49 protein-coding genes (2 of these 49 cut by a window edge) are annotated in these 57671 nt (G+C 63.3%); 21 read left to right on the forward strand and 28 right to left on the reverse strand.

Annotated elements, in window-relative coordinates:
* Both lptF and lptG read left to right on the forward strand, forming a co-directional pair.
* Positions 1 to 946, forward strand: partial view of an LPS export ABC transporter permease LptF gene (lptF, locus tag FQ664_RS05365; protein WP_144170709.1) — the 3' portion only. The gene continues 170 nt to the left of window position 1, outside the view; the window shows 946 of its 1116 coding nt (coding positions 171-1116); the start codon falls outside the window, past its left edge; the stop codon is at positions 944 to 946.
* The gene (gene lptG, locus FQ664_RS05370; protein WP_144170710.1) at positions 939 to 2000 is read left to right on the forward strand and encodes an LPS export ABC transporter permease LptG; all 1062 of its coding nucleotides are present in this window, start codon (positions 939 to 941) and stop codon (positions 1998 to 2000) included. The genes lptF and lptG overlap by 8 nt, the downstream gene beginning before the upstream one ends.
* Before the next feature lie 164 nt (positions 2001 to 2164).
* On the opposite strand, the gene FQ664_RS05375 is transcribed toward lptG, so the two are convergent.
* The 10 genes from FQ664_RS05375 to FQ664_RS05420 all read right to left on the reverse strand — a co-directional run bounded on the left by FQ664_RS05375 (position 2165) and on the right by FQ664_RS05420 (position 13174).
* On the reverse strand, positions 2165 to 2653 hold the full coding sequence (locus FQ664_RS05375; RefSeq protein ID WP_144170711.1) for an RDD family protein: 489 nt from the start codon (positions 2651 to 2653) through the stop codon (positions 2165 to 2167).
* Between the two features lie 90 nt (positions 2654 to 2743).
* On the reverse strand, positions 2744 to 2956 hold the full coding sequence (locus tag FQ664_RS05380; RefSeq protein ID WP_075043881.1) for a cold-shock protein: 213 nt from the start codon (positions 2954 to 2956) through the stop codon (positions 2744 to 2746).
* A gap of 357 nt (positions 2957 to 3313) precedes the next feature.
* Positions 3314 to 4435: a glycine cleavage system aminomethyltransferase GcvT gene (gene gcvT / locus FQ664_RS05385; protein WP_144170712.1), complete on the reverse strand. Its 1122-nt coding sequence runs from the start codon at positions 4433 to 4435 to the stop codon at positions 3314 to 3316.
* A 27-nt stretch (positions 4436 to 4462) separates the two neighbouring features.
* On the reverse strand, positions 4463 to 5839 hold the full coding sequence (locus FQ664_RS05390) for an L-serine ammonia-lyase (RefSeq protein ID WP_144170713.1): 1377 nt from the start codon (positions 5837 to 5839) through the stop codon (positions 4463 to 4465).
* Positions 5840 to 5989: 150 nt separating this feature from the next.
* Entirely contained in the window at positions 5990 to 8845 is a 2856-nt protein-coding gene (gene gcvP, locus FQ664_RS05395; protein ID WP_144170714.1) for an aminomethyl-transferring glycine dehydrogenase, read from the reverse strand.
* Between the two features lie 11 nt (positions 8846 to 8856).
* Positions 8857 to 9240, reverse strand: coding sequence for a glycine cleavage system protein GcvH (gcvH, locus tag FQ664_RS05400; protein WP_144170715.1), 384 nt, complete (start codon positions 9238 to 9240; stop codon positions 8857 to 8859).
* A gap of 294 nt (positions 9241 to 9534) precedes the next feature.
* Positions 9535 to 10989, reverse strand: coding sequence for a TrkH family potassium uptake protein (locus tag FQ664_RS05405; RefSeq protein ID WP_144170716.1), 1455 nt, complete (start codon positions 10987 to 10989; stop codon positions 9535 to 9537).
* A gap of 136 nt (positions 10990 to 11125) precedes the next feature.
* The gene (locus tag FQ664_RS05410) at positions 11126 to 11698 is read right to left on the reverse strand and encodes a histidine phosphatase family protein (protein WP_144170717.1); all 573 of its coding nucleotides are present in this window, start codon (positions 11696 to 11698) and stop codon (positions 11126 to 11128) included.
* A gap of 3 nt (positions 11699 to 11701) precedes the next feature.
* On the reverse strand, positions 11702 to 12748 hold the full coding sequence (locus tag FQ664_RS05415; RefSeq protein WP_144170718.1) for an SDR family oxidoreductase: 1047 nt from the start codon (positions 12746 to 12748) through the stop codon (positions 11702 to 11704).
* Between the two features lie 3 nt (positions 12749 to 12751).
* A complete protein-coding gene (locus FQ664_RS05420; protein ID WP_144170719.1) occupies positions 12752 to 13174 on the reverse strand; it encodes an ester cyclase in 423 nt (140 codons plus the stop codon).
* Positions 13175 to 13292: 118 nt separating this feature from the next.
* Between FQ664_RS05420 and FQ664_RS05425 the strand changes: the two genes are divergently transcribed.
* Positions 13293 to 14195 carry a LysR family transcriptional regulator gene (locus FQ664_RS05425; RefSeq protein ID WP_144170720.1) on the forward strand — a complete coding sequence of 301 codons (903 nt, stop codon included), beginning with the start codon at positions 13293 to 13295 and terminating at the stop codon, positions 14193 to 14195.
* 16 nt (positions 14196 to 14211) lie between these two features.
* Here the strand turns inward: FQ664_RS05425 and gltS are convergent, their stop codons facing one another.
* The 7 genes from gltS to arcD (FQ664_RS05460) all read right to left on the reverse strand — a co-directional run bounded on the left by gltS (position 14212) and on the right by arcD (FQ664_RS05460) (position 22835).
* Positions 14212 to 15408: a sodium/glutamate symporter gene (gltS, locus tag FQ664_RS05430; RefSeq protein ID WP_144170721.1), complete on the reverse strand. Its 1197-nt coding sequence runs from the start codon at positions 15406 to 15408 to the stop codon at positions 14212 to 14214.
* A 418-nt stretch (positions 15409 to 15826) separates the two neighbouring features.
* Entirely contained in the window at positions 15827 to 17335 is a 1509-nt protein-coding gene (locus FQ664_RS05435) for a sigma-54-dependent transcriptional regulator (protein WP_144170762.1), read from the reverse strand.
* 173 nt (positions 17336 to 17508) lie between these two features.
* Positions 17509 to 17877: a DUF5064 family protein gene (locus FQ664_RS05440; protein ID WP_063911394.1), complete on the reverse strand. Its 369-nt coding sequence runs from the start codon at positions 17875 to 17877 to the stop codon at positions 17509 to 17511.
* Between the two features lie 55 nt (positions 17878 to 17932).
* On the reverse strand, positions 17933 to 18862 hold the full coding sequence (gene arcC, locus FQ664_RS05445; protein WP_144170722.1) for a carbamate kinase: 930 nt from the start codon (positions 18860 to 18862) through the stop codon (positions 17933 to 17935).
* A gap of 178 nt (positions 18863 to 19040) precedes the next feature.
* Positions 19041 to 20051 carry an ornithine carbamoyltransferase gene (locus tag FQ664_RS05450; RefSeq protein WP_144170723.1) on the reverse strand — a complete coding sequence of 337 codons (1011 nt, stop codon included), beginning with the start codon at positions 20049 to 20051 and terminating at the stop codon, positions 19041 to 19043.
* Positions 20052 to 20120: 69 nt separating this feature from the next.
* The gene (gene arcA, locus FQ664_RS05455; RefSeq protein WP_144170724.1) at positions 20121 to 21374 is read right to left on the reverse strand and encodes an arginine deiminase; all 1254 of its coding nucleotides are present in this window, start codon (positions 21372 to 21374) and stop codon (positions 20121 to 20123) included.
* A 33-nt stretch (positions 21375 to 21407) separates the two neighbouring features.
* Complete coding sequence (gene arcD / locus FQ664_RS05460; protein WP_144170725.1) at positions 21408 to 22835, reverse strand: arginine-ornithine antiporter; 1428 nt, start codon at positions 22833 to 22835, stop codon at positions 21408 to 21410.
* Between the two features lie 434 nt (positions 22836 to 23269).
* On the opposite strand from arcD (FQ664_RS05460), the gene arcD (FQ664_RS05465) reads away from it, so the two are divergent.
* Entirely contained in the window at positions 23270 to 24697 is a 1428-nt protein-coding gene (gene arcD, locus FQ664_RS05465) for an arginine-ornithine antiporter (RefSeq protein WP_144170726.1), read from the forward strand.
* Here the strand turns inward: arcD (FQ664_RS05465) and FQ664_RS05470 are convergent.
* From FQ664_RS05470 to gap, 6 genes are all read right to left on the reverse strand, one after another.
* The gene (locus FQ664_RS05470) at positions 24677 to 25093 is read right to left on the reverse strand and encodes a YbaN family protein (RefSeq protein ID WP_144170727.1); all 417 of its coding nucleotides are present in this window, start codon (positions 25091 to 25093) and stop codon (positions 24677 to 24679) included. The two genes, arcD (FQ664_RS05465) and FQ664_RS05470, sit on opposite strands and share 21 nt — an antisense overlap.
* Before the next feature lie 53 nt (positions 25094 to 25146).
* Entirely contained in the window at positions 25147 to 25740 is a 594-nt protein-coding gene (locus tag FQ664_RS05475; protein WP_144170728.1) for a biliverdin-producing heme oxygenase, read from the reverse strand.
* A gap of 222 nt (positions 25741 to 25962) precedes the next feature.
* Positions 25963 to 28566, reverse strand: a complete 2604-nt coding sequence (locus tag FQ664_RS05480; protein ID WP_144170729.1) for a TonB-dependent receptor — start codon at positions 28564 to 28566, stop codon at positions 25963 to 25965.
* A gap of 260 nt (positions 28567 to 28826) precedes the next feature.
* The gene (locus FQ664_RS05485) at positions 28827 to 29789 is read right to left on the reverse strand and encodes a FecR family protein (protein ID WP_144170730.1); all 963 of its coding nucleotides are present in this window, start codon (positions 29787 to 29789) and stop codon (positions 28827 to 28829) included.
* 71 nt (positions 29790 to 29860) lie between these two features.
* Positions 29861 to 30373 (reverse strand): RNA polymerase sigma factor, encoded by a 513-nt coding sequence (locus tag FQ664_RS05490; protein ID WP_144170731.1) that lies wholly within the window; start codon positions 30371 to 30373, stop codon positions 29861 to 29863.
* A 187-nt stretch (positions 30374 to 30560) separates the two neighbouring features.
* A complete protein-coding gene (gene gap, locus FQ664_RS05495; RefSeq protein ID WP_041506241.1) occupies positions 30561 to 31562 on the reverse strand; it encodes a type I glyceraldehyde-3-phosphate dehydrogenase in 1002 nt (333 codons plus the stop codon).
* Positions 31563 to 31827: 265 nt separating this feature from the next.
* On the opposite strand from gap, the gene edd reads away from it, so the two are divergent.
* From edd to FQ664_RS05545, 10 genes are all read left to right on the forward strand, one after another.
* A complete protein-coding gene (gene edd, locus FQ664_RS05500) occupies positions 31828 to 33654 on the forward strand; it encodes a phosphogluconate dehydratase (protein WP_144170732.1) in 1827 nt (608 codons plus the stop codon).
* A complete protein-coding gene (locus FQ664_RS05505) occupies positions 33651 to 34610 on the forward strand; it encodes a glucokinase (protein ID WP_144170733.1) in 960 nt (319 codons plus the stop codon). The genes edd and FQ664_RS05505 overlap by 4 nt, the downstream gene beginning before the upstream one ends.
* A gap of 58 nt (positions 34611 to 34668) precedes the next feature.
* The gene (gene gltR / locus FQ664_RS05510) at positions 34669 to 35394 is read left to right on the forward strand and encodes a two-component system response regulator GltR (RefSeq protein WP_144170734.1); all 726 of its coding nucleotides are present in this window, start codon (positions 34669 to 34671) and stop codon (positions 35392 to 35394) included.
* Positions 35375 to 36829, forward strand: a complete 1455-nt coding sequence (locus tag FQ664_RS05515; RefSeq protein ID WP_144170735.1) for an ATP-binding protein — start codon at positions 35375 to 35377, stop codon at positions 36827 to 36829. The genes gltR and FQ664_RS05515 overlap by 20 nt, the downstream gene beginning before the upstream one ends.
* A 311-nt stretch (positions 36830 to 37140) precedes the next feature.
* Complete coding sequence (locus tag FQ664_RS05520; RefSeq protein WP_144170736.1) at positions 37141 to 38439, forward strand: ABC transporter substrate-binding protein; 1299 nt, start codon at positions 37141 to 37143, stop codon at positions 38437 to 38439.
* A gap of 160 nt (positions 38440 to 38599) precedes the next feature.
* A complete protein-coding gene (locus FQ664_RS05525) occupies positions 38600 to 39508 on the forward strand; it encodes a carbohydrate ABC transporter permease (protein ID WP_144170737.1) in 909 nt (302 codons plus the stop codon).
* Positions 39501 to 40346: a carbohydrate ABC transporter permease gene (locus tag FQ664_RS05530; protein WP_144170738.1), complete on the forward strand. Its 846-nt coding sequence runs from the start codon at positions 39501 to 39503 to the stop codon at positions 40344 to 40346. The genes FQ664_RS05525 and FQ664_RS05530 overlap by 8 nt, the downstream gene beginning before the upstream one ends.
* A 3-nt stretch (positions 40347 to 40349) precedes the next feature.
* On the forward strand, positions 40350 to 41504 hold the full coding sequence (locus FQ664_RS05535) for an ABC transporter ATP-binding protein (protein WP_144170739.1): 1155 nt from the start codon (positions 40350 to 40352) through the stop codon (positions 41502 to 41504).
* Positions 41505 to 41545: 41 nt separating this feature from the next.
* On the forward strand, positions 41546 to 42889 hold the full coding sequence (locus FQ664_RS05540) for a carbohydrate porin (protein WP_144170740.1): 1344 nt from the start codon (positions 41546 to 41548) through the stop codon (positions 42887 to 42889).
* Between the two features lie 128 nt (positions 42890 to 43017).
* Positions 43018 to 43872 (forward strand): D-hexose-6-phosphate mutarotase, encoded by an 855-nt coding sequence (locus FQ664_RS05545; RefSeq protein ID WP_144170741.1) that lies wholly within the window; start codon positions 43018 to 43020, stop codon positions 43870 to 43872.
* Here the strand turns inward: FQ664_RS05545 and hexR are convergent.
* Positions 43865 to 44728 carry a DNA-binding transcriptional regulator HexR gene (gene hexR / locus FQ664_RS05550; RefSeq protein WP_169774905.1) on the reverse strand — a complete coding sequence of 288 codons (864 nt, stop codon included), beginning with the start codon at positions 44726 to 44728 and terminating at the stop codon, positions 43865 to 43867. The two genes, FQ664_RS05545 and hexR, sit on opposite strands and share 8 nt — an antisense overlap.
* A 211-nt stretch (positions 44729 to 44939) precedes the next feature.
* Here hexR and zwf point away from each other — a divergent pair, with 211 nt between their 5' ends.
* Genes zwf through FQ664_RS05565 form a run of 3 tightly spaced genes read left to right on the forward strand, consistent with a single transcriptional unit; the run spans position 44940 to position 47807 of the window.
* A complete protein-coding gene (gene zwf / locus FQ664_RS05555; protein WP_144170742.1) occupies positions 44940 to 46409 on the forward strand; it encodes a glucose-6-phosphate dehydrogenase in 1470 nt (489 codons plus the stop codon).
* Entirely contained in the window at positions 46396 to 47109 is a 714-nt protein-coding gene (gene pgl, locus FQ664_RS05560; RefSeq protein WP_144170743.1) for a 6-phosphogluconolactonase, read from the forward strand. The genes zwf and pgl overlap by 14 nt, the downstream gene beginning before the upstream one ends.
* Positions 47110 to 47126: 17 nt before the next feature.
* A complete protein-coding gene (locus FQ664_RS05565; RefSeq protein ID WP_144170744.1) occupies positions 47127 to 47807 on the forward strand; it encodes a bifunctional 4-hydroxy-2-oxoglutarate aldolase/2-dehydro-3-deoxy-phosphogluconate aldolase in 681 nt (226 codons plus the stop codon).
* A gap of 239 nt (positions 47808 to 48046) precedes the next feature.
* On the opposite strand, the gene leuA is transcribed toward FQ664_RS05565, so the two are convergent.
* The 4 genes from leuA to FQ664_RS05590 all read right to left on the reverse strand — a co-directional run bounded on the left by leuA (position 48047) and on the right by FQ664_RS05590 (position 53370).
* On the reverse strand, positions 48047 to 49720 hold the full coding sequence (leuA, locus tag FQ664_RS05575) for a 2-isopropylmalate synthase (protein WP_144170745.1): 1674 nt from the start codon (positions 49718 to 49720) through the stop codon (positions 48047 to 48049).
* Positions 49721 to 50144: 424 nt separating this feature from the next.
* On the reverse strand, positions 50145 to 50972 hold the full coding sequence (locus FQ664_RS05580) for a M23 family metallopeptidase (protein ID WP_144170746.1): 828 nt from the start codon (positions 50970 to 50972) through the stop codon (positions 50145 to 50147).
* Between the two features lie 3 nt (positions 50973 to 50975).
* Complete coding sequence (gene xseA, locus FQ664_RS05585; RefSeq protein ID WP_144170747.1) at positions 50976 to 52355, reverse strand: exodeoxyribonuclease VII large subunit; 1380 nt, start codon at positions 52353 to 52355, stop codon at positions 50976 to 50978.
* A 136-nt stretch (positions 52356 to 52491) separates the two neighbouring features.
* Positions 52492 to 53370, reverse strand: a complete 879-nt coding sequence (locus FQ664_RS05590; RefSeq protein WP_144170748.1) for a LysR family transcriptional regulator — start codon at positions 53368 to 53370, stop codon at positions 52492 to 52494.
* 97 nt (positions 53371 to 53467) lie between these two features.
* Between FQ664_RS05590 and FQ664_RS05595 the strand changes: the two genes are divergently transcribed.
* The 4 genes from FQ664_RS05595 to guaA all read left to right on the forward strand — a co-directional run.
* Positions 53468 to 54223, forward strand: a complete 756-nt coding sequence (locus FQ664_RS05595; RefSeq protein ID WP_144170749.1) for a sulfite exporter TauE/SafE family protein — start codon at positions 53468 to 53470, stop codon at positions 54221 to 54223.
* Positions 54224 to 54274: 51 nt separating this feature from the next.
* The gene (locus tag FQ664_RS05600) at positions 54275 to 54832 is read left to right on the forward strand and encodes a sugar ABC transporter ATPase (RefSeq protein ID WP_144170750.1); all 558 of its coding nucleotides are present in this window, start codon (positions 54275 to 54277) and stop codon (positions 54830 to 54832) included.
* 86 nt (positions 54833 to 54918) lie between these two features.
* Positions 54919 to 56388: an IMP dehydrogenase gene (guaB, locus tag FQ664_RS05605; RefSeq protein ID WP_144170751.1), complete on the forward strand. Its 1470-nt coding sequence runs from the start codon at positions 54919 to 54921 to the stop codon at positions 56386 to 56388.
* A 78-nt stretch (positions 56389 to 56466) separates the two neighbouring features.
* A protein-coding gene (gene guaA, locus FQ664_RS05610; RefSeq protein ID WP_144170752.1) for a glutamine-hydrolyzing GMP synthase crosses the window boundary here: on the forward strand, positions 56467 to 57671 show its 5' portion. 373 nt of this gene lie beyond the right edge of the window; the window shows 1205 of its 1578 coding nt (coding positions 1-1205); it begins with the start codon at positions 56467 to 56469; its stop codon lies off the right edge, out of view.

Here is a 57671-nt window from a genome sequence, read left to right on the forward strand (position 1 = left end):
GGGCTTCCTGCAGTTGATCCTGCCTTTGGGGCTGTTCCTCGGCGTTCTCCTGGCGTACGGGCGCCTGTATCTGGAAAGCGAGATGACCGTGCTGTCGGCCACCGGCATGAGCCAGCAGCGCCTGCTGGGCCTGACCATGGCGCCGGCCGCCCTGGTCGCCCTGCTGGTGGCCTGGCTGAGCCTGAGCCTGGCGCCGCTGGGCGTGGCCCAGGTGCAGCAGATCATCAGCCAGCAGGATGCCCTGACCGAGTTCGACACCCTGGTGCCGGGCCGCTTCCAGACCCTGCGCGACGGCTCGCGGGTGACTTACACCGAAGAGCTTTCGGACGATCGCATCAACCTGGGCGGCGTGTTCATCTCCGAGAAGCGCTTCAACCAGGACAAGACCAAGGACCGCGCGCCGTCGGTGCTGGTCGCTGAAAAGGGCCACCAGGAAATACAGGCCGACGGCAACCGCTACCTGGTGCTGGAAAACGGCTACCGTTACGACGGTAACCCGGGCCAGGCCGGCTACCGCGCCATCAAATACGACACCTACGGCGTGCTGCTGCCCAAGCCGGAAGTCAGCGAGGAAGTGACCGAGCGCGAAGCCATCCCCACCTCCGAGCTGATCGGCAAGAAGGGCCTGCGTGAGCGCGCCGAGCTGCAATGGCGGCTGTCGCTGCCGATCCTGGTGTTCGTCGTTACCCTGCTGGCGGTGCCGCTGTCCCGGGTCAACCCGCGCCAGGGCCGCTTCCTCAAGCTGCTGCCGGCAATTCTTCTGTACATGGCCTACCTGACAATGCTGATTTCCGTACGTGGCGCCCTCGAGAAGGGCAAACTGCCGATCGCCCTGGGCATGTGGTGGGTCCACGGCCTGTTCCTGCTGATCGGCCTGGGCCTGATGTACTGGGAGCCGCTGCGCCTCAAGCGCGCCGCCCGACGTGCGGAGGTGGCCCATGGGTAAGCTCGACCGCTACATCGGCCAGAGCGTGCTGCTGGCCATTCTTGCCGTGCTGGGGATTATCCTCGGCCTGGCTTCGCTGTTTGCCTTCATCGACGAGATGAGCGACCTGAGTGACACCTACACGGTGATGGAGGCGGGCAACTTCGTCCTGCTGACCGCACCACGGCGCCTGTACGAAATGCTGCCGATGGCCGCCTTGATCGGCTGCCTGATCGGCCTGGGCAGCCTGGCCAGCAGCAGCGAACTGACCATCATGCGCGCAGCCGGGGTTTCCATCGGCCGCATCGTCTGGGCGGTGATGAAGCCGATGCTGGTGCTGATGCTGGTTGGCCTGCTGATCGGCGAGTACGTGGCACCGGTGACCGAGAACAAGGCCCAGGCCGACCGCTCCCTGGCCCAGGGTGGCGGTGATGCGCAAAGCTCCAAGCGCGGCATGTGGCACCGCCAGGGCGAGGAGTTCGTGCACATCAACGCCGTGCAGCCCAACGGCCTGCTGCTGGGGGTGACCCGCTACCGCTTCGACAACGAGCGCAAGATTGTCACCTCGAGCTTTGCACGCCGGGCGCAGTATCAGGATGACCACTGGCTGCTCGCCGATGTACGCACCACCTTCTTCCGTGGCGACCACACCGAAGTGGTGAACACGCCGCAGGAGCGCTGGGACGTTTCGCTCACACCGCAATTGCTCAATACCGTGATCCTGGCGCCGGAGTCGCTGTCCATCACCGGGTTGTGGGACTACATCCACTACCTGTCCGACCAGGGTCTGAACAATGCCCGTTACTGGCTGGCGTTCTGGACCAAGGTGTTGCAGCCGATGGTGACTGCGGCGCTGGTGCTGATGGCGATTTCCTTCATCTTCGGCCCGCTGCGTTCGGTGACCCTTGGCCAGCGCGTGTTCACCGGTGTGCTGGTGGGCTTCGTGTTCCGCATCGCCCAGGACCTGCTGGGGCCTTCGAGCCAGGTGTTCGGCTTCCCGCCGCTGCTGGCGGTGGTGATCCCGGCGGGTATCTGTGCCTTGGCCGGTGTGTGGTTGTTGCGCCGGGCCGGTTGATGGCCTGAGCTGTACAAAAAAGCCGACCTCAGGGTCGGCTTTTTCATGGGCGTTTACCTGTGCTGGCCTCTTCGCGGGTGAACCCGCTCCCACAGGGATCGAGCAGGTTTCGAGTCCTGTAATGAACCCGCGAAGAGGCCCGTTCAGGCAATAAAACTATTGGATCATCTGTTCTGCTTCGGCACCCGCACCAACTGGGTCTCGGAATAGATGTCATGCCAGCCGCGCTTGTGCTTGTCGATCAACACCCAGAAAAAACCCAGCCCCAGGCACAGCCACGACGCGATCGACACCACGAAGCGCAACAGCGCCTGCCACAGGCTGATGGCCGAGCCATCGGCGTTCTGCACCCGCACGCCCCACACCTGCATGCCCAGGGTCTGCCCGCCATGGGTCCAGAACTTGGCAAAGAAGCCGAACAAGGCAAACAGGAGGACTGTGGACAGTAATGGGTCGCCATCCAGTGCGCCGGCTTCGGTCAGCTCACGCATGCGCGCTTCGCCGATGATCGCCATCTGGATCAGCTTGTAGGCACCGGCGGTCACGATCAGCAGCGCCGTGCACAGCAGGAAGTCGTAGAACATCGCCGCCAGGCGCCGGCCCAGGCCGACCGGCGGAAAATCACCCTGGGGTGTGAGCAGAGGCTTGGACATGCAGAACGGCTCCAGAAGACGAAGCCGCTATTCTACGGGCAAAAAAAAGCCCCTGCACTTGGCAGGGGCTTTTTCGAAGTCGGGTTCAGCTTAGCCGATGACCTGAACTTTGTCAGCCTGCAGGCCTTTCTGGCCCTGCACTGCTTCGAAGGAGACCTTCTGGCCTTCTTTCAGGCTCTTGAAGCCGTTGCCTTCGATAGCACGGAAGTGCACGAACAGATCAGCACCGCTTTCTGGGGTGATGAAACCGTAACCTTTTTCGTCATTGAACCACTTGACGGTACCGTTCTGACGCTCAGCCATTGTCTTATTTCCTATGAAGCTTGAATTTTGATGACAGTTTCTTTTGCAATAACAGGAAGCAAAAGATTACTGGGCTGGGTTGCAGGAAAGTAAGAGACGTCAAACGGGTTGTAGCAGATTGCAGCTACTGGCCCAGGTCACGAACTGTTGCGACCCATGCAAACACAGTGCAGTGACTCTACGCCAACTCCCGAGCGAAAAACAAGCCCTTGGTCGTATGGAAAACTGGCCGTTTGCCGATAACCGACCGATTTGTCGGAAACGGCATGGCGCCTGGCCTGGCGCCATGTTCAAAAGTTATTGGGCAGGTTCGAAAACGAATATGTCGAACCTGTCCGCAACCTTCACAAAGCAGCTTCAGCCGCGATAGTAACGTTGTGTCACGAAAGGCATTTTGCTGACTCTCAAGGCCACCTTCTTGCCACGCACCACGGCAAACAGTGGGGTATCGAGTGCGCTATGTTCACTATCGATATAACCCATTGCTACAGGTGCGCCGAGTGTCGGGCCAAAGCCGCCGCTGCACACTTTGCCTACAGGTTTATCGTTTGCATCGACAATATCCGCGCCTTCACGTACTGGCGTACGCTCCTGCGGCAACAGACCCACGCGTTTGCGCGCCACGCCATCGCGCTGTTGGGCGAAAATGGTCTCGGCACCCGGGAAGCCGGCGGCACGCGCGCCATCGGCACGGCGAACCTTGGAAATGGCCCACAGCAGGCTGGCTTCGACCGGGGTGGTTGCAATGTCCATGTCGTGGCCGTACAGGCACAGGCCAGCTTCCAGGCGCAGCGAGTCGCGCGCACCCAGGCCGATCGGCTGTACTTCGGGCTCGGCCAGCAGGCGGCGGGCGAGGGCTTCGGCGGCCTGTACCGGTACCGAGATTTCGTAGCCGTCTTCGCCGGTGTAGCCCGAGCGGCTGACGAAGCAGTCTTCACCCAGCAGTTTCACCGGGCGGAACTGCATGAAGGTCATGCCGGCCACTTCTGGAGCAAAGCGCGCCAGCACCTTGACCGCCGCCGGGCCTTGCAGGGCCAGCAGGGCGCGTTGCTCGAACAGCGGCTGCACCTCGCAACGGCTGCCGATGTGCGCTTGCAGGTGGGCCAGGTCCTGGTCCTTGCAGGCGGCGTTGACCACCAGAAACAGGGTGTCGTCGCCCAGGTTGGCAACCATCAGGTCGTCGAGGATGCCGCCTTGCTCATTGGTGAACATGGCGTAGCGCTGCATGCCCACCGGCAGGTCGATGATATCCACCGGCACCAGGCTTTCCAGGGCCTTGGCGGCATCGCTGCCGCGCAGGGTGATCTGGCCCATGTGCGAGACATCGAACAGGCCGGCCTGCTCGCGGGTGTGCAGGTGTTCCTTGAGCACGCCCAGCGGGTACTGCACTGGCATGTCATAGCCGGCGAACGGCACCATGCGCGCACCCAGTTCCAGGTGCAGGGCGTGCAGTGGGGTCTTGAGCAGTGTTTCGGACATCGGTGACTCCTTGCTGTTGTTGTCGGGTCAACATTCGATGATGTTGACGGCCAGGCCGCCACGGGCGGTCTCTTTGTATTTGCTTTTCATGTCGGCGCCGGTCTGGCGCATGGTGCGGATGACCTTGTCGAGCGACACGTAGTGCTGCCCATCGCCGCGCAAGGCCATGCGCACTGCGTTGATCGCCTTTACCGAGCCCATGGCGTTGCGCTCGATGCAAGGCACCTGGACCAGCCCGCCGATCGGGTCGCAGGTCAGGCCCAGGTTGTGTTCCATACCGATTTCGGCAGCGTTTTCCACCTGTTGCACGCTGCCCCCCATCACTTCGCACAGCGCCCCGGCGGCCATTGAGCAGGCCACGCCGACCTCGCCCTGGCAGCCGACTTCGGCGCCGGAGATGGAGGCGTTTTCCTTGTACAGGATGCCGATGGCCGCGGCGGTGAGCAGAAACCGCACCACCCCGTCCTCGTTGGCACCCGGTACGAAGCGCATGTAGTAGTGCAGCACCGCCGGGACGATGCCCGCCGCGCCGTTGGTCGGCGCGGTGACCACACGCCCGCCGTTGGCGTTTTCCTCGTTCACCGCCAGGGCGTAGAGGTTGACCCAGTCGAGCACCGACAGGGCATCGCGCAGGCTGGCCTCCGGGTGGCGGCTCAGTTGGCGGTACAACGCCGGCGCCCGGCGCTTGACCTTGAGCCCGCCAGGCAGGATGCCTTCATGCTGGCAACCGGCTTCGACGCAATCCTGCATGACCTGCCAGATGTGCAGCAGCCCGGCACGGGTTTGCGCTTCGGGGCGCCAGGCCGCCTCGTTGGCCAGCATTACCTGGCTGACCGACAGGTTTTGCCCGGTGCAATGGCCGAGCAGCTCCTTGGCGGTCTTGAACGGATAGGTCAGCGGTGTGCTGTCTTCGACGATGCGGTCGTGGCCGGCCGCGTCCTGGTCGACCACGAAACCGCCGCCCACCGAATAGTACTCGCGGCTGCGGATTTGCAGGCCGGCCTCGTCGAAGGCGCGGAAGATCATGCCGTTGGGGTGGTAGTCCAGCGGCTTGCGGATCATCGTCAGGTGCTGCTTTTCGATGAACGCGATGCTGTGCTCGCCGAGCAGGTTCAGCCGACCGCTGTCGCGGATGGCCTGCAGGCGGGCAGGGATGGTGTCGGTGTCGATGACATCGGGGTGCTCGCCTTCAAGGCCCAGCAGCACGGCCTTGTCGCTGCCGTGGCCCTTGCCGGTGGCGCCGAGCGAGCCATACAGCTCGGCCTTGACGCTGACCGTGCGGGCAAGCAGGTCATCGCGGCGCAGCCCTTCGGCGAAGCGCGCGGCGGCGCGCATCGGGCCGACCGTGTGGGAGCTGGAGGGGCCGATGCCGATCTTGAACAGGTCGAAGACGCTCAGTGACATGGTGACCTCCTGCCAGGTTCAGTGGGCGGACGGTGAACCCTGTGGGAGCGGGTTTACCCGCGAATACGTCGGTGAAGCTACTGCCGCATTCGCGGGTAAACCCGCTCCCACAGAGCCCGCCACCCTAGGGTAGGTGGCGGGGCAGGGCTATCAGGCGTCCTGATAGCTCTCGATCGACGGGCAGGCGCATACCAGGTTGCGGTCGCCGAACACGTTGTCGACCCGGCCGACCGGCGGCCAGTACTTGCCCTCCACCAGGCTCGGCAGCGGGTACACCGCCTGCTCGCGGCTGTAGCCATGGGCCCATTCGCCAACCAGTTCGGCCGCAGTGTGCGGGGCGTTCTTCAGCGGGTTGTCGTCCTTGTCCAGGCTACCGTTTTCGACCGCGCGAATTTCTTCGCGAATCTGGATCATCGCGTCGCAGAAGCGGTCCAGTTCTTCCTTGGACTCGCTTTCGGTCGGTTCGATCATCAGCGTGCCGGCCACCGGGAAGGACATGGTCGGGGCGTGGAAGCCGAAGTCGATCAGGCGCTTGGCCACGTCGTCGACGCTGATGCCGCTGGTATCCTTCAGCGGGCGCAGGTCGAGGATGCACTCGTGGGCCACCAGACCATTGCCACCGGTATACAGAACAGGATAGTGCTCTTCCAGGCGACGGGCGATGTAGTTGGCGTTGAGGATCGCCATCTGCGAGGCGCGCTTGAGGCCGGTACCGCCCATCATGCGGATGTACATCCAGGTAATCGGCAGGATGCTGGCGCTGCCGAACGGCGCGGCGCATACCGCGCCCGCGGTATTTTCCAGCTGTGCATGGCCGGGCAGGAACGGCGCCAGGTGCGACTTCACGCCGATCGGGCCGACACCCGGGCCACCACCACCGTGCGGGATGCAGAAGGTCTTGTGCAGGTTCAGGTGGGAAACGTCGCCGCCGAACTTGCCCGGGGCGCACAGGCCGACCATGGCGTTCATGTTGGCGCCGTCGATGTACACCTGGCCGCCGTTGTCGTGGATGATCGCGCAGATTTCACCGATCGCTTCCTCGAACACGCCGTGGGTCGACGGGTAGGTGATCATGATCGCGGCCAGGCGCTCGCGGTGCTCGATGGCCTTGGCACGCAGGTCCTCGACATCGACGTTGCCGCGGGCGTCACAGGCGGTGACCACCACGCGCATGCCGGCCATGTGCGCGGTCGCCGGGTTGGTACCGTGGGCCGACGACGGGATCAGGCAGATGTCGCGGTGGCCTTCGCCACGGCTGCGGTGGTAGGCGCGGATGGCCAAGAGGCCTGCGTACTCGCCCTGCGAACCGGCGTTGGGCTGCAGCGACACGGCGTCGTAGCCGGTGGCGGCACAGAGCATGGCTTCCAGTTCGCTGGTCATCTGCAGGTAGCCCTGGCTCTGCTCGGCCGGGGCGAACGGGTGCAGGTTGCCGAACTCGGCCCAGGTGACCGGGATCATTTCACTGGCGGCGTTCAGCTTCATGGTGCACGAGCCCAGCGGGATCATGCTGCGGTCCAGCGCCAGGTCCTTGTCGGCCAGGCGGCGCAGGTAGCGCATCAGCTCGGTTTCGCTGTGGTAGCGGTTGAACACCGGGTGTTGGAGGATCGCTGACTGGCGCAGCAGGGCGGCGGGCAGCAGCGAGCCGGTGCTGCTGGCGAGGGCGTTGAAATCTGGCTGGGCCTGCTCGCCTCCGAGCAACTGCCACAGGGCCTCGACATCGGCCTGGCTACTGGTTTCGTCCAGCGACAGGCCGAGGTGGTCGGCGTCGATCTGGCGCAGGTTGATGCCTTGGGCGCGGGCTTTTTCATGCAGGCTGGCGGTGGCAGTGCCGGTGGCCAGGGTCAGGGTGTCGAAGGCGCTGGCGCCCACTACCTGCACGCCCAGCGTCTGCAAGCCGGCGGCCAGGATCGCGGTCAGGGCATGGGTACGTTCGGCGATGCGCTTGAGGCCGGCCGGGCCGTGGTACACGGCGAACATGCTGGCAATGTTGGCCAGTAGCACCTGAGCGGTGCAGATGTTGCTGGTGGCCTTCTCGCGGCGAATGTGCTGCTCGCGGGTCTGCATGGCCAGGCGCAGGGCGGTCTTGCCGAAGCGGTCGATCGACACGCCGACCAGGCGGCCCGGCATGTCGCGCTTGAATGCATCGCGGGTGGCGAAATACGCCGCATGTGGGCCACCGAAGCCCAGTGGCACACCGAAGCGCTGGGCGCTGCCGATGGCCACGTCGGCGTCGAACTCGCCCGGCGGGGTCAGCAGGGTCAGGGCCAGCAGGTCGGCGGCAACGGCGACCAGGGCGTTGGCGGCGTGGAAGCGCTGCACCACCTCGCGGTAGTCGAACACTTCACCGTTGCTGGCCGGGTACTGCAGCAGGGCGCCGAAGAAGGCGCTGACATCATCCAGTTCGCGCTCGTCGCCAACCACGATTTCGATACCCAGTGGCTCGGCACGGGTACGCAGCACATCGAGGGTTTGCGGGTGGCAGTGCGCGGAGGCGAAGAAGGCGTGGCTGGCCTTGTTCTTCGACAGGCGCTTGCAGAAAGTCATGGCCTCGGCCGCAGCGGTGGCTTCGTCGAGCAGCGAGGCGTTGGCAATCGGCAGGCCGGTCAGGTCGCTGATCAGGGTCTGGAAGTTCAGCAGTGCTTCCAGGCGACCCTGGGAAATTTCTGGCTGGTACGGGGTGTAGGCAGTGTACCAGGCCGGGTTTTCCAGCAGGTTGCGCAGGATCGGCGCCGGGGTGTGGGTGTTGTAGTAGCCCTGGCCGATGTAGCTCTTGAACAGTTGGTTCTTGCCGGCGATGGCCTTGAGCGCGGCGAGCGCGTCGGCTTCGCTCTGGCCGTCGTGCGAGCCGAGCACGCTGGTGCCTTTGATGCTGTCAGGGATGACCGCGTCGGTCATGGCTTCCAGCGAGTCGAAGCCGAGGGCGGCCAGCATGGCCTGCTCGTCGGCGGCGCGTGGGCCGATGTGGCGGTCGATGAATTCGTTGGCGGTGCCGAGGTTGATGGTCATGGCGGGGTTCCTCAGGCGTCGTCGTTGGCTTTGAGCAGGCGGTCGTAGGCGGCCTGGTCGAGCAGGGTGGATACGGCGCTGGCGTCGGCGGGAATGAAGCGGAAGAACCAGCCTTCGCCCATCGGGTCTTCGTTGACCAGTTCCGGGCTGTCTTCGAGTTGGTTGTTGATCTGTACCACTTCGCCGGTCAGGGGCATGTACACACCGCTGGCAGCCTTGACCGACTCGACGGTGGACGCTTCGCTGCCTTTCTCATACTGCTGCAACTCTGGCAGTTGCACGAAAACCACATCGCCAAGGGCGTTCTGGGCGTAGGCGGTAATGCCCACGGTAACACTGCCGTCGGCTTCGACGCGCAGCCATTCGTGATCTTCAGTGAAACGCAACTCGCTCATGGGGAATCCTCGGGAAGCAGGGCGTTGGGCGCGGTGGCTCCGCGCTCTTGGGGTGGGATTCCCTTAGCAAAAATGCGGCCAATAAGAAAAACTCATTAAAAATCAATTAGTAATGATATTCAGACGACGCTGCATGGGTTTACGGTGGAATGAAAACGATACAGGTGATGGTTGCAAGAAAAGGGTTTGGGGATCAAACCCTTGTGCAGTCCTAGTCACCGTCTTCCGTAGCGAATTCGGTACGGTGTATCGAAATGGCTACAGCGCGGTGTTGCCTGTCACGGAACCGTCTGCCTAGAACCGCCAGAACGCGGGGGCAACGAGTACCAGCACGGTAAGGATTTCAAGCCGGCCCAGCAGCATCCCGATGGTCAGCAACCACTTCGCCGCATCGGGCAGCGACGCAAAATTGCCGGCCGGTCCGATCAGGTTGCCCAATCCGGGGCCTACGTTGCATACCGCAGTGGCTGCACCGCTCAAGGCGGTGGTCCAGTCGAGCCCTATCAGTGACAGCAGCAGGGCGATTACCGCAATGGTGATGAAGAAGAAAAAGGAGAAGGTCAGCAGCGAACGCACGATTTCTTCGTCGACCGGGTGGCCATTGTACTTCTTCGAGATGGTCGCGCGGGGATGGATCAACTGCTTCAGGCTGCTGATGAGCAGCGATGCAGCCACCTGAAAGCGGAAGATCTTCAGGCCCCCGGCTGTGGACCCTGAACATCCCCCGACGAACGTCAGGTAGAAGAACAACAGAACGGCAAAGCTGCCCCACAACGTGTAGTCACCGACCGCAACCCCCGTCGTGGTCACCACCGAGGTGACATTGACCGCCACGATCCTGAAAGCATCCCACCACGGCAAGTCGCTGTGCCAACAGAGCCAGCTGCCTACCGTGATCGACACGAAAGCCAGAAAGCCAAGAAATCCGCGAACCTGATGATCCTTGAGCAAGGCCCGGTGATGGCCGCGCAAGGTTGCCACGTACAAGGTGAAGGGCAGGCTGCCCAGGATCATGATTACCACTGCCAGCCAATGCACTGCGGGCTGTGTCCAGTGCCCGAGCGAAGCATCGGAGGTCGAGAAGCCACCGGTCGAGATCAGCGACATCGAATGATTGATGGCTTCGAACGGGGTCATCCCGGCGATCCATAGCGCGAGCGTGCCTGCTGCGGTGAGCCCCAGGTAGACCGCCAGAATCATCTTCGCCGCGACGTGCGAACGTGGCGTCACTTTGTCCGACCAGTCCGAAGACTCGGTCTGAAACAGGCGCATGCCACCGACGCGCAACAGCGGCAGAATCGCGACGGCCATGCCGATGAAGCCGATTCCGCCGAGCCAGTGTAGCATGGATCGCCAGATCAACAGCCCAGGTGAGGCGCTGTCGAGGCCGGTCAGTACCGTGGAGCCGGTTGTCGTGATGCCTGACATGGTTTCGAAGAATGCATCCGTGTAGCTGATGTGTCGAATCAGCACCATGGGCAAGGCGGCGAACGCACAAACGATTATCCAACTGGCTGTCGTCAGGAAATACATATCCCTGGCCCTTATCTGCGGCGCTTCGGGTACGCCACGGGCTACCAGTGCAAGACCCGCGCACAGCGCGATCAGGCTCGACCAGAGAAATGCCCCGAGATCGTCGCTGCGGCCGTACAGAATCAGCGTGGTCATGGGGACGACCATGCTGATGGACAGTGTGATCAGGAATACACCGATGATGAAGGCGATGAAACGCAGCGCGGGGAGAGGCATCGAACAAGCTCACTTGGGTTATGCCGGGCAGTATTTACAGCGTTACGGGATTGTCGAGTAAAAAAGCCGTAAAGGTCTTTACCCGGCCGTCGCACCCTAAGGCCTGTGCGCCTTTGCTTCATGTGCCTTTCCCTGCTCAGTCCGGGTCCTCAATGTGCTTGGCAAGCACAATCGTGCTCCAATAGCGGCTGCCGTTGCGGCTTCGGCGAGTCCACCCCTTCAGCATCAGTTCCTTGGCAATCATCCGGTTCATGAACCCATGACCTAGCAGCAGTACCGGCCCCTCGCTGGCAAGTGATAACAGCCGTTGTGCTGCCATACTGGCGCGACGCCTGGCACCGCTGACGGTTTCGCCATTGCGCGAGTAACCGCACAACCATAGAACGCGAAGGATGAATGCCCAGGTGAACGGTGAAAGTCGAGGGCGCCTCCATTGGCCATGAGGCAGTTCCGCTTCACAGAAAAGCGCATCGACGTGGCTGGGCTCAAGACCGAGCGCCTGCAGCGAGTCCAATGCACGTGGCGCCGTGCTCGAGACGATCACCGTCGCCGTTACGGCAAGCTGCAGGCTGGCGGCCGGGGCGGGCTGGTCGGTGATTCCGGCGCGGTTGTAGCCATTTATCCAGCCCTCCATATCCAGTGCTGACACTTTTTGGCTGGTGGCCAGCGCCGGCTGGCCGTGGCGCATCAGGATTATTTCCCTGTCCATGGGCTATTTACTTTCCTGTTCCGTGAGCGAGCCGTGTTCTGCAAACCAGCCGTGGTCTCGATACCACGCCACGGTATCGGCGACAGTCAGTTCCAGCGCCCTGAAACTCAGGCCAAGCGCATGTTCACTTTTGCTGTGGTTGAAACGCGTACGGTCCTTTTCCCGTACCAGCAGGCGCAGCGTGGCCAAGCTTAGCAGGATGGGCTTGCCGGTGAGTCGCGCATACATTTCCTGTACTGCGGCCAGGCAGAATAACAACGGCAACGGTAAATGCCGTGCAGGTGTCCGCACGCCCGCCAGACGGCCTACTAACGGTACCAGTTCAGCCATGGTCATATGCCGTCCGGCGGCCAGGTAGCGTTCGCCGCTGCGTCCTTGCGTGGCGGCGGCAATCTGCGCCACAGCCACATCGCGGGCATCGACCACCGAGAAACTGCCTGGGATCAAGCCAGGCAGTTTGCCGTGCACGACATCGTTGACCAGCTGCCCGGACGACGTCGGGCCGATGTCGCCAGGGCCCCACATCCAGCCTGGCAGCACCATGCAGGCGCGCATGTCGGGGTGGGCTTCGAGAAACGCAGCCACCACGCGGTCGGCGAGGATCTTGCTGCGGTAGTAGTCATCTGCATCGCCCTCGGCGCGCAGGCATGTCTCATCGATCGACGTGCCTGGCGCCCCGTCGAGCACTGCAATGGACGAGGTATGGATGAACCGCCGGATGCCGGCCCGGTAGGCCTGTTCCAACAGGCGGCGGGTGCCGGTCACATTGATCTGCTCGAGCGCTTGCCAATGGCTGCCGCCCTTGTAGTTGTCACGAAAGAACGCTGCAGTATGGAACACCGTATCGCAGCCGCGCAGGGACGCTGCGAAAGCAGCGACATCGGCCATGTCGCCTTCGACCAGCTCCACTTCGGGCAGATCACTGAACTGCTGTTCCCCCTTTGCTCTTGACCGCACCAGCCCTTTGACCGTGTAGCCACGAGCAACCAGTTCACGGACCAGGTTGTTGCCCAGCAAGCCGGTTGCTCCGGTAACGAACACATTGCGCATGGCTCAACCCTCGCTCTGTTCGGCAGATGGCTTCAACATGGCACTGTCGAAAAACACCGTTTCGCGAATGGCCAGGCCGTTTCTGAAGGTGAAGTGGGCCGCATAGTGCACGCAGACCCGACGCCCATGGGCCGGAACGATCACGCCTGCTGGCAGCAGCAGCGGGGCAGTGAAGGTGCCGGTCAGGACGGCGGTCATTGCCAGTCGATCATCCGAGACCATGAATGGGGTCAGGGCCACCTGGGCATCAGGGAATGCGCTGAACAGCGCCATCTCCCGCGCGCGCATGGCTTCGCGCCCGGTTTGGGTGGTCATGCCATCCAGGTACTCGAAGTCTTCGTCGACCAATGCCAGCAGCCCTTGCACATCATGCTGGTTGAAGGCGTTGGCGGCGCGTTGGGCATAGTCCTTGGGGCCAGTAATCATGCAATCCATTCCATTCGTTTAGAGGGGCCCAAGGTATACTCCCGCGCTTGCTGTCGAAAAACAGCGTCTACTGCATAATGGGTTTGCGTATTTGCAAACCCGGGAGAGGCCAGCGCATATGGCATTGCAGGAAAACTGGGATGATCTTCGGCTGCTATTGGCCGTATCGCGGCGTGGCAGCTTTCTTCGCGCTGGCGAGTTGCTGGGGATCGCTGCATCGACCGTGTCCCGTCGCCTGACGCAGCTTGAGGCCGCGTTGGGCGAGCCGCTCGTCGAGCGGGGGGTAGAAGGATGCAGGCTGACCTCGCGTGGCCAATCGCTGGTCGAGGTGGCCCTGGCAGCGGAAGCTGGCCTGCGCCGCCAAACGCGTGCCGGCGCAGCCGAGCTGCCTTGCGATCTCTCTGGCACTGTTCAGGTGAGCGCAGGGGAAGGCTTCTCGACTTGCGTACTGGAGGCGGCCAATCGCTTTACCGGACTGCACCCGGGGTGCTCGGTGGAGCTGACCGTGACCGCCGACTTCCACAAGATCGTCCGGGGTGTGGCGGACATTGCCGTGCGCACGGTCCATCTGGGGGAGCCCTCACTGATTTATCGGCCCATAGGCCGGCTTGGCTATGGTGTGTTCGCCGCTGCGGGGTACCTGCAGCGGTTTCCGGGGGTTACCCCGGCGACGGCGGTCAATATCGGCCTGCTTCCGCCGCTGGACGTGTTGCCGCAACTACGTGCGGCAAAGGCGGGGGGGCTGGAGCGTGCGCCGATTCGCGTGAACTCGTTCAGCGCACAGCTCGAATCGGTGAGACGCGGGATGGGGGTGGCGGTACTGCCGCGGATTCTGGCCAAGGATTTGATCGAATTGTTCGTTGACCTTCCCCTTCCAGACATGGAGGTCTACATGGTAACGCGGCCACAGGCGTTGAAGCAGCCTCATATAAAGTGCTTTTTTTCGATCCTGGAGAAAATGCTGCACCAGGCCCTGTTCACGGAGCCTGGGCAGCACCTGGCGGGCCAAGATAACGGCTGAGTGCCTAGCGTCCGGCTCAAAACAACGGTAAGGCCAGGTACAGCTTGATGACGATGACATTGATGATGTCGATGAAAAACGCTCCCACCATCGGCACTACCAGGAAGGCGGTAGGCGAAGCCCCGTAGCGTTGGGTCACCGCTTGCATGTTGGCGATCGCAGTCGGCGTTGCACCCAGACCGAAACCGCAATGCCCGGCAGCCAGTACCGCCGCGTCATAGTTACGGCCCATGACCCGGAACGTGACAAATATCGCAAACAGCGCCATGACCAATGTCTGTGCGGCGAGTAACACAAAGAACGGTAATGCCAATGCCGCAAGGTCCCACAATTTGAGCGACATCAAGGCAATGGCCAGGAATAACGACAAACTCACATTGCCCAATACCGAGACTTCCCGCTCGAAGACCTGATAAAAGCCGAATGCCGAAAGGCCGTTTCGTAACAGTACCCCCACGAACAACACGCAAACGAACGTCGGCAGTTCAAATGCAGTGCCTTTCAACAAACCATTAAGTAACGAACCCGCGAGCAAACTGACCGCGATCAGCGCCAGTGTTTCGATAAATGAAAACGAGGTAATCAGGCGTTCTTTGTCCGGTTGTTCGAAGCCCTTGGGCAGTTGCGGTGCTGCTTCTTCGATACCAGGCTTTCTTACCCGCTTGATCAGTAGCCGGGCGACCGGGCCGCCTATCAGGCCACCCAGCACCAGGCCGAAGGTAGCTGATGCCATTGCCAGTTCGGAGGCCGAGGCCAGGCCAAACTTCTCGGAGAAAGTGGTCCCCCACGCAGCGCCTGTGCCGTGGCCACCCGACAAGGTGATAGACCCGGCCAGCAGGCCCATCAGCGGGTCGAGCCCCAGTGCCGTTGCCAGGCTGATGCCCATGGCGTTCTGGACCAGCAGCAAGCCGGTTACCACCAGCAGAAACACGGTAACCACGCGGCCACCTTTTTTCAGGCTGGCGAAGTCGGCACTCAAACCGATGGTGGCGAAGAATGCCAGCATCAGAGGGGCTTGCAGTGAGGTCTCGAATTGCACGTGGACATCGAAACTGCGTAACGCCAAGAGTGCCAAGGCCACTACCAGGCCGCCTGCGACAGGTTCCGGAATGTTGTAAGTGCGCAAGAAACCAATGCGTGCGACAAGGCAGCGCCCCAATAACAGTACCAAAGAGGCGGCTACCAGCGTCCCGTAAAAGTCGAGTTCAAACATCAGGTGCTCTCGTTATATGCAGTAGCGAACCACTTCCCGCTATGGGGCGGACAAGTGGGGTGACAGGTGGGAATACACTGTCACCATTCTACGAGGCATCCGTGGGAGAGTATCTTTCACTGGCGTAGGAAAAGCCTGAATAACAACCGGATTATTACAATAACTATCAGGGGCCGCTTTGCGGCCCATCGCAGGCAAGCCATCTCCCACAGGTATCGCGCAGAATTCAGGACGTGCGCGATACCTGTGGGAGATGGCCCAGCCCTTTGGTCTGCGCTGTCGCATAGAGAACTGAATTCGCAAGCGGTCCGTGCATCCTGTGGGAGCGGCTAATTCAACGAGTTATGTGCAGTTCTATGAGAGCTGGCTTGCCTGCGATGGGCTGCGTAGCAGCCCTGTTGACGCTATCTGACAGGTATCAGGCTTTGCCCGGTATTCCATATTTGCGCAGGCGCTGGGCAATGGCGGTATGCGAGGTCTGCAAGCGCCCGGCCAGTTGCCGCGTCGAGGGGTAGCTGGCGTACAGGCGTTGCAACAGCTCGCGCTCGAAATCGGCCACGGCCTGTTCCAGGCTGGCCACTTCACCATCCTGCCCACGCGCCACCGAGGTACCGGCGATGTCCAGGTCACCGATATCCACCAGGTTGCCCTCGCAGATGGCGGCTGCGCGAAAAATCACGTTCTGCAACTGGCGCACATTGCCCGGCCAAGGGTTGGCCAGCAGTGCCGAATGGGTGGCCGGGGTCAGCCGGCAGGGCGGGCGCTGGATCTGCGTGCAGGCCTGCTGCATGAAAAAATGCGCCAGCATCAGGATGTCCTGGCCCCGGTCGCGCAACGGCGGTACCTGCAGGTTGAGCACGTTCAGGCGGTAGAACAGGTCTTCGCGGAAGCTGCCCTCGGCGACCATGCGCTCCAGGTCGCGGTGGGTGGCGCTGATGATGCGGACATCCACCTTCACTTCGCGGTCGCCACCCACCCGGCGGAAGCTGCCATCGCTGAGAAAGCGCAGCAGCTTGGCTTGCAGGTATGGCGACATTTCGCCGATTTCATCGAGGAATACCGTGCCCTGGTTGGCCAGCTCCATCAGCCCGGGCTTGCCGCCCCGCTGTGCGCCGGTGAAGGCGCCGGGGGCGTAGCCGAACAGTTCGCTCTCGGCCAGGCTTTCGGGCAGCGCGGCGCAGTTCAGGGCCAGGAATGGCGCCGCGTGGCGGCTGCTGATGGCGTGGCAGGCGCGGGCTACCAGTTCTTTGCCGGTGCCGGTTTCGCCATGCACCAGCAGCGGTGCATCGAGCGCCGCCACGCGCAGGGCGCGGGCCTTGAGGGTGCGGATGGCCGGCGACTCGCCGAGCAAGGCATCAAAGCCCTCGGCATGGTCGTGGTGCAGCGCCGACAGGCGTTCGCCCATGCGTGTAGGCGGGTACAGTGTCAGCAGGCCACCGGCGTTGGTGATCGGCATGGCGTCCAGTAGCAGGCTCTGGCCATTGAGCTGCATCTCGCGCATGGGCAGGTGGAAGTTGTTGTCCAGCAGGGCCTGCAGCAGTGCCGGGTCGCCGAACAGCTCACCCACCGAGCGGCCGGCGGATTCGCGACCGCACAGTTCGATCAGCGCCGGGTTGGCCAGCAGCACCTTGCCGGCACTGTCCACGGCCAGCACCGGGTCGCTCATCGCCGCCAGCAGAGCATCGAGCTGCAGGTGGCGGCGTTGGCCGGGGAGGATGTCGACCACGTCCACCGATTGCACGCCATGTACCTCGAACAGCGCGTCGTGCAGCTCTTCGAGCACGGCGGGACTGAGGGTCGGGGCATCGATGTAGACGTTCGGCGGGACCATCTCCACGGCGTCCAGGTTGAGGTTGCGGGCACCGAGCAGGGCGAGGACTTCCTGGGTGATGCCGACGCGGTCGATGAAGCTGACGTGGATGCGCATGAGGAGGGTGAAGTGGTGGCCGGGGAGGGCGGTAGTATGCCTCAACATCGCCGGGGCCGCTTTGCGGCCCATCGCCGGCAAGCCAGCTCCCACCTCGATCGCATCGGCCTGAAGGCCTGTGCAGTACCTGTGGTTGCCGGCGATGGGCTGCAAAGCAGCCCGGGTTCTTGAAATTACTCCAGATGTTCAGGCTTGATCGGGTCGCCCGACTTCACATCCAGCTTTTCGCGAATGTCCGCGAACATATGGTCATACAGCTTGTGCGGCGAACTCAGGTTCTCGAATTTCTTCGGTGGCGTCAGGTACGACTGCGCCTTGCGGGTCAGCAGCATGAGGAAGCTGGGCAACACCTGATCCTTGGCCAGGAAGAACTTTTCTTCCACTGGCTTGCCTTCGATGCTGCCATGCATCTTGAACTGGATACCTCTGCCTTCCTTGGGATCCGACGCGGCTTCGTATTCGATGTTCAGGTCATAGCTGTGGTCGTTCTTGTTCAGCGCGGTGCGCTCGATGTGTACATGACCGGGTTGGTACTGGGCCATGGCAAGCTCCTTTGGAAGGTCGAAAATGGCGGGCGCTGGCGCCCGCCTGCTGCATTCAACGGTAGCTGATCCCCGCCTTCGCGGTGGACACGCGTGTGCCGGCGGTGCCTTTGACGATGTCCTCGATGTTTTCCAGCGAACTGATCACCGCCACCTTGCCGGTGTTGCGGGCAAAGTCACAGGCTGCCTGCACCTTCGGCCCCATGGAGCCGGCGGCGAAACCGAGGCTTTCGAGTTCGTCGGGGTGTGCCTGGGCGATGGCTTTCTGCGTGGGTTTGCCCCAGTCAATGTAGGCCGCATCGACGTCGGTGGCGATGATCAGAAGGTCGGCATCCAGTTGCTCGGCCAGCAGGGCCGAGCACAGGTCTTTGTCGATCACCGCCTCGATGCCCTTGAGCTTGCGGTTCTCATCGTACATGGTGGGAATGCCGCCGCCGCCGGCGCAAATCACGATGCTGCTCTTTTCCAGCAGCCACTGGATCGGGCGGATCTCGAAGATGCGCTTGGGTTTCGGGCTGGCCACCACACGGCGGTACTTGTCGCCGTCGGGCTTGACCACCCAACCCTTTTCCTTGGCCAGGCGCTCGGCTTCTTCCTTGCCATAGACCGGGCCGATGAACTTGGTCGGGTCCTTGAAGGCGGGGTCGTTGGCGTCCACTTCGACCTGGGTCAGCAGGGTGGCGAACGGTACTTCAAAGGCCAGCAGGTTGCCCAGTTCCTGCTCGATCATGTAACCGATCATGCCCTCGGTCTCGGCACCCAGCACATCCAGCGGGTAGGCCTCGTCGGGCTTGTAGGCCTGGCCCTGCAGCGACAGCAGGCCGACTTGCGGGCCGTTGCCGTGGGCGATGACCAGTTCGTTGCCAGGGTGGATCTTGGCGATCTGCTCGGTGGCGGTGCGAATATTGGCACGCTGGTTGTCAGCGGTCATGGGCTCGCCGCGACGCAGCAGGGCGTTGCCGCCCAATGCAACAACGATACGCATGGGGAATGTCCTTTTACGAAAGAAGGGAGCGCTGCTCCCGAGCGGGTTCGTAGCCTCTGTGGGAGCGGGTTTACCCGCGAATGCGTCAGCCCAGGCAACACCGCTGGTGCTACTGACGCTTTCGCGGGTGAACCCGCTCCCACAGGGATCCGGGTTGCCCGGGCTGTCGAGTCAGCCCTTACAGGTCAGCCAGGGTCGACACCAGGATCGCCTTGATCGTGTGCATGCGGTTTTCCGCCTGCTCGAAGGCGATGCAGGCCGGCGACTCGAAGACGTCGTCGGTCACTTCGATACCGTTGGCCAGGTCCGGGTACTGTTCGGCGATCTGCTTGCCTACCTTGGTGTCGGAGTTGTGGAACGCCGGCAGGCAGTGCATGAACTTGGTCCGCGGGTTGCCGGTGGACTTCATCAGCTGCGCATTGACCTGATACGGCTTGAGCAGCTTGATGCGTTCACCCCAGGCTTCGATCGGCTCACCCATCGATACCCAGACGTCGGTGTGCACGAAGTCCACACCCTTGACCGCGGCAACCGGGTCTTCGGTGAGGGTGATGCGGGCACCGCTTTCTTCTGCGTACTGCTTGCAACGCTCGACCAGGTCGTCGTGCGGCCACAGCGCCTTGGGCGCAGCGATGCGCACATCCATACCGAGCTTGGCGCCGATCAGCAGCAGCGAGTTACCCATGTTGTTGCGGGCGTCGCCCAGGTAGGCGTAGCTGATGTCGTGCAGCGGCTTGTCGCTGTGCTCACGCATGGTCAGCACGTCGGCGATCATCTGGGTCGGGTGGTATTCGTCGGTCAGGCCGTTGAACACCGGTACACCGGCGAACTTGGCCAGTTCTTCGACGATTTCCTGCTTGAAACCACGGTACTCGATGGCGTCATACATGCGCCCGAGCACACGGGCGGTGTCCTTCATGCTCTCCTTGTGGCCGATCTGCGAAGAGTTGGGGTCGATGTAGGTAACGTTGGCACCCTGGTCATAGGCAGCGACTTCGAAGGCGCAGCGGGTACGGGTAGAGGTCTTTTCGAAGATCAGCGCGATGTTGTTGCCCTTCAGGTGCTGTTGCTCGGTGCCGGTGTACTTGGCGCGCTTGAGGTCGCGGGACAGGTCCAGCAGGTAGCGCAGCTCGCGGGTGGTGTGGTGTTCCAGGCTGAGCAGGTTGCGGTTGTGAATATTGAACGCCATGACTTTTCTCCTTGAGTTTGGTGAACACACCGGCCGCCGCTTTGTGAGGGCGGCCGGGGGTGATGGGCGTTAGTAGTCGATCGGGTCGCGCACGATCGGGCAGGTCATGCAGTGGCCGCCGCCCCGGCCCCGGCCCAGTTCGCCGGCACTGATGGTGATGACCTCGATCCCGGCTTTGCGCAGCAGGGTATTGGTGTAGGTGTTGCGGTCGTAGCCAATGACCACGCCCGGCTCGATGGCCACCACGTTGTTGCCGTCATCCCACTGTTCGCGTTCGGCGGCGAAGCTGTTGCCGCCGGTTTCGACGACGCGCAGCTTGACGCCGAGCTGTTCACCCACCACTTCGATGAACGACTTGTGTTCGCGGCGCACGTCCATGCCGTAAGGCTTGCTCTCGTCCGGGCGAATGATGAACGGCACGATCTCCTTCACCACTTCCGGGAAGACTGTGACCAGATCGCGGTCGCAGAAGCTGAACACGGTATCCAGGTGCATGGCGGCGCGGGATTTCGGCAGGCCGGCCACAATGACTTTCTCCACCGCGCCCTTGGCGAACAGGTTCTGTGCCAACTGGCCGATGGCCTGGCGTGAGGTGCGTTCACCCATGCCGATCAGCACGATGCCCTTACCGATGGGCATGACATCGCCGCCTTCGAGGGTAGACTGGCCGTGCTCCTTGTCGGGGTCGCCATACCAGACCTGGAAGTCGGCATTGGTGAATTGGGGGTGGAATGTGTAGATGGCGGTGGTCAGCAGGGTTTCCTGGCGTCGCGCCGGCCAGTACATCGGGTTCAGGGTCACGCCACCGTAGATCCAGCAGGTGGTGTCGCGGGTGAACTGGGTGTTGGGCAGCGGTGGCAGGATGAAACTGGAGTGGCCCAGGTAGTCGTTGTACATCTTGACCACCTCGGCACCTTCGCTTTGCGGCAGGTCCTGCCCGGCAACGCCGCCAATCAGGAACTCGGCCAGGTGGCGTGGTTCGAGGCCTTCGAGCCAGCTGCGCACCTCGTTGGTCAGGCCGACGCCGACGGTGTCGGGAGTGATCTTGCGGTCGAGAATCCACTTCAGCGCTTCGGGCTGCTGGACGATGTCGGTCAGCAGGTTGTGCATCTCCAGCACATCCACGCCACGCTCGCGCATCTTGGTGACAAAGTCGAAATGGTCACGCTTGGCCTGGTCGACCCAGATCACATCGTCGAACAGCAGCTCGTCACAGTTGCTCGGCGTCAGGCGCTTGTGCGCCAGGCCTGGCGAGCAAACCATCACTTTGCGCAGTTTGCCAGCTTCGGAGTGGACACCGTACTTCTGTTTTTCAGCGGACATGGTTTCATTCCTCCAGTTGAACGAAGACGTGGGTCAAAGGGTCAGGAAGCCGTCGTACAGGCCGAAGGCTGCCACCAGGGCGCCGATGACCACGGCTGCGAAGATCAGTTTTTCCACGTTGGTGAAGACAGGTTGGCCTATCTCGCGCTTGGCCTTGGCGAACAGGATCGCGCCAGGTGCATAGAGCAGGGCCGAGAGCAGCAGGTATTTCACGCCGCCGGCGTACAGCAGCCAGATGGCGTACAACAGGGCGATGCCAGCGATAACCAGGTCCTTCTGGCGTTCGGCCAGGGCCTGTTCGTAGGTTTCGCTACGCACTGCCAGCAGCACGGCGTAGGCTGCCGACCACAGGTAGGGCACCAGGATCATCGACGTGGCCAGGTAGATCAGCGACAGGTAGGTGCTGTTGGAGAACAGTGTGATCACCAGGAAGATCTGCACCATGGCATTGGTCAGCCACAGGGCGTTGGCCGGTACCTGTTTGGCGTTCTCGCGGCGCAGGAACGCCGGCATGGTGTGGTCCTTGGCGGCGGCGAACATGATCTCGGCGCACAGCAGCACCCACGACAGCAGGGCCCCAAGCAGCGAGATGACCAGGCCGACGCTGATCAGCACTGCCCCCCAGTGGCCGACCACATGTTCCAGCACGGCAGCCATCGAAGGGTTCTGCAGCTTGGCCAGTTCCGGTTGAGTCATGATGCCCAGCGACAGCACGTTGACCAGCACCAGGAACAGCAGCACGGTGACGAAGCCGATCACCGTGGCCTTGCCCACGTCGGAGCGTTTTTCTGCTCGCGCCGAGAAGATGCTCGCACCCTCGATGCCGATGAACACCCACACGGTGACCAGCATCATGTTGCGCACCTGGTTCATCACGCTGCCAAGGTCTGGTGTGCCCACGGCCCAGATGTCGGCGGTAAAGATGTCGAGCTTGAAGGCGAACAGGCAGATCAGGGCGAACAGTACCAGCGGCACCACTTTGGCCACGGTGGTGACCAGGTTGATGAACGCCGCTTCCTTGATGCCGCGCAGCACCAGCAAGTGCACGGCCCACAGCAGCACCGACGCGCCAATGATGGCGGCCGGGGTGTTGCCTTCGCCGAAGATCGGGAAGAAGTAGCCCAGGGTGCTGAACAGCAGCACGAAGTAGCCGACGTTGCCCAGCCAGGCACTGATCCAGTAGCCCCAGGCCGAGGAGAAACCCATGTAGTCGCCGAAACCGGCCTTGGCGTAGGCATACACCCCGCCATCCAGGTCAGGTTTGCGGTTGGCCAGGGTCTGGAACACGAACGCCAGGGTCAGCATGCCGACCGCGGTGATGGCCCAGCCGATCAGCACCGCGCCGACCCCCGCGCTGGCCGCCATGTTTTGCGGCAGCGAGAAGATCCCGCCACCGATCATCGAACCGACGACAAGTGCAACTAACGCGCCGAGCTTTAGTTTTCCGGATGAATCAGACATTTAACAACTCCTGCCAGGAGAAAGTTGACGACAGAGTAAATCCGACGCCGCTGCCATTCGCTGACTTGGGTCAGTTCATGGCGACATGAAGTAGGAAAAATCCTTCACGACGCTCCTGGAGAGTGCCGACAACTTCTGCTGCAGGCCTTGCACGCTGACACCTCCATGTACTTCTAGAGCAAACGCTCTGTTCAGCCTGCGATGCTTGACGCTAGCCGTTTTTGCCGCTTTAGCAAATTTTCAACAAGAATTTCGAGTTTTATCGGATTCTTTTATAGTGGCTTCTGAGTTGCTGGTTTTTACCCGGCGGTCGTATAGACAAAGCAGTTATTAGTGCTATAGCTTCATTGATCAGGATCATTATAAGTAACAACATTTATATCGCCCGCATGGCTGTTTCAACCCCATGACAGCGCGCAAAAAAAGGAAGGCTCATGAGCGAACCGGGACAGAAGCTGCGCCTGGGCGCGCTGATCGCGTTGGTGGTCGGCTCGATGATTGGTGGCGGGATCTTCTCGCTGCCGCAGAACATGGCGGCGCGTGCCGATGTGGGGGCGGTGCTGATCGGCTGGGGTATCACCGCGGTCGGCATGCTGGCCCTGGCGTTCGTGTTCCAGACCCTGGCCAACCGCAAGCCGCAGCTGGACTCGGGGGTGTACGCCTATGCCAAGGCCGGCTTTGGCGAGTACATGGGTTTTTCCTCGGCCTGGGGCTACTGGATCAGTGCCTGGCTGGGCAACGTCGGTTACTTCGTGCTGTTGTTCAGCACCTTGGGCTTCTACTTCCCGGTGTTCGGCGAAGGCAACACGCCAATCGCCATCGGCTGCGCCTCGCTGCTGCTGTGGGCGGTGCATTTTCTGGTGCTGCGCGGCATCAAGGAAGCGGCGTTCATCAACCAGGTGACCACCGTGGCCAAGGTGGTGCCGCTGCTGATTTTCGTGGTGATCGCGGCGTTCGCCTTCCGCGCCGATATCTTCACCCGTGACATCTGGGGCCTGAGCAACCCACAGTTCGGCAGCGTGCTGGAGCAGGTGCGCAACATGATGCTGGTGACCGTGTTCGTATTCATCGGCATCGAGGGCGCCAGCGTGTATTCCGGGCGCGCCCAGCGCCGCTCGGATGTGGGCAAGGCCACGGTGATCGGTTTCCTGGGGGTGCTGGCGCTGCTGGTGCTGGTCAACGTGCTGTCGCTGGGGGTGATGACCCAGCCGGAACTGGCCGGGCTGCAGAACCCGTCACTGGCCTCGGTGCTGGAGCATATCGTCGGGCCCTGGGGCGCCTTGCTGATCAGTATCGGCCTGGCGGTTTCGCTGCTCGGCGCGCTGCTGTCGTGGGCGCTGCTGTGCGCCGAGATCCTCTTCGCCACGGCGCGGGACAAGACCATGCCGCGCTTCCTGGCCAGGGAAAACGCCAACCATGTGCCGGCCAACGCCCTGTGGCTGACCAACTGCATGATCCAGGGCTTCCTGCTGATCACGCTGTTTTCCGCTGGTACCTATACCAGCCTGATCTACCTGGCTTCGTCGATGATCCTGGTACCCTACCTGTGGTCGGCAGCCTACGCTGTGCTGCTGGCGGTGCGTGCAGAAACCTATACCGGGCAGCCGGCTCTGCGCCGCAAGGACCTGCTGGTGGCGCTGGTTGCCCTGGGGTATGCCGTGTGGCTGTTGTACGCCGGCGGGCTCAAGTACCTGCTGCTGTCGGCGCTGCTGTACGCGCCGGGCGTGATCCTGTTCGCCAGGGCCAAGCATGAGCAGGGAAAAACCTTGTTCACCACCTGGGAAAAGCTGATTTTCGCCGCTGTGCTGGCAGGCGCCGCGCTGGCGGCCTATGCCCTGTATTCAGGGCTGCTGAGCTTGTGACGGGGCAGGGCAGGCGGCATGCTCCGGGCGTGACCAGATCCACAGGTTGCCCAGAGTCATGCCGGCGATGGCCAGGAACACCGGCCAGCGGTGTTCCAGCAACGTCAGCATCAGGCCCGCGCACAGCAGCATGCTGAGGGTTGCGCTGACCTTGGCCCGGCGCTGGATCACCTTGCCATTGCGCCAGTTGTGCAGGATCGGCCCGAACAGCCGGTGGTTCTCCAGCCAGGCAGACAGGCGCGGCGAACTGCGCGTGGCCGCCCAGGCGGCCAGCAGGATGAATTCGGTGGTCGGCAGGCCAGGAATGACGATCGCGACCAGGCCCACGCCCAGGCTCACGTAAGCCAGGATCGCATACAGCAGACGGGTGAGTTTCGAGCGGGCGGGTCGGGTCATGGTCTCACTGCATAAAACGGTTCGGCCACCGGTAGGGTGGCCGGTACGGTATGTCAAACCAGCGCGGCATCCGCAGCATAGGCGTGCTTGAGCAGCTTGGTGAAGCGCTCGAAGGCAGCGACTGCGCCGCGTTCGGCAGCCGCTTCCTCTTCGGCTGACAGCACCAGGCCATCAAGAATGTGGGTGAACTGCTTCCAGCCTTCGGCACGGCCGCCGGCCGGTTCGCCCAGGTGGCGGGCACCGAAACTGTCGGACAGTTCCAGGGCCACGGCACGCTTGATCAGAAACGCAGCGCCCAGTTTGGAGCCTTCGGAGACGAAGATCCAGCCCATTGCCTCGCCCAGGCTCGGGTTGCGCAGGGCACCCGGCACGGTTGGCGGTATTTCGGTGTCGAGGTCGACGAGGTCCTGGCGCGCCTGTCCGGCGCGGCAGCGCTCGGCCAGGTCGGGGACGATGGCGATCAGTTGCGGGTCGTTGTACAGGGCCTGCAGTTCGGCCTGGAACAGGTACTGGGCGACCACGAAGCGGGCGAAGCTTTCGCGGCTGTCGAAGGGCGCGTGGGATTTGACCAGGGCATCCAGTTCGGCGTGCGGGGCATGGGTGATCTGGTTCAGGCGCTGGGAGCGCAGGGCTGGGCGGTCGGTCATGGGCAGTCCTTGGAAAAAGGGGCGTCTACAGACAAGACGAAACAGTGGGGGCGGGACAGTAAAAAAAGCCGGTAGTTGTGCTGGTATTGCCGGCCTCTTCGCGGGTAAACCCGCTCCCACAGTGACATCACAGGCCCCAAGGTCCGCGCAATCCCTGTAGGAGCGGGTTTACCCGCGAAGAGGCCGGCACTGACGAAACAAACCTGTCAGCGATAATCCGGGTCAGATATCCCAAACCACGTTGATACCGAAGTTACGTCCCGGCATGGTCAGGCGGTCGATGTTGGCTGGTTGGGTTACAGCCGCTTCACCCTGGCCGTCGTAGCTGCGTACCGAATCCCATTGCCAGTACTTCTTGTCGGTGAGGTTGTACAGGCCGGCGTTGATGGTCACATCGTCGGTAACCTGGTAATAGCCGGTCAGGTCCAGCACCCCGTAGCCCGGGGTGCGAAACTTGGAGCTCGATCCGTCGGGCGAGTAGAAGGTGCTGTCGTCGACGCGGGTCTTGCGCTTGACCAGTGTCCAGCTCAGCACACCGCCGTAGTGCTGTTGCTCGTAACCCAGGCCGAACACGCCCTTCAGCGGGTTGACTGTGTTCAGCGGTTCACCGGTGTCGTCATTGCGGCCGTAGGTGTAGGCAATCGAACCCTGGGTATACAGGCCCTGCGGCGCGCCGAAGTGGTCAAGGTTCAGGCGGCCCTTGACCTCGGCACCCTTGATGGTGGCGTGCTTGATGTTGTTGGCCTTGAAGGTCTGCTCCAGGTTGGCGCTTTGCACGGCGTCTTCGTCGATGAAGTCGCGATACTTGTTGTAGAACACCGCCACGTCGAAGTTGCCGGCGTCGAAGTTGCCGCGCAGGCCGGTTTCGTAGCTTTTGCTCTTCTCCGGCTCGAGGTTCGGGTTGCCTTCCACCCGGTAGCCTTGCTCGATGTTTTCGAAGCGGCCGAACATGGCCTTGGCGGTCGGGGTGCGGAAGCCTTCGGCGTACTGGCCGTACCAGGTGTAGTTGTCGTTGAATGCATAGGTCAGGCCGAATTTGGGTGACACGCGGTGCCATTTCTTGTCCGAGTCGTCCTGCGCGGTGGGCGCCGTACCAGTGGATTCCAAGCCGCGCAGGAATTCTTCGGTGAACTTCGGTTCCATGCGCGTGTAGTCGTAGCGTGCGCCCGGCATGAAGGTCCAGTTGTTCCAGCGGATTTCATCCTGCATGAACAGGCTGTAGGTATTCACGGTCGGGTCCGGGAAGTCGCTGACCAGGGCTTGGCCGTCTGCCGGGCGAGCGGCGCCCACTGCGGAGCAACCTGCGCCGACGGCCAGGCAGGTGCCGGTGCCGCTGCGTGAACCAGTGACTTTCTCATGCTTGATCGTGCTGCCGTAGGTCAGCACGTGGTCGGTCGCACCGATGCTGAAGGCCTTGTCGAGCTGGGCGTCGAAGACCCACTGGCGGTCTTTGTAGGTGGTGTCGCGGGTACGCAGTACCTGGCGCGTGATCGGCGCATAGACTTCCTCGGTGTGCTGGTCGGTTTTGGCGATCTGATAATTGAGGCTCCACTTCACCTGGTCGGCGACCAGCGACTCCAGGCCGTACTCATGGTTGATGGCAAAACGTTCACGGGTGATGGTGTCGTTGCCGTTACGTGCCTTGTAGAACCCCATGCCCGTTGCGCCACCGATGAACGGGCCACCCACGGCACTGAGGATGTTCTGGTCGCGGTCATCCTTGTAGCGTTCGTAGGTAAAGCCCAGGCGCGCGTCGTCAGCGTAGTTCCAGCCCAGCTTGGCCAGCACGTTGGTGGTGCGTGCGTCCATCGGGTTGGCTTCGGTACGCGACAGGCCATCGCCACTGTGCTTGCCGTGGGTTTCGGTCTCGTGGCCGTTGCGCTGGCTCAGGTGCAACAGGCCGTCGAAGTCGCCCTGGCGGCCGGCGACGGTGGCCGAGGTCAGCCAGCTTTCATCGGCCGAGCTGTAGCCAGTCTTCAGGCGTGCTCCAACATCCTTGCCGGGCTTGATGATGTCGTCCGGGTCCAGGGTGAAGTAGCTCACCGCGCCGCCGATGGCGTTGCTGCCGTACAGCACCGAGGCCGGACCGCGGAGGATTTCCACCCGCTTGACGATCTCCGGGTCCACGTAGTTGCGCTGGGTCTGGGCGTAGGGGCCGTAGAAGAAGCTGTCGGGGATCGCTACGCCGTCAACCTGGGTGAGGATGCGCTCGCCGTCGATGCCACGGATGTTGTAGCCGTTCAGGCCGCTGCGCTGGCCGGTGCCGGCCACCGACACACCCGGCTCGTAGCGCACCAGGTCCTGGATGTTGTTGACGTTCTGCCGGTCCAGTTCCTCGCGGGTCTGCACGCTGACGGTGCTCGGCACCTGGCTGACGTCCTGGGCGCTGCGCGTGGCGCTGACCGTGACCTGTTGCAGGGCGACCACATTGGCGCTGGCCTGGCGTTCGAGCACCACATTGGCGTTACTGATCTTGCGAAAGCCCAGGCCGGTACCGTGCAGCAGGCGCTTGAGCGCGGCTTCCGGCGGTAGCGAGCCCTGCACCCCTGGCGAAGCCACGCCGTCGGCCACCTCGGCGCTGAAACCGACTTGCCAGCCAGTGACCTGGCTGAAGGCATTGATGGCCGAAACCAGCGGCTGCTGGCCGATGCTGAAGCGGTAGTCGCCCATGCGCGGGCTGCTGGCCTGGGCCGGCTCGGCGGCCAGCGCCGGCAGGCTGCAGGCGCCGCTGGCGAGCAGGGCCAGGTTCAGTAGGGAAAGGCTCAGGAGGGACAGTTGCCCCCTATGGCGAGGAAGGGTGGAGGGGCGGGTTGGACCTGTGGACATCGGAAGCGCTCCCTGACGCGCGGACTGTTATAGGTGATGGCTGTCCTCGCATTTAAACGAGAATCAGTTGCATCGGCTATAACGAGACGGGTGGGGTAGCGTGACTGCGTAAAAATAAATTCAGGGGCCACGATCATGTGTTGCCAGCACAGTCCTCATCGCCGGCAAGCCGGCTCTCACAGGGAGATCACATGGCTTGAGGCCGATGTGGTCGGGGGGGGAGCTGGCTTGCCGGCGATCAGGCCGAGACAGGCAAAAGATCAGTTCAGGATGACCAGCGCCGGGTACTCATGCAGCCGTGCCGAGGTGATGTGGGCCAGTGCGCGCAGGGTTTCCAGCGGCTGGTCGAGGCGGTAGTTGCCGGTGACCGCCATGTCTTCCAGCTGTGCGTTGCGGTTGATGATCCAGCCCGGGTAGTAGCGCTGCACCTCGGCCAGCACCTGGCTCAGCGGGCAATTCTCGAACACCAGGCGGCCGTCGACCCAGGCCAGGTCCTTGTGCATGTCGGGGCGCTGGCGCTGGCCAAAGCCCTCTGGGCCAACACTGATGCTGTCGCCGGCACTCAGACGAATGCGCTGGTCGCGGCTGCCCTGCAGGTCGACATCGCCGCGCTGTACCCGCACCTGTGCCTCGCCGTCGAGGTAGCGCACGGCAAAATCGGTGTCGCGCACCTGGGCGCGCAACGGCCCGGCCTGCACTTCCAGCGGCAGCAGTGCGCCCTCGGGGACCTGGAAATAGGCCTCACCCTGCAGCAGGCGGGCGACCTGGCGGCCGTCACGGTGGTCGCTGGCAAACGCCGAATTGGTGTTGAGCAGCACTTTCGCCCCGTCTTCCAGCTGCAGGCGCTGGCGCTCGCCCACCACCGTCAGGTGGTCGGCCTGCAGGCGCATTGGCAGGTTGCCAAGGGTGACCAGCCCGACCAGCAGTAGCGCCGCCGTGGCCAAGGGTTTGCAGTGGCTGCGCAGGCGCCCGCGCCACGAGCGACGCTGTTGCTGGTGCATCTGCACGGCCACCTGGTGCAGCGGCGCGCCGTTCCACAGGGCTTCTGCCTCGACATAGGCCTCGGCATTTTCCGGTGCCGCGCTCAGCCAGGCTTCGAAGGCCTGGGTGTCCTCGGCGTCGGCGCATTGCAGGCGCACCAGCCAGTCCAGCGCCTCGTCCATGGCACGAGCACGGGCGAGGGGCCCGGCGGGTGACGGGCGAGGGGCGGTGCTGTCGGTCACGGTGAGTCCTTGAATGATTTTTTGCGAATGATCAAGGCTGAGGCGGGGTGTGGCAAGGGCTTTGCGTTGCCTCACTTGAGGCGCTCGGCGACACCCATGCAGATCGCCATGATCAGTTTCAGTTCCTTCTGTACCGTGCTGGGCGAAACATTCAGTTGTTTGGCGATTTCCAGGTAGGTGGCGCCATGCAGGCGGCTGAGGATGAAGATGCGCTGCTGGCGTTCGCTCAACTGGTCGAGGCTGACGCTCAGCTGCTTGAGCAACCGTTCGGCATGGGCGGCATCCTCGCTGCTGGTGGCCGGCGCGGCCACGCTGTGCAGGACTTCATCGGGTACATCGTCGACCAGCATGCGCGATTGCACCCGGCGCGCGCGCAGGTGGTCGAGGGCCAGGTTGCGCGCGGTCTGGAACACGAACGGTTCGATGTGTTCGATGGGGCGCTCACCGAGGGCTCGGGACACCCGCAAGTAGGTTTCCTGCAACAGGTCCTCGGCCGTGCTGGGGTTGCCCACCATGCGTTGCAAGGTGCGCAGCAGGGTAAGGCGCTGGACGAGGAAGACAGCGTTGAACCGGGACTGACTCACGGGGGGACCTGACCGACGAAAAGTTAATGATAATGCTTATCATCACTATGTGTGGTCAAGTCTGGAAATGTTAGGAAAAGGTAAAGATTGTGAGTGGGGGCATGACGGAAGTTTTTCTGTGTTTGTGAGATCGAGCGCCGCACGGGCGGCGCTCGATCTCACAGGCGGCAAAAATGCCGCGCCATACTCACCGGGCGCGACACAACGCCAGGCAGTTATCCAGCATGCGGTTACTGAATCCCCACTCGTTGTCATACCACGCCAGCACTTTGAGCATGCGCCCATTGGCCCGGGTATGGTTGGCATCGAAGATCGACGACAGCGGGTTGTGGTTGAAGTCGCAGGAAACCAGCGGCAAGGCGTTGTAGCCCAATACCCGGGAGTGCTTGCTGGCTTCGAGGAACAGCTGGTTGACCTGCTCGGCCGTGGCCTCGCGCTTGAGGTTGACGGTGAGGTCCACCAGCGACACGTTGATCACCGGCACCCGCACCGCCATGCCGGTCAGCTTGCCGGCCAGCTCCGGCAGCACCAGGCCCACGGCCTCGGCGGCGCCGGTCTTGCTCGGGATCATCGACTGGGTTGCCGAGCGCGCACGGTACGGGTCGCCGTGGTACACGTCGGTCAGCACCTGGTCGTTGGTATAGGCGTGGATGGTGGTCATCAGGCCCTGTTCGATACCGAACTCGCGGTGCAGCACCTGGGCGATCGGCGCCAGGCAGTTGGTGGTGCAGGAGGCGTTGGAAATGATCTGGTGCGAAGCCCGCAGAATATCGTGGTTGACCCCGTACACCACGGTGGCATCGGCACCTTTTGCCGGTGCCGAGACAATCACCTTGCCAGCCCCTGCGGCCAGGTGTGCGGCGGCCTTGGCGCGTTCGGTGAACAGCCCGGTGCATTCGAACACCACGTCGATCGCTTCGGCCTTCCAGGGCAGTTCGGCCGGGTTGCGGATGGCACTGACCGCGATACGGTCACCATTGACCGTCAGGCTCTCGTGGTCGGCCTCGACGCTGGCATCGAAGGTGCCGTGCACGCTGTCGTACTTGAGCAGGTGGGCATTCATGGCGCTGTCGCCCAGGTCGTTGATGGCGACGACCTGCAGGTCCTGGCGGTAGCCTTGGGTATACAGTGCGCGCAGGACGTTGCGCCCGATGCGGCCGAATCCATTGATGGCGATGCGTAGGGTCATGGCAGTACCTCTGGCAGTCCGAGTGAAACCTGTGGCACAAAGGAGCTTCACTGAAACGGTTTTGTTGTTGGAATTACAAGATTATTCACTATTCGATAGAAAACAAGCCTTTTTAGTGGCAGTATTTTGTTTAAACATACAACGAGTGGTTGGGCGACGTGCCTCCACCGATGCAGCGGGCTCCTCTACCTTGAGCCTAGGCCGCAATCGTTTGGAGGGGAAATGCCCGGCAAACCGCCCTTACAATTAGCCTGGAGTCCAGTACATGCATCCGCGCATCCTTGAGGTCACCCAGCGGCTGGTCGAACGTAGCCGTGCCACCCGCGAACGCTACCTGCAGCTGATTCGCGGCGCGGCCAGTGACGGCCCCATGCGTGCCAGCCTGCAGTGCGCCAACTTCGCCCACGGCGTGGCCGGTTGCGGCAGCGACGACAAGCAGACCCTGCGCCTGATGAACGCGGCCAACGTGGCCATCGTCTCGGCCTACAACGACATGCTTTCGGCGCACCAGCCGTACCAGCACTTTCCCGAGCAGATCAAGCAGGCCCTGCGCGAGGTTGGCTCGGTCGGCCAGTTCGCCGGTGGCGTGCCGGCCATGTGCGATGGCGTGACCCAGGGCGAGCCGGGCATGGAACTGGCCATCGCCAGCCGCGAAGTGATTGCCATGTCCACCGCCGTGGCCCTGTCGCACAACATGTTCGATGCCGCGCTGATGCTGGGCATCTGCGACAAGATCGTCCCCGGCCTGATGATGGGCGCGCTGCGCTTCGGTCACCTGCCGACCATCTTCGTCCCGGGCGGGCCGATGGTCTCCGGTATTTCCAACAAGCAGAAGGCCGACGTGCGTCAGCGCTACGCCGAGGGCAAGGCCAGCCGTGAAGAGCTGCTGGAGTCGGAGATGAAGTCCTACCACAGCCCTGGCACCTGCACCTTCTACGGTACTGCCAACACCAACCAGCTGGTGATGGAAGTAATGGGCCTGCACCTGCCCGGCGCCTCGTTCGTCAACCCCTACACGCCGCTGCGCGACGCGCTCACCGCCGAGGCCGCGCAGCAGGTCACGCGCATGACCAAGGCCAGCGGCAGCTTCATGCCGCTGGGTGAAATCGTCGACGAGAAGGCGCTGGTCAACTCCATCGTCGCCTTGCACGCCACCGGCGGTTCGACCAACCACACCCTGCACATCCCGGCGATTGCCCAGGCTGCGGGTATCCAGCTGACCTGGCAGGACATGGCCGACCTGTCCGAGGTGGTGCCGACCCTGTCCCACGTCTACCCCAACGGCAAGGCCGACATCAACCACTTCCAGGCCGCGGGCGGCATGGCCTTCCTGATCCGCGAGCTGCTCGATGCCGGGCTGCTGCACGAAGACGTCAACACCGTGGCCGGCCATGGCCTGCGCCGCTACACCCAGGAGCCGTTCCTCGACAACGGCACGCTGGTGTGGCGCGAAGGGCCGCAGCACAGTCTGGACGAAAGCATCCTGCGCCCGGTGGCGCGGCCGTTCTCCGCCGAAGGTGGCCTGCGGGTGATGGAGGGCAACCTCGGCCGAGGGGTAATGAAGGTGTCCGCTGTCGCCCGCGAGCACCAGGTGGTCGAGGCCCCGGCGCGAGTGTTCCATGACCAGCAGTCGTTGGCCGATGCGTTCAAGGCCGGCGAGCTGGAGTGTGACTTCGTCGCCGTGGTGCGCTTCCAGGGCCCACGCTGCAACGGCATGCCGGAACTGCACAAGCTCACGCCGTTCCTCGGCGTGCTGCAGGACCGCGGCTTCAAGGTGGCGTTGGTCACCGACGGGCGCATGTCCGGAGCCTCGGGCAAGATCCCTGCGGCCATTCACGTTTGCCCCGAGGCTTATGACGGCGGCCCGCTGGCGCGGGTGCGCGATGGTGATATTGTGCGGGTCGATGGTGTCGAAGGCACGCTGCGGGTAATGGTATCGGCCGAAGAACTGGCCAGCCGCGACCTGCCGCCGGCGCCCCAGGGCAACGACCTGGGCTGCGGGCGCGAGCTGTTCGGCTTCATGCGCATGGCGTTCAGCCCGGCAGAGCAGGGCGCCAGTGCGTTCACCTCGGCCCTGGAGAACCTCAAATGAAGGACCTGCTGGTTGGCGACATTGGCGGCACCAATGCCCGTTTTGCGTTGTGGCGTGACAACCAGCTGCATGAAGTGAAAGTGTTCGCCACCGCGGACTACACCTGCCCGGAACAAGCCATCGAAGCCTACCTGGAAGGCCAGGGTATCGCCCGCGGTGGCTTGGCGGCGGTGTGCCTGGCGGTAGCCGGGCCGGTCGATGGCGATGAGTTCCGCTTCACCAACAACCACTGGCGCCTGAGCCGCGCGGCCTTCTGCCAGACATTGCAGGTGGAGCGGCTGCTGCTGATCAACGATTTTACCGCCATGGCGCTGGGCATGACCCGCCTGCGCCCTGGCGAGTTCCGTGAAGTGTGCCCAGGCCAGGCAGACCTGTCGCGACCGGCCCTGGTCATCGGCCCGGGTACCGGGCTGGGCGTGGGCGCGCTGCTGCGCCTGGGCGAGCAGCACTGGCAGGCCCTGCCGGGGGAGGGCGGGCACGTCGACCTGCCGGTGGGCAATGCCCGCGAGGCGGCGATTCACCAACAGATTCACGGCCAGATCGGCCATGTCAGCGCCGAGACCGTGCTCAGTGGCGGTGGCCTGCTGCGCCTGTACCAGGCAATCTGCGCGCTGGATGGCGACATCCCCCGACACACCACCCCGGCGCAGATCACCGATGCCGCGTTGGGCGGCGAGCCACGGGCATTAGCGGTGATCGAGCAGTTCTGCCGGTTCCTTGGCCGTGTAGCCGGTAACAATGTTCTGACCCTGGGGGCGAGGGGTGGGGTTTATATTGTCGGAGGCGTAATCCCGCGCTTTGCCGAGCTGTTCGTGCGCAGCGGGTTTGCCGCGAGCTTTTCTGACAAGGGCTGCATGAGTGGCTATTTCGCTGGCGTGCCGGTTTGGCTGGTGACGGCGGAGTTTTCCGGGTTGCTGGGGGCCGGGGTGGCTTTGCAGCAGGCGCTGGATCACTGACTGCAGCCCAGTAAAAACAGGCAACGAAGACCTGTAACTGACAAAAGGAAGGACCACCTTGAGCACTGCCGGCAAATCGATCCTGATGGTCGACGACGACCAGGAAATCCGCGAACTGCTGCAAACCTACCTGAGCCGCTCCGGCTTCCAGGTGCATGCCGAAGCCGACGGCAAGGGCTTTCGCCGTGCCCTGGAAACCACCCCCTGCGACCTGGTCATCCTCGATGTCATGCTGCCCGACGAAGACGGCTTCAGCCTGTGCCGCTGGGTACGCCAGCACCCGCGTCAGGCACGGGTACCGATCATCATGCTCACCGCCAGCTCCGACGAAACCGACCGCGTCATCGGCCTGGAGCTGGGCGCCGACGACTACCTGGGCAAGCCGTTCAGCCCCCGTGAACTGCAAGCGCGGATCAAGGCCCTGCTGCGTCGCGCCGAGTTCGGCCAGGCGGCGCCGGGCAGTGCCGTGCTGGCCTTCGACGACTGGCGCCTGGACACGGTCAGCCACCGGCTGTTCCATCGCGATGGCGAGGAAGTGATTCTGTCCGGTGCCGACTTCGCCCTGCTCAAGCTGTTCCTCGACCACCCACAGCAGATCCTCGACCGCGACACCATCGGCAACGCCACCCGTGGCCGCGAGCCGATGCCGCTGGACCGCATCGTCGACATGGCGGTCAGCCGCCTGCGCCAGCGCCTGCGCGATACCGACAAACCCCCCCGGCTGATCCGCACTGTACGCGGCAGTGGCTACCTGTTGGCTACCCATGTCTGCAGTGCGCCCTGACCGGCGCTGGCGCCTGCTGCCACGCTCGCTACTGGGGCGCATGCTGCTGCTGACCCTGCTGGTAGTGCTGTTGGCCCAGGGGTTGTCGAGCATCATCTGGGTTGCCCAATTACGCGCCAGCCAGTTGCAGGGCCTGCGTGCCAGCGCCAGCAGCCTGGCCCATTCGATGAGCGCCAGCGTCAGCTACTTCCGCTCGCTGCCGGTGGCCTACCGGCCGCTGGTCCTCGACCAGCTGCGCAGCATGGGGGGGACGCGCTTCTTCGTGTCGCTCAATGCCAAGCCGCTGGACATGCCGGTACTACCCGTTACCCCGCGCAAGCAAGCGGTGATCGAGGTGTTCCAGCAAGTGCTGCATGAGCGCCTGGGTTCGCAGATGGAAATTTCCGTGGAGTTCGTCGGGCCCGACGATCTGCGTATCTTCAACAGCGGCCTCAAGCTTGACGAACTGCCACGTTCCTGGGCGCATTACTCGCTGACCCTGGAGCCGCTCAACCCGCCGGTGCTGGTAACCCAGATCCGTCTGGGCGAGGGCGAATGGCTGTATATCGCCTCGCTGCTGCCCGAGCCCTACACCAGCCTGGAAGCCGAGCGCCTGCCGCGCCAGCAGATTGGCTTCATCGTGCTGACGACGGCCTTGCTGCTGTTGTTCATCGGCTTGCTGGTGCACTGGCAGAGCTGGCCGCTCAAGCGTCTGGCGCGGGCTGCGCGGGAGATGTCGCTGGGCGCCGATGTGGCGCCGGTGGCCGAAGGCGGCGGCAGTGAGGTGGTCGAGGTGGGGCGCGCGTTCAACAGCATGCGCGAGCGCATCAGCCGCTACCTGACCGAGCGCAGCCAGCTGTTCAGTGCCATCTCCCACGACTTGCGCACACCGATCACCCGCTTGCGCCTGCGCGTCGAGCTGCTGGACGACGAGCGCCTGCAGGCCAAGTTCAGCCAGGACCTGGATGAGCTGGAACTGCTGGTCAAAGGCGCGTTGCAGTGCGTGAAGGACACCGACATCCACGAGAACATCGAGCCGGTCGATCTCAACCAGGTGCTGGAGATCCTGGCCGAGCCTTACCTGGGCGATGGCCGTATCACGCTCGAAGGCCGGGCGCTGGCGCCGTACCCGGGCAAGCCGCTGGCGTTGCGGCGCTGCATCGGCAACCTGATCGACAACGCCATCAAGTATGGCGAGCGGGCGCGGCTGCGCATGATCGACACTGCCGAGGGGGTCGTCCTGCAGGTGGATGACCAGGGGCCGGGGGTGCCGCAGCAGCAGTTGGAACAGGTATTCGAGCCGCACTTCCGTTTGGCCGGGCAGCAGCAGGGGTATGGGTTGGGGTTGGGGATTGCGCGCAACATTGCCCATAGCCATGGCGGGGAGGTGAGCTTGCTGAACCTGCGTGAGGGCGGGCTGCGGGTGACCTTGTATCTGCCGCGGGGCGTGGACTGAGGGTTTGTGTTGCCTGTGCCGGCCTCTTCGCGGGTGAACCCGCCCCCACAGGATTCTCACCAGCCTCGGAACCTGTGAGGTCCCTGTGGGAGCGGGTTCCCCCGCGAAGGGGTCGACACAGGTAACCACAATGTCGCTACCCAGTGACAATCCTGCCGTTCTTCCTGACATCCCACCCCTCAGGTCGGCAATGTAACCAAACGATGACATTCACGCATCGCTTCGTTACCTGGCGAGGCGAGCACGCTGTTTAGACTTCATGCAACGCAAGCGATCGACTTGCACGGCATAACAACAAGAAAGGTGCTTCGATGAATTCCACGCTCCGTCTCGCTGCCGCAATTTCCGTTGCTTCGCTAACTGTCTCTTTGCTCCCGCTGAGTGCCTCGGCTGCCGACTCCAAAGGCAGCGTCGAGGTGGTGCACTGGTGGACCTCCGGTGGTGAAAAAGCGGCGGTCGATGTGCTCAAGGCCCAGGTCGAAAAAGATGGCTTCACCTGGAAGGATGGCGCCGTCGCCGGTGGTGGCGGGGCCACGGCCATGACCGTGCTCAAGAGCCGCGCCGTGGCCGGCAACCCGCCCGGTGTCGCGCAAATCAAGGGCCCGGACATCCAGGACTGGGCGGCTACCGGCCTGCTCGACGCCGATGTGCTCAAGGCTGTGGCCAAGGACGAAAAATGGGACACGTTACTCGACAAGAAAGTCGCCGACGCCGTGAAGTACGACGGTGACTATGTCGCCGTGCCGGTGAACGTCCACCGTACCAACTGGTTGTGGATCAACCCCGACGTCTTCAAGAAGGCCGGTATCGACAAGGCGCCAGCCACCCTCGACGAATTCTACGCCGCCGCCGACCAGCTCAAGGCCGCCGGCTTCATCCCGCTCGCCCATGGCGGCCAGCCGTGGCAGGACAGCACCGTGTTCGAAAGCGTGGTACTGGCGGTGATGGGGGCCGACGGCTACAAGAAGGCCCTGGTCGATCTCGACAGCGCGGCTCTGACCGGCCCGCAGATGGTCAAGGCGCTGACCGAGCTGAAAAAGGTCGCCACCTACATGGACCCGGATGGCAAAGGCCAGGACTGGAACCTGGAAGCGGCCAAGGTCATCAACGGCAAGGCCGGCATGCAGATCATGGGCGACTGGGCCAAGAGCGAATGGACCCTGGCGAAGAAAACCGCCGGCAAGGACTACCAGTGCGTGCCATTCCCCGGCACCGACAAGGCCTTCCTGTACAACATCGACTCGCTGGTGGTGTTCAAGCAGAAAGACGCTGGCACCTCTGCCGGCCAGCAGGATATTGCCCGCAGGGTGCTGGGTGAGGACTTCCAGAAGGTCTTCAGCAGCAACAAAGGGTCGATCCCGGTGCGCAACGACATGCTGGCCGACATGGGCAAGTACGGCTTCGACGCCTGCGCGCAGACCTCCGCCAAGGACTTCCTGGCCGATGCCAGGAATGGCGGCCTGCAGCCGAGCATGGCGCACAACATGGCCACCACGCTGGCCGTGCAGGGCGCGTTCTTCGATGTGGTGACCAACTACATCAACGACCCCAAGGCCGACCCGGCCGATGCGGCGAAGAAGCTGGCGGCGGCGATCAAGTCTGCCCAGTAGAGCGCTGACGGCCCTATCGCCGGCAAGCCGGCTCCCACAGGATTTTCACTGCCGTTGAAAATTGTGGGTTACCTGTGGGCGCTGGCTTGCCGGCGATAGGGCCAGTACCGACAACACAAAAGGCAGAGCCCCTCACTGCCTTGGCTTTGGGTACCAAATCATGACCACAACTACCGCCCAACTGCGGGCCTCACCCCTGGACGCGCTACAGCGCTGGCTGCCCAAGCTGGTGCTGGCGCCGAGCATGTTCATCGTCCTGGTGGGCTTCTACGGCTACATCCTCTGGACCTTCGTCCTGTCCTTCACCACCTCGACCTTTCTGCCCACCTACAAGTGGGCTGGCCTGGCGCAGTACGCCCGGCTGTTCGACAACGACCGCTGGTGGGTGGCAAGCAAGAACCTGCTGCTGTTCGGCGGCCTGTTCATCGCCATCAGCCTGGTCATCGGCGTTTTCCTGGCGGTATTGCTGGACCAGCGCATCCGGCGCGAAGGTTTCATCCGCACCATTTATCTGTACCCCATGGCGCTGTCGATGATTGTCACCGGCACCGCCTGGAAGTGGCTGCTCAACCCCGGCATGGGCCTGGACAAGCTGCTGCGCGACTGGGGCTGGGAGGGCTTTCGCCTGGACTGGCTGATCGATCCCGACCGGGTGGTGTACTGCCTGGTGATTGCCGCCGTGTGGCAAGCCTCGGGCTTCATCATGGCGATGTTCCTCGCCGGCCTGCGTGGCGTCGACCCGTCGATCATCCGCGCCGCGCAGATCGACGGCGCCAGCCTGCCGCGCATCTACTGGCGCGTGGTACTGCCCAGCCTGCGCCCGGTGTTCTTCAGCTCGCTGATGATCCTCGCGCACATTGCCATCAAAAGCTTCGACCTGGTGGCGGCGATGACTGCCGGCGGCCCGGGCTACTCCTCCGACCTGCCGGCGATGTTCATGTATTCGTTCACCTTCAGCCGCGGCCAGATGGGCATGGGCTCGGCCAGCGCCATCCTCATGCTCGGAGCGATCCTGGCGATCCTCGTGCCTTACCTGTACTCGGAGCTGCGGAGCAAACGCCATGCATAGCCCTGTCGACAAACCGGCGCTGAGCCCAAGCCGTCTTGCCATCCACGCGGTGCTGTTGCTGGCACTGCTGTTGTACCTGGTGCCGCTGGTGGTGATGCTGCTGACCAGTTTCAAGACTCCGGACGACATCAGCACCGGCAACCTGCTGAGCTGGCCGACGGCAATTACCGGCATCGGCTGGGTCAAGGCCTGGGGCACGGTCAGCGGTTACTTCTGGAACTCGATCATGATCACCGTGCCAGCGGTGCTGATCTCCACCACCATCGGCGCGCTGAACGGCTATGTGCTGTCGATGTGGCGCTTCCGTGGCTCGCAGCTGTTCTTCGGCCTGCTGCTGTTCGGCTGCTTCCTGCCGTTCCAGACTGTGCTGCTGCCAGCCTCGTTCACCCTCGGCAAGCTCGGCCTGGCCAGCACCACCACCGGCCTGGTACTGGTGCACGTGGTCTACGGCCTGGCCTTCACCACGCTGTTCTTCCGCAACTTCTACGTGAGCATCCCCGATGCGCTGGTCAAGGCCGCGCGCCTGGACGGTGCCGGGTTCTTCACCATCTTCCGCCGCATCATCCTGCCGATGTCCACGCCGATCATCATGGTCTGCCTGATCTGGCAGTTCACCCAGATCTGGAACGACTTCCTGTTCGGCGTGGTGTTCTCCAGCGGCGATTCGCAACCGATTACCGTGGCCCTGAACAACCTGGTCAACACCAGCACCGGGGCCAAGGAATACAACGTCGACATGGCAGCGGCGATGATCGCTGGCCTGCCAACCCTGCTGGTCTACGTGGTGGCAGGTAAATATTTCGTCCGCGGGCTGACTGCTGGCGCGGTAAAGGGGTAAGTCATGGCAACGCTCGAACTTCGCAATGTGAACAAGACCTACGGCAGCGGCTTGCCGGACACCCTCAAGGACATCCAGCTGTCGATCAGGGATGGCGAGTTCCTGATCCTGGTCGGCCCGTCTGGCTGCGGCAAGTCGACCTTGATGAACTGCATCGCCGGGCTGGAGCAGATCACTGGCGGCGCGATTCTCATCGACCAGCAGGACGTCAGCGGCATGAGCCCCAAGGACCGCGACATCGCCATGGTATTCCAGTCCTACGCGCTGTACCCGACCATGAGCGTGCGCGAAAACATCGAGTTCGGCCTGAAGATCCGCAAGCTGCCCCAGGCCGCCATCGACGAGGAGGTGGCGCGGGTGGCCAAGCTGCTGCAGATCGAGCACCTGCTGGCGCGCAAGCCGGCGCAGCTGTCCGGCGGCCAGCAACAGCGCGTGGCCATGGGCCGGGCGCTGGCGCGGCGGCCAAAGATCTACCTGTTCGATGAGCCGCTGTCCAACCTCGATGCCAAGCTGCGCGTCGAGATGCGTACCGAAATGAAACTGATGCACCAGCGCCTGAAGACCACCACCGTGTACGTCACCCATGACCAGATCGAGGCCATGACCCTGGGCGACAAGGTGGCGGTGATGAAGGACGGCATCATCCAGCAGTTCGGTACCCCGCAGCAGATCTACAACGACCCGGCCAACCAGTTCGTCGCCAGTTTCATCGGTTCACCGCCGATGAACTTCATCCCGGTGCGCCTCACGCAGCAGGACGGGCGCCTGCTGGCCGTGCTCGACAGCGGCCAGGCGCGTTGCGAGCTGCCCTTGGGGGGGGGCGCTGACGAACTGGATGGCCGCGAGGTCATCCTTGGCATCCGCCCCGAGCAGATTGCCCTGGGCGCCGCGGAGGGCAATGGCCTGCCGGGCATTCGTGCCGAGGTGCAGGTGACCGAGCCCACCGGGCCAGACCTGCTGGTATTCGTCACCCTCAACCAGACCAAGGTCTGCTGCCGCCTGGCTCCGGATGTGGCATGCCGGATAGGTGACAGCCTGAATCTGCAGTTCGACCCGGCACGGGTACTGCTGTTCGACGCCCAAAGCGGCGAGCGCCTGCGCCTGGCCAGCACTGCCGCAGCAGTAAAGGACAATGTGGCCCACATCAGGGGCCGTTGACTCGTCTACACCACCAATAAGAAAAAAGAGGACGCAAAGGGATGGAACAGCGCAAACGCATCAGTACATTGGGCTCGCTGGCCTTGCTTGCCATCGTTGGCAGCAGCGGCGCGCATGCTGCCGAGGCCTTTTCCAGCGAATCGAAGTGGATGACCGGCGATTGGGGCGGCACCCGCACTGAACTGCTGGAAAAGGGCTATGACTTCACCCTCGACTATGTTGGTGAGGTGGCCGGCAACCTGCACGGCGGCTACAACGACGACAAGACCGCACGCTACAGCGACCAGTTTGCCCTTGGCGCGCACCTGGACCTGCAGAAAATCCTCGGCTGGCACGATGCCGAGTTCAAGCTGGCGATCACCGAGCGCAGCGGCCGCAACCTGTCCAACGACCGCATCAGCGATCCGCGCGCCGGGCAGTTCAGCTCGGTGCAGGAGGTGTGGGGCCGCGGCCAGACCTGGCGTCTGACCCAGATGTGGGTCAAACAGAAATACTTCGACGGTGCATTGGACGTGAAGCTCGGCCGCTTCGGCCCGGGCGAAGATTTCAACAGCTTCCCTTGCGACTTCCAGAACCTGGCCTTCTGCGGCTCGCAGGTGGGCAACTGGGTTGGCGGCATCTGGTACAACTGGCCGGTCAGCCAGTGGGCGCTGCGGGTCAAGTACAACATCACTCCAGAGTTCTTCGTCCAGACCGGTGCCTTCGAGCAAAACCCCTCCAACCTGGAAACCGGCAACGGCTTCAAACTCAGCGGCAGCGGTACCAAGGGCGCGATCCTGCCAGTGGAGGCGGTGTGGTCACCCAAGGTCAACGGCCTGCCGGGCGAGTACCGCCTGGGCTACTACTACAGCACGGCCAAGGCTGACGATGTGTTCGACGACGTCAACGGCAACCCGCAGGCGCTGACTGGCGAGGCCTTCAAGTCGCACTCCAGCAAGCATGGCTGGTGGGTGGTGGCGCAGCAGCAGGTCACCGCCCATGGCGGCGACGTCAACCGTGGCCTGAGCCTGTTCGCCAACTTTACCGTGCATGACCAGGCTACCAACGTGGTCGACAACTACCAGCAGGTGGGGTTGGTCTATAAAGGTGCCTTCGACGCCCGGCCCAAGGACGATATCGGCTTCGGCGTGGCGCGCATTCATGTGAATGACGACGTGAGGAAACGCGCCGAACTGCTCAACACGCAGAGCGGCATCAGCGATTACGACAACCCCGGGTTCGTGCCGCTGCAGCGTACCGAGTACAACGCCGAGCTCTACTACGGCTTCCATGTCACCAACTGGCTGACCGTGCGGCCCAACCTGCAGTACATCAAGCGCCCGGGTGGGGTGGACGAGGTGGATAACGCACTGGTCGCAGGCTTGAAGATTCAGTCGTCATTCTGAGGGCTTATGTTGTAAATTTACGCCAATCCATTTTCGGTACTATTTCGATACTCGGCACCCACTGGTCTGCAGTGGGTGTCGGGGATAGGCCGAGACAGCGCTATCTCAAACAACAAGAGCTCTGAACCATGCCCGAACATCCGCTCCATAGCCTCTTTACCTCGCAGCGGCCGCGGCCGACATTCGAGTGGGAGCGTTACCAGCAGCGCGATGTACTGATCATCGATCACCCCCGCTGCCAGGCGGTGTTCAGCCGCCAGGGGGCGCAACTGCTGCATTTTCAGCCGGCGGGCGAACGGCCCTGGCTGTGGTGCGCCGAGCAGTGGCCGCAGGTGGGGGCGATACGCGGTGGCGTGCCGGTGTGCTGGCCGTGGTATGGCCGCCACCCCACCGAGGACTTGTGGCCAGCCCATGGCTGGGCCCGCTTGCTGGACTGGAAGCTGGTGGACAGCCGCGAGGACGAGGAGGGCGTAACCCTGAAATGGCGGCTGGAGCTGTGCGACTGGCAGGTCGACCTGCATGCTCGGTTGGGCAGCCGCATGGAGCTGAGCCTGAGCACCGAGCACCAGGACAGCGAACCTTGCCAGCTTAGCCATGCCCTGCTGGCCTACTGGCGCATCAGTGACGTATCCGAGATAGCGCTGTCCGGGCTCGAGGATATCGAAGGCTACGACCGCCTCAACCGCCAGGCCTGCCGTGAGGATGGCGCGCTGAAGCTCAAGGGGGGCTGCCAGAAGGTCTATCCCGGCACGCCGCGGGTGCAGTTGCAGGACCCGGCCTGGCAGCGCGAGCTATGCATCGATACCGGTGACAGCGACGACACGGTGGTCTGGCACCCGGGCAACCGCCCGCTGATGGGCGTGACCGGGCGTGAATGCCAGCGCTTCGTCTGTGTCGAGGCCGCCAGCGGCAGTGGCGAGGGCCTGAGCCTGGCGCCGGGGCAGCGTGCCCACCTGCGCCTGCAGGCGCACCGGCTCAGTTGAGTTCGTCGTCCTCGATCGGGTAGCGGCTGGCGTTGAGGCTTTCCTTGATCTTGCGCAGGTGCGGCTGGAAGTCCACGCCACGGCGCAGGGTCATGCCGGTGGCCAGTACATCGAGCACGGTCAACTGGATGATCCGCGAGGTCATCGGCATGTAGATGTCAGTGTCTTCCGGCAGCGGAATGTGCAGGCTCAGGCTGCAGGCATTGGCCAGCGGTGAACCGGCGGCGGTCAGGCCCAGCACCGAGGCGCCGTTTTCCCGCGCCAGGCGGGCCACCTCGACCAGTTCGCGGGTGCGCCCGGTGTAGGAAATGATCACGAACAGGTCGCCGGTGTGCGCCACCGAGGCCAGCATGCGCTGCATCAGCACATCGGCGTGGGCCGATACTGCGAGGTTGAAGCGGAAGAACTTGTGCTGGGCGTCCAGCGCCACCGGGGCCGAGGCGCCCAGGCCGAAGAAGTGGATCTGCCGGGCCTGGATCATCATGTCCACGGCACGGCTCACCTGCTGCGGGTCGAGTTGCTGGCAGGCGCTGTCGAGCGAGGCGATGGCACTGGCGAAGATCTTCTGGGTGTAGGCTGCCGGGTCATCGTCAGCCTCTACTGCACGGCTGACGTAGGCGGCGCCGCTGGCCAGGCTCTGCGCCAGTTGCAGCTTGAGCTCGGGGTAGCCGCTGACGCCGAACGAGCGGCAGAAGCGGTTGACGGTCGGTTCGCTGACCTTGGCCGCCTGGGCCAGCGCGGCGATGCTGAAGCGGGTGGCTTGTTGCGGGTTGAGCAGGATGACTTCGGCGACTTTGCGTTCGGCCTTGTTCAGCTCGTCGAGGCGGCCCTGGATCTGTTCCAGGAGGTTTCGCACGCGGTCCATGGGTGTGTCCTTGGGTCGGGAAGACAGCCAGCTGTGGGAGCAGCAGGCTTTTTGCACGGTCGTCTATCGTACTGTCGGCGCGGTTGACGTACCACTTGTCTGTAATGCTTGTGTGTAATGTTGTGGTTTTTACTACATTATCCCTTGAAAACCGTATGTGAAAGCGGTATTCCTAGACCAACTTTAGGAAAGAACCAACATCATGGCTGCTATCAGTGTCGAACCTTGCACCTTTGCCCTGTTTGGCGCCCTTGGCGACCTGGCATTGCGCAAGCTGTTTCCTGCGCTCTACCAACTCGACCGGGCCAACCTGTTGCACCCGGATACCCGCCTGTTGGCGCTGGCCCGTGAGGCCGGTAGCGCGCAGGAGCACCTGGACAGCATCGAAGCGCACCTGCGCCGGCATGTGCCCGAGGCCGATATCGAGCCTGCTGCGCTGGGCCGTTTCCTCGCCCGGCTGAGCTACCAGCACCTGGACTTTCTCCAGCCCGAGGGCTATCAGGCCCTGGCCGAGCAGTTGCCGGGCGAGTTGCCGCTGATCGCCTACTTCGCCACCGCAGCGGCGGTGTACGGGGCCATCTGCGAAAACCTCGACAAGGCCGGGCTGGCCGCGCGCACCCGGGTGGTGCTGGAGAAGCCCATTGGCCACGACCTGGAGTCGTCGCGCCGGGTCAACGATGCCGTAGCGCGGTTCTTCCCCGAGAACCGGGTCTACCGCATCGACCACTACCTGGGCAAGGAAACGGTGCAGAACCTGATCGCCCTGCGCTTCGCCAACAGCCTGTTCGAAACCCAGTGGAACCAGAATTCCATCTCCCATGTGGAGATCACCGTCGCCGAAAAGGTCGGCATCGAAGGCCGCTGGGGCTACTTCGACAAGGCCGGCCAGCTGCGCGACATGATCCAGAACCACCTGCTGCAGCTGCTGTGCCTGATCGCCATGGACCCGCCCAGCGAACTGTCCGCCGATGCCATCCGTGACGAGAAGGTCAAGGTACTCAAGGCCCTGGCACCGATCACCGGCGAAGGGTTGAGCACCCGTGTGGTGCGCGGCCAGTACATCGCCGGCTACAGCGAAGGCAAGCCGGTGCCCGGTTATCTGGAAGAAGACAACGCCAACGCCCAGAGCGACACCGAAACCTTTGTCGCCCTGCGTGCCGATATCCGCAACTGGCGCTGGTCGGGCGTGCCGTTCTACCTGCGTACCGGCAAGCGCATGCCGCAGAAGCTGTCGCAGATCGTCATCCACTTCAAGGAAACGCCGCACTACATCTTCGCCCCGGAACAGCGTTTGCAGATCGGTAACAAGCTGATCATCCGCTTGCAACCGGATGAAGGCATTTCTTTACGGGTGATGACCAAGGAGCAGGGCCTGGACAAAGGCATGCAGCTGCGCAGCGGCCCGTTGCAGCTCAATTTCTCCGACACCTGGCGCAGTGCAAGGATTCCGGATGCCTACGAGCGGCTGTTGCTCGAAGTGATGCGTGGTAACCAGAACCTGTTCGTGCGCAAGGACGAAATCGAGTATGCCTGGAAGTGGTGCGACCAGTTGATCGCCGGCTGGCGTAACGCCGGTGATGCGCCCAAGCCATACGCGGCAGGCTCCTGGGGGCCGATGAGCTCGATTGCACTGATCACGCGCGATGGGAGGGCGTGGTATGGGGATATCTGAACTGAAACTGCCAGCGGTTGTGAAGGTGCATGAGCTGGCGGATGCCAAGGCTCTGGCCGCAACCCAGGCCCATGACGTGGCTGAGCGCCTGCGCGCCGCCATTGCCGCCAAGGGCCAGGCCTGCGTGGTGCTATCCGGTGGCCGTAGCCCGGTGCCGTTCCTGGAGAAACTGGCCGGCGAGCATCTGGACTGGGCCAAGGTCACCGTCAGCCTGGCCGATGAGCGCTGGGTGCCAGTGGAGCACGCCGACAGCAACGCCGGCCTGCTGGCTCGCCACCTGTTCAAGGGCGCGGCGGCCAAGGCCCGTTTCATTGGCCTGTACCAGCAGGCGGAGAACCTCGATGCCGCTGCGGGCAAGGCCGATCAGGCCCTGGCCGAGCTGCCACCGATCGACGTATTGGTGCTGGGCATGGGCGACGATGGCCATACCGCTTCGCTGTTCCCCGCCAGCCCCAACCTGGAAGCAGGCCTCGACTTGGCCGACCCGCGTCGCTGTCTGCCCTTGCTGGCACCGAATGTGCCGCGCCAGCGCCTGTCGATGACCCGCTCGCTGCTGGCCAGCTCCGCCTTTACCGCGCTGTCCGTGCAAGGGCAGGGCAAACTTGCCACCCTGCGCACCGCGCTGGCGGGCACCGACCTTACTGAAATGCCGATTCGCGCTTTTCTTCACGCCCCCCTGGACATCTACTGGTGCCCATGAGCCAAGGATCCACAGTCATGACCACCCTCGAACGCCCACAGCCCAAGCTCTCGATGGCCGACAAAGCCGCACGGATCGACGCCATTTGCAAAAAGGCGCGCATCCTGCCGGTGATCACCATCGCCCGTGAGGAAGACATCCTGCCGCTGGCTGATGCCCTGGCCGCCGGCGGTATCCGTACCCTGGAAGTGACCTTGCGCTCGCAGTATGGCCTGAAGGCCATCCAGGTGCTGCGCGAACAGCGCCCGGAGCTATGTGTCGGTGCCGGCACCGTCCTCGACCGCAGCATGTTCGCTGCCGTTGAGGCTGCGGGCGCGCAGTTTGTCGTTACCCCGGGCATTACCCAGGACATTCTCGAAGCCGGTGTAGACAGCGAGATCCCACTGCTGCCAGGCATCAGCACGCCGTCCGAAATCATGATGGGCTACGCTCTGGGCTATCGCCGCTTCAAGCTGTTCCCGGCAGAAATCAGCGGTGGCGTGGCGGCGATCAAGGCCTTTGGCGGGCCGTTCGGCGATATTCGTTTCTGCCCTACGGGCGGCGTGAACCCGGCCAACGTACGCAATTACATGGCCTTGCCCAATGTGATGTGCGTGGGTGGCACCTGGATGCTCGACAGCAGCTGGATCAAGAACGGCGATTGGGCGCGGATCGAAGCCTGCAGTTTGGAGGCAATGGCGCTGCTGGACGCCAACTGAATTTGTTGTGTGCTTTACGGCTTATGGGGCGCTTGGTCGGCGCCCCTTTTTTTTGCCTGGAATTCTTCTGTTGCCTGTACCGGCCCTATCGCCGGCAAGCCAGCTCCCACAGGTATTGCACAGCACCTGAGAGCGGCGCGATCCCTGTGGGAGCGGGTTCACCCGCGAAGAGGCCGATACAGGCCAACAAAAAAGCCCGCATCACAGGATGCGGGCTTTCTCGTTCATCGTGGTACGGCTCAGGCCGCCTTGGCTTCCTGCTGGCTCAGCGAGCGGTTCAGCGCGCTGAACAGGGCCTTGAAGCTGGCCGTGGTGAAGTTTTCATCGATGCCCACACCATGTACCGGGCGGCCACTGGCCACGCGCAGTTCGATATAGGCCGCAGCCTTGGCATTGGTACCGGCGCCAATGGCGTGCTCGTTGTAGTCCATGATCTCCACGGCAATCGGCAGGCCGGCCACCAGCGCTTCCAGCGCGCCGTTGCCCTTGCCGCGCCAGTGCAGGGTGGTTTCGCCTTCACCGGCGACCTCCACTTCCACGGCGCTGTGGCCGTTCTCTTCCTGCAGGCGGTGGCTGACCAGCGCATAGGGGGCGTTGGCCTGGAGGTACTCCTTGTGCAGCAGGTTGTAGATCTGCTGGGCGGTCATTTCCAGGCCCAGGCGGTCGGTTTCACCCTGTACTACCTGGCTGAATTCGATCTGCATGCGGCGCGGCAGGCTGATGCCGTATTCCTGCTCGAGCAGGTAGGTGATGCCGCCTTTGCCCGACTGGCTGTTGACGCGGATCACCGCCTCGTAGCTGCGGCCGATGTCGGCCGGGTCGATCGGCAGGTATGGCACTTCCCACAGTTCGCCTTCCTGCTGCTTGGCGAAGCCTTTGCGGATGGCGTCCTGGTGCGAGCCGGAGAATGCGGTGTGGACCAGGTCGCCCACATACGGATGACGTGGGTGCACTGGCAACTGGTTGCACTCTTCGACCACCTTGCGCACGCCGTCGATGTCGGAGAAGTCCAGCAGCGGGTCGATGCCCTGGGTGTAGAGGTTCAGCGCCAGGGTCACCAGGTCGACGTTACCGGTACGCTCGCCGTTGCCGAACAGGCAGCCTTCGGCGCGGTCGGCACCGGCCATCAGGCCCAGCTCGGTGGCGGCGATGCCGGTGCCACGGTCGTTGTGGCAGTGCAGGCTGATGATTACGCTGTCGCGGCGGCTGACGTTGCGGCAGAACCACTCGATCTGGTCGGCGTAGATGTTCGGCGTGGACACTTCCACGGTAGCCGGCAGGTTGAGGATGATCTTGTGCTCAGGGGTCGGGTTCCACACCTCGATGACCGCGTCGCAGACTTCCTTGGCGAACTCCATCTCGGTGGCGCTGAAGGTTTCCGGCGAGTACTGGAAGGTCCACTGGGTTTCCGGCTGCTGGGCGGCGTATTTGACGAACAGCTTGGCCGCATTCACCGCGATGTCCTTCACGCCTTGCTTGTCCTGGTTGAAGACGATGCGGCGGAACGACGGGCTGGTGGCGTTGTACAGGTGGACGATGGCCTTCTTCGCCCCGCGCAGTGACTCGAAGGTGCGGGCGATGAGGTCTTCACGGGCCTGGGTGAGCACCTGAATGGTGGTGTCGTCCGGGATGTGGCCGTCTTCGATCAGCATGCGCACGAAGTCGAAATCGGTCTGCGAGGCGGACGGGAACGAGGCTTCGATTTCCTTCACGCCAACCTGCACCAGGGTCTTCCAGAAGCGCAGTTTCTTCTCCGAATCCATCGGCTCGATCAGCGACTGGTTGCCATCACGCAGGTCGGAGCTGCACCAGATTGGCGCGGCGGTGATGGTCTTCGACGGCCAGGTACGGTCAGGCAGGTCGATGGTCGGGAAAGCGCGGTATTTCTTCGAAGGGTCTTTGAGCATGGTCATGGAAGCAATCCTTTTGTGTGCGGCCGAGATCGGGCCTGCCGAGCGATAACAAGATGAAGAGGCGAGGCGACGCGATTCAGCCTGGTAGTCGGGCGCTGACCAGGCAGAGGCTGCGATGTTGTCGGAGCAGGATGAGGGTGCTGAAGGTTTTCATGCCTTCAACCCTAACCAGTGGGGTGGGGGATGGCAAGTGTTCGAAAAAAATTGAGAGGAATGCTTAAAAAAAGCTGTTAAGCGAGATTTTATGGCTGGTTTATTCTGGGTGCTTCTTTATTTTTGCGCGGTATTTTTCGATGGCGCAACACAGTTGAACTGATGTCGACTGTGCTGGCCCTTTCGCGGGTGAACCCGCTTCCACAGGTGTAGCGCTATCCCTGTGGGAGCGGGTTTACCCGCGAAGAGGCCGGCACAGGCAGCACCGTTCTCAGGGCTGGAACGCGCCAATGAATATCGCCGGGTCCACCCGCGCATCATTCAGGCTGACGTTCCAGTGCATATGCGGCCCGGTAGCCCGCCCGGTCGAGCCCACGCGCCCGACCACCTCGCCCCGGCGCAGCTGCTGGCCGACCTGCACATCGATCTTCGACATGTGGCAGAACATGCTGATAAAACCCTGCCCGTGGTCGACGAACACCGTGCGGCCATTGAAGAAGTAATCCCCCACCAGGATCACCCTGCCATTGGCCGGGGTCTTGATCGGCGTGCCGGCCGGTACCGCGAAGTCCAGCCCGGCATGCGGGTTGCGTTCTTCGCCATTGAAGAAGCGCCGCACGCCGAACTTGCTCGACAGCGGGCCGTTGACCGGCTTGTCGAAGATCAGGTTGCTCGGCAGGGTCGGGCTGAAGCTGCGGTAAGCCGCGATCTGCTCGGCCAGTTCGCGGTCGATGCGTTTGAGGTCGGCCGGGTTCGGGTTGACCTGGCGGGTGTTCTTCAAAGTGATGCGCTGCTCGGGGTATTTCTTGCTACCGACGGTGAAGGGCAGGGTACGGCCGCCCTGGTTCAGCACTGCAGTGCCGGGCTTCTGGGTCAGCGGAATGCCGACGATGGCCAGCCAGTTGTCCTGCTCCTTCACCACCAGCACCGGCTTGCCGTCAAAGCGGGCGGTTGGCGCGCTGGTGGCGGGGCCGAGGTCGACTACCGCCACGCCGCCGGGTACCGGCTTGTTCAGCGTGCGGGTGATGTAGCTGGCCTGGGCGCCGCCGGCCAGCAGCAGGAGGGAAAGGGCAAGCAGGGGCGCGAGCAGGCGGGGCATGTGTCAGTCCAGAAGTGAGAGGGTGACCGGGGTCAGGTGGTTGTCTTCGACCCGCACCAACAGCTCGCCTTCGTTCAGGCGGGCGGTCAGGCGCTGGCCATTGCGGGTCTGTTCGGCGCTGCGGATGGCCTGGCCCTGTTCGTCCAGCAGGATGCTGTAGCCGCGGGCCAGGGTGGCCAGCGGGCTGACCACCTGCAGTGTCTGCAACTGGGCCTGGAAGCGCTGGCGGCGGTCCTTGAGCACTTCGCGCATTGCCCGTGGCAGGCGTTCGGCGAGGCTGTCCAGGCGTTGGCCCAGCAGTTTCAGGGTACGCCCCGGGTGCTGCGCGGCGAGGCGGGTGTCCAGGCGTGCCAGGCGCTCGCGGCGCTGGTTGAGGTTGAGCATGAACGCGCGGCGCAGGCGCATGTCCAGGTCGTCCAGGCGCTGGGCCTGCTGGCGCAAGCGCTCGCCCGGGTGGCGCAGGCGCCGGGTCAGCGACTCGAGGCGCAGGCGGTCGTGGCTCAGGCGGTTCTGCATGCGCAGCAGCAGGCGCCGTTGCAGGCCATCCAGGCGTTGCTGCAGGCCACTGTTGTCGGGTGCCAAAAGCTCGGCGGCGGCAGACGGTGTGGGGGCGCGCACGTCGGCGACGAAGTCGCTGATCGAGACATCGGTCTCATGGCCCACGGCGCTGACAATCGGTGTTACACAGGCGGCCACGGCACGCGCCACGGCTTCTTCGTTGAAGCACCACAGGTCTTCCAGCGAGCCGCCGCCCCGGGCCAGGATCAGTGCATCGAAACCGAGGCTGTCGGCCAGGCGGATGGCGCGCACGATCTGTGCAATGGCTTCGCGGCCCTGTACTGCGGTGGGGATCAGGTTCAGCTCCACCTGCGGGGCGCGCCGGCCGAACACGCTGATGATGTCGCGGATCACCGCGCCGGTGGGCGAGGTGATGATGCCGATGCGCTGCGGGTGGGCTGGCAGCGGCTGCTTGCGTTCGGCACTGAACAGCCCCTCGGCACCGAGCTTTTCCTTCAGCGCCTCGAAGGCCAGGCGCAAGGCGCCATCACCGGCCGGCTCGACGGTGTCGAGAATCAGTTGGTAGTCGCCACGCCCCTCGAACAGCGAAACCTTGCCGCGCACCCGCACCGCCAGGCCGTCGCGCAGGGCCTGGCGCACCCGCGTGGCGCTCTGCCGGAACAGCGCGCAACGCACCTGTGCGCCGCTGTCCTTGAGGGTGAAGTACATGTGGCCGGAGGCCGGGCGGGCGAGGTTGGAAATCTCGCCTTCCACCCACACGCTGCGGAACACGTCTTCCAGCAGCACGCGGGCGCGGCCGTTGAGTTGGCTGACGGTAAGGACCTCGCGGTCCAGGCCGAGTCGTTCGAAGGGGTCTCTGATCATGGCGGGCATCATAAAGGACATCGGCCCCGGTTGTCTGTCCCGGCCCTATCGCCGGCAAGCCGGCTCCCACAAGTATCGCGCTGGCTTGGGCCTCATGCTGTCCCTGTGTGAGCCGGCTTGCCGGCGATGGGGCCCTTCAGGCCTGCATCGCCGTCACGAACTGGCGCACCATCTGACCTGCATCGCGCCTGCAAGCCATCGCCACAGTACTCTCACACCCTCCCTCCAGCGCCACGAAGCTGACTGAGGCTGGTGCAATCTCGCGCATGCACGCCGGCAGCAGCGCTACCCCAAACCCTGCCTGAATCAGCTGCAACTGGGTGGTCTTGCGCGACAGCACCTGCGCCGCGCGCGGGAAAAAGCCAGCATCCATGCACAGTGAGGCCGACAAGTAGCTCAGCCCGCCACGGTCCCGGTGCGGGATGGAAATGAAGCGTTCTGCCCGCAACTGTTCAAGCTTCACCTGTGGCGCGTCAGCCAACGGATGCCCAGCGGCAACCGCAAGCAGCAATGGCTCACTGAACAGCGTATGCAGGACCACGCCTTCATGCTGGCGCAACACAGGCAAACGCAGCAGACCGATATCCAGCCGTCCGCCAGCAATATCCTCCAGTTGCGCCTCCGACGACTGCTGGGCAATTTCCAGCGAAACCCCTGGGTTGTCGCGTAAGTAACCGCTCAGGCGAGCCAGCAGCGGGCCGGTCAGCGGCACCGTACTGGAGTGGTTCAGGCGCAGGCTGCCCTGCAGCCCTTCACCAATGTCGCGGGTCACACGCTCAGCTTGCGCCAGGTCGGCCAGCAAGCGCCGCGCCCGTTCCAGAAAGGCCTGGCCAGCCAGTGTCAGGCGCGGCAGGCGTGCGGTGCGCTCGAACAGTGGAGTACCCAGTTGCTGCTCCAGCTCCTTGATCTGCCGGCTCAGTGCCGACTGGGCGACAAACAGCCGCTCGGCGGCAGCGCTGAAGCTGCCGCATTCAGCGATTTCCACGAAATAACGCAACTGGCGGATCGACGTCATGTCATGCCTTTTCAAGATGGCTATGGCGATAAAGGCATATTAGTCGGCATGGCTCATCGCTGGCTAATCTTTGCCTGTCCTCCCAGGAATTGTTGCCATGCTCGCCCCATTGTCGTTTTCCGGCCTTGACTGGCTGCCCATCCTGCTCGGTGTCGGCGCTGCCTACATCGTCTTCGGCATCGCCGGTTTCGGCACCGCGCTGGTGGCCGGCCCGGTGCTTGTCCACTTCATGCCTCTGTCGCGGATCATTCCGCTGTTGGTGCTGCTGGACTTCGTCGCCGCCTTCGGCAACCTGCTGCCCTCACGCCGCGATGTGGTGCGGGGCGAGCTGCTGCGGCTGCTGCCGTTCATGGCCGTTGGCTGCACGCTGGGCGTGGTCTTCCTGCTACAGCTGAAGTCCGACCTGTTGCTGCTGCTGATGGGCTTGTTCGTCACGGCCTATGCCCTGTACGGGCTGACGGTGAAGGTGCGACCGGCCAGTTTGTCCGGTTTCTGGGCAATGCCGATGGGCACGGCAGGCGGGCTGTTCGGGGCCTTGTTCGGCAGCGGTGGCTTCCTTTATGCCCTGTACCTAAGTGCGCGGCTGGAGGTAAAGGAACAGGTGCGCGCCACCCAGAGCGCGCTGATCAGCTGCAGTACGGTAGTGCGCCTGACACTGTTCCTGATCGCTGGCGTGTATGCCGACCAAAGCCTGCTGCTGCTCGCCGCCTGTCTGGTACCGGTCATGCTTGTCGGTCTCTGGGTAGGGCGCAGGCTGACCCACCGGTTGTCCCGCGAAGCCTTCGTGCGCCTGGTCACCTGGCTGGTGCTGGCCAGCGGCCTGGCGCTTATCGGTCGCTACCTGAGCGCCTGAGCAGGCGGTAGAATTGCGTCATTACCGCAGTTTTTCAGGCTTGCCCCGTTCATGAACACCCAGAGCATCATTGTCCCCAAGCTGTCCACCGTCCCCTCGCATGAAGCCCGGTCGCGGGCCATCCTGCGCTGGCTGGTGCGCGAGAAGATCGTCGAAGAGCAGCTGACCACCTGTGGCCGCACCGGCAACCGCATGGCCCATGCCTTGGCCGCCGGCGCACGCAAAGTGGCCCTGCACCCGGAGAAACTACCCTTCGGCGAGCAGGTCAACGGCCTGGAGGTGATGCTCAAGCGCTGCATCTATACCCCTACCGAAGGTTTCCTCGAAGAGGCCGGTTGCCCCGAGTGCCGGCGCGAGGTCGGTGAGCCGCTGTTCGAAAGCCTGGAGGAGTGGATGCCGGCGGTGAGCGACAACTTCACCTGCCCGCTGTGCGGCTTCGAAGATGACATCAATGGCTTCATTTATCTGCAGCCATGTGCCTTTTCCAACCTGGGGTTCATCTTCAACAACTGGGGCGAGGCCGGGTTCACCCAGGCCTTTCTCGACAGCTTCGCCGACTGGCTCGACCAGCCGGTGGCCGTGATACAGGTAAAACTGCCACAAGGCTGACCGAAGGCCCTTATTTTGCATTGAGCGGCGCGCCGTGCATGAGTATAATGGCGCGCTTCCATTTTTCCCGCCCGGGAGCCCCCGCGATGCTGCGTATCAGCCAAGAAGCCCTGACCTTCGACGATATCCTCCTTGTACCTGGTTATTCCGAGGTACTGCCTAATGAAGTCAGTCTCAAGACCCGTTTGACCCGTGGCATCGAGCTGAACATTCCGCTGGTTTCCGCCGCCATGGATACCGTGACCGAAGCGCGCCTGGCCATTGCAATGGCCCAGGAAGGCGGCATCGGCATCATCCACAAGAACATGACCATCGAGCAGCAGGCCAGCGAAGTGCGCAAGGTCAAGAAGTTCGAGGCAGGCGTGGTCAAGGACCCGATCACCATCGACGCCGACGCCACCGTGCGCGACCTGTTCGACCTGACCCGCCTGAACAACATCTCCGGCGTTCCGGTGCTGGCGAACGGCGACCTGGTCGGCATCGTCACCTCCCGTGACGTGCGCTTCGAAAGCCGCCTGGACGCCAAGGTCCGCGACGTGATGACCCCCAAAGAGCGTCTGGTCACCGTCCGCGAAGGCGCCAACAAGAACGAAGTCCGCGAGCTGCTGCACAAGCACCGCCTGGAAAAAGTCCTGATCGTTGACGACAAGTTCAACCTCAAGGGCATGATGACCGTCAAGGACATCGAAAAGGCCAAAGCCTACCCGCTGGCCAGCAAGGACGACCAGGGTCGCCTGCGCGTCGGCGCCGCGGTCGGCACCGGCAAGGACACCGGCGAGCGCGTTGCCGCCCTGGTGGCTGCTGGCGTTGACGTGGTGGTGGTCGACACCGCCCACGGTCACTCCAAAGGCGTGATCGACCGCGTTCGCTGGGTCAAGCAAACCTACCCGCAAGTACAGGTGATCGGCGGCAACATCGCCACCGGCGCCGCCGCCAAGGCTCTGGCCGAAGCTGGCGCTGACGCGGTCAAGGTCGGTATCGGCCCAGGCTCGATCTGCACCACCCGTATCGTTGCCGGTGTCGGCGTGCCGCAAATCAGCGCCATCGCCAACGTTGCCGCTGCACTGGAAGGCACTGGTGTGCCGCTGATCGCTGACGGCGGCATCCGCTTCTCGGGTGACCTGTCCAAGGCCATCGTCGCCGGTGCTTCCTGCGTGATGATGGGTTCGATGTTCGCCGGTACCGAAGAGGCTCCGGGTGAAGTCGAACTGTTCCAGGGCCGTTCCTACAAGGCTTACCGCGGCATGGGCTCGCTGGGTGCCATGGCACAGGCGCAAGGCTCGTCCGACCGCTACTTCCAGGACTCCTCGGCCGGCGCCGAGAAGCTGGTACCGGAAGGCATCGAAGGCCGTGTTCCCTACAAGGGCGCCCTGGCCGCGATCATCCACCAGCTGATGGGCGGCCTGCGTTCGTCCATGGGCTACACCGGCAGCGCAACCATCGAAGAGATGCGCACCAAGCCGGAATTCGTGCGCATCACCGGTGCCGGCATGGCCGAGTCCCACGTGCATGACGTGCAGATCACCAAAGAAGCCCCTAACTACCGCGTAGGCTGAGGCTTCCAGCTACAACAGAAAGCGGGGCTGTCACGACAGCCCCGCGTCGTTTCCGATTTCCACTGACGAGATTGAGTCATGGCCCTCGACATTCACGCTCACCGCATCCTGATCCTCGATTTCGGTTCCCAGTACACCCAGCTGATCGCCCGCCGCGTGCGTGAAATCGGTGTGTATTGCGAGCTGCATCCGTTCGACATGGACGATGAAGCGATCCGCGAATTCAACCCGCGCGGCATCATCCTCGCCGGCGGCCCCGAGTCGGTCCACGAAGCCAACAGCCCGCGCGCGCCGCAGGCGGTATTCGACCTGAACGTACCGGTGCTGGGCATCTGCTACGGCATGCAGACCATGGCCGAGCAGATGGGCGGCAAGGTCGAAGGTTCCGACCTGCGTGAATTCGGTTATGCCCGCGTAGACGTGGTCGGCAAGAGCCGCCTGCTCGACGGCATCGAAGACCACATCGACGCCGACGGCGTATTGGGCCTGGACGTGTGGATGAGCCACGGCGACAAGGTCACCCAGATGCCGGGCGACTTCCATGTGCTGGCCAGTACCCCGAGCTGCCCGATCGCTGGCATGTTCGACGACGCGCGCGGCTATTACGGCGTGCAGTTCCACCCGGAAGTGACCCACACCAAGCAGGGCGGTCGCATCCTGTCCCGCTTCGTGCAGGACATCTGCGGCTGTGAAGCCCTGTGGACCCCGTCCAACATCGTCGAAGACGCCATCGCCCAAGTGCGCGAGCAAGTCGGTTCGGCCAACGTCCTGCTGGGCCTGTCCGGCGGCGTCGACAGCTCCGTTGTTGCGGCACTGCTGCACCGCGCCATCGGCGACCAGCTGACCTGCGTATTCGTCGACAACGGCCTGCTGCGCCTGCACGAAGGCGACCAGGTGATGGCCATGTTCAAGGAGAACATGGGCGTCAAGGTGATCCGTGCCGACGCTGAAAAGCAGTTCCTCGACAACCTGGCCGGCGAAGCCGACCCGGAGAAGAAGCGCAAGATCATCGGTCGCACCTTCATCGACGTATTCGATGCCGAAGCCAGCAAGCTGGAAAACATCCAGTTCCTCGCCCAGGGCACCATCTACCCTGACGTGATCGAGTCGGCAGGCGCCAAGAGCGGCAAGGCCCACGTGATCAAGTCGCACCACAACGTCGGTGGCCTGCCGGAGGAAATGAACCTCAAGCTGGTCGAGCCGCTGCGTGAACTGTTCAAGGATGAAGTGCGCAAGATCGGCCTGGAGCTGGGCCTGCCGTACGACATGGTCTACCGCCACCC

The sequence above is a fragment of the Pseudomonas persica genome (assembly GCF_900291015.1).
In the GTDB taxonomy this organism is placed as follows: domain Bacteria; phylum Pseudomonadota; class Gammaproteobacteria; order Pseudomonadales; family Pseudomonadaceae; genus Aquipseudomonas.

Coding starts and splice junctions, on each gene's coding strand:
- FQ664_RS05565 (WP_144170744.1), top strand. CDS start 47,127: ATGACCACCCTCGAACGCCCACAGCCCAAGCTCTCGATGGCCGACAAA.
- FQ664_RS05535 (WP_144170739.1), top strand. CDS start 40,350: ATGGCAACGCTCGAACTTCGCAATGTGAACAAGACCTACGGCAGCGGC.
- FQ664_RS05470 (WP_144170727.1), bottom strand. CDS start 25,093: ATGACCCGACCCGCCCGCTCGAAACTCACCCGTCTGCTGTATGCGATC.
- FQ664_RS05540 (WP_144170740.1), top strand. CDS start 41,546: ATGGAACAGCGCAAACGCATCAGTACATTGGGCTCGCTGGCCTTGCTT.
- FQ664_RS05545 (WP_144170741.1), top strand. CDS start 43,018: ATGCCCGAACATCCGCTCCATAGCCTCTTTACCTCGCAGCGGCCGCGG.
- arcD (WP_144170726.1), top strand. CDS start 23,270: ATGAGCGAACCGGGACAGAAGCTGCGCCTGGGCGCGCTGATCGCGTTG.
- FQ664_RS05405 (WP_144170716.1), bottom strand. CDS start 10,989: ATGCCTCTCCCCGCGCTGCGTTTCATCGCCTTCATCATCGGTGTATTC.
- FQ664_RS05480 (WP_144170729.1), bottom strand. CDS start 28,566: ATGTCCACAGGTCCAACCCGCCCCTCCACCCTTCCTCGCCATAGGGGG.
- FQ664_RS05440 (WP_063911394.1), bottom strand. CDS start 17,877: ATGGCCCAGTACCAACCCGGTCATGTACACATCGAGCGCACCGCGCTG.
- FQ664_RS05425 (WP_144170720.1), top strand. CDS start 13,293: ATGGCATTGCAGGAAAACTGGGATGATCTTCGGCTGCTATTGGCCGTA.
- gltS (WP_144170721.1), bottom strand. CDS start 15,408: ATGTTTGAACTCGACTTTTACGGGACGCTGGTAGCCGCCTCTTTGGTA.
- FQ664_RS05580 (WP_144170746.1), bottom strand. CDS start 50,972: ATGCCCCGCCTGCTCGCGCCCCTGCTTGCCCTTTCCCTCCTGCTGCTG.
- FQ664_RS05435 (WP_144170762.1), bottom strand. CDS start 17,335: ATGCGCATCCACGTCAGCTTCATCGACCGCGTCGGCATCACCCAGGAA.
- FQ664_RS05530 (WP_144170738.1), top strand. CDS start 39,501: ATGCATAGCCCTGTCGACAAACCGGCGCTGAGCCCAAGCCGTCTTGCC.
- arcD (WP_144170725.1), bottom strand. CDS start 22,835: ATGTCTGATTCATCCGGAAAACTAAAGCTCGGCGCGTTAGTTGCACTT.
- edd (WP_144170732.1), top strand. CDS start 31,828: ATGCATCCGCGCATCCTTGAGGTCACCCAGCGGCTGGTCGAACGTAGC.
- FQ664_RS05450 (WP_144170723.1), bottom strand. CDS start 20,051: ATGGCGTTCAATATTCACAACCGCAACCTGCTCAGCCTGGAACACCAC.
- FQ664_RS05475 (WP_144170728.1), bottom strand. CDS start 25,740: ATGACCGACCGCCCAGCCCTGCGCTCCCAGCGCCTGAACCAGATCACC.
- FQ664_RS05505 (WP_144170733.1), top strand. CDS start 33,651: ATGAAGGACCTGCTGGTTGGCGACATTGGCGGCACCAATGCCCGTTTT.
- zwf (WP_144170742.1), top strand. CDS start 44,940: ATGGCTGCTATCAGTGTCGAACCTTGCACCTTTGCCCTGTTTGGCGCC.
- gcvP (WP_144170714.1), bottom strand. CDS start 8,845: ATGACCATCAACCTCGGCACCGCCAACGAATTCATCGACCGCCACATC.
- FQ664_RS05515 (WP_144170735.1), top strand. CDS start 35,375: ATGTCTGCAGTGCGCCCTGACCGGCGCTGGCGCCTGCTGCCACGCTCG.
- FQ664_RS05525 (WP_144170737.1), top strand. CDS start 38,600: ATGACCACAACTACCGCCCAACTGCGGGCCTCACCCCTGGACGCGCTA.
- FQ664_RS05590 (WP_144170748.1), bottom strand. CDS start 53,370: ATGACGTCGATCCGCCAGTTGCGTTATTTCGTGGAAATCGCTGAATGC.
- pgl (WP_144170743.1), top strand. CDS start 46,396: ATGGGGATATCTGAACTGAAACTGCCAGCGGTTGTGAAGGTGCATGAG.
- lptG (WP_144170710.1), top strand. CDS start 939: ATGGGTAAGCTCGACCGCTACATCGGCCAGAGCGTGCTGCTGGCCATT.
- FQ664_RS05380 (WP_075043881.1), bottom strand. CDS start 2,956: ATGGCTGAGCGTCAGAACGGTACCGTCAAGTGGTTCAATGACGAAAAA.
- gcvT (WP_144170712.1), bottom strand. CDS start 4,435: ATGTCCGAAACACTGCTCAAGACCCCACTGCACGCCCTGCACCTGGAA.
- guaB (WP_144170751.1), top strand. CDS start 54,919: ATGCTGCGTATCAGCCAAGAAGCCCTGACCTTCGACGATATCCTCCTT.
- gcvH (WP_144170715.1), bottom strand. CDS start 9,240: ATGAGCGAGTTGCGTTTCACTGAAGATCACGAATGGCTGCGCGTCGAA.
- FQ664_RS05415 (WP_144170718.1), bottom strand. CDS start 12,748: ATGCGCAATGTGTTCGTTACCGGAGCAACCGGCTTGCTGGGCAACAAC.
- FQ664_RS05600 (WP_144170750.1), top strand. CDS start 54,275: ATGAACACCCAGAGCATCATTGTCCCCAAGCTGTCCACCGTCCCCTCG.
- FQ664_RS05520 (WP_144170736.1), top strand. CDS start 37,141: ATGAATTCCACGCTCCGTCTCGCTGCCGCAATTTCCGTTGCTTCGCTA.
- gap (WP_041506241.1), bottom strand. CDS start 31,562: ATGACCCTACGCATCGCCATCAATGGATTCGGCCGCATCGGGCGCAAC.
- arcC (WP_144170722.1), bottom strand. CDS start 18,862: ATGCGTATCGTTGTTGCATTGGGCGGCAACGCCCTGCTGCGTCGCGGC.
- arcA (WP_144170724.1), bottom strand. CDS start 21,374: ATGTCCGCTGAAAAACAGAAGTACGGTGTCCACTCCGAAGCTGGCAAA.
- leuA (WP_144170745.1), bottom strand. CDS start 49,720: ATGACCATGCTCAAAGACCCTTCGAAGAAATACCGCGCTTTCCCGACC.
- FQ664_RS05410 (WP_144170717.1), bottom strand. CDS start 11,698: ATGGACAGGGAAATAATCCTGATGCGCCACGGCCAGCCGGCGCTGGCC.
- FQ664_RS05390 (WP_144170713.1), bottom strand. CDS start 5,839: ATGTCACTGAGCGTCTTCGACCTGTTCAAGATCGGCATCGGCCCCTCC.
- xseA (WP_144170747.1), bottom strand. CDS start 52,355: ATGATCAGAGACCCCTTCGAACGACTCGGCCTGGACCGCGAGGTCCTT.
- FQ664_RS05595 (WP_144170749.1), top strand. CDS start 53,468: ATGCTCGCCCCATTGTCGTTTTCCGGCCTTGACTGGCTGCCCATCCTG.
- FQ664_RS05375 (WP_144170711.1), bottom strand. CDS start 2,653: ATGTCCAAGCCTCTGCTCACACCCCAGGGTGATTTTCCGCCGGTCGGC.
- FQ664_RS05420 (WP_144170719.1), bottom strand. CDS start 13,174: ATGATTACTGGCCCCAAGGACTATGCCCAACGCGCCGCCAACGCCTTC.